Here is a 57,671-nt window from a genome sequence, read left to right as displayed (position 1 = left end):
TCGCGCAGGCCAACAGTGAGCACTGCCGCCACAAGATTTTCAACGCCGAGTTCACCATCGACGGCGTGGCCCAGCCCAAGAGCCTGTTCGGCATGATCCGCAACACGCACCAGCTCAGCCCGCAGCACACCGTAGTGGCGTATTCGGACAACGCCTCGGTGATGGAAGGACACACTGTGGAGCGTTTTGTTGCCAGACCTTCAGGGCAGGGCGCGGCTTACCAAAGCGAACAGGCCTTGCACCATGTGCTCATGAAGGTCGAGACCCACAACCACCCGACCGCAATTTCGCCTTTCCCAGGCGCTTCAACCGGCGCGGGCGGCGAGATCCGCGACGAGGGCGCGACCGGCCGTGGCTCCAAGCCCAAGGCGGGTTTGAGCGGTTTCACCGTGTCCAAACTTTGGGGCGGTCTGTCAGACCAACCGGGCGGTAAGCCTGAGCACATCGCCAGCCCTTTGCAAATCATGACCGAAGGACCCCTGGGCGGTGCGGCTTTCAACAACGAGTTTGGCCGCCCCAACTTGCTGGGCTATTTCCGTGAATACGAACAAACCGTGGACGGCGTGGTGCGTGCTTACCACAAGCCCATCATGATCGCAGGCGGTTTGGGGCAGATCGACGCCAGCCAGACGACCAAGATTGAATTTCCTGCGGGCAGCTTGCTGATTCAGTTGGGTGGACCGGGTATGCGCATTGGTATGGGCGGCAGCGCGGCCAGTTCCATGGCCACCGGCACCAACGCTGCCAACCTCGACTTTGACTCGGTGCAGCGCGGCAACCCCGAGATTGAGCGCCGGGCGCAAGAGGTCATCAACCATTGCTGGGCGCAAGGCGCGGCCAACCCGATCCTGGCCATTCACGATGTAGGTGCGGGCGGTTTGTCCAACGCCTTCCCCGAGTTGAGCCACGACGCAGGTCGGGGTGCGCGATTCGATTTGCGCGCCGTCCCGCTCGAAGAATCCGGTTTGTCGCCCAAAGAAATCTGGTCCAACGAGAGCCAGGAGCGCTATGTTTTGGCGATTGCGCCAGAGTCTTTGGCGCAGTTCACTGCTTTTTGCGAACGCGAGCGTTGTCCGTTTGCGGTGATCGGTGTGGCGACCGACGAGCGCCAATTGGTATTGGAAGACAAGGGGCAAGCGTCGCCCGTTGATATGCCCATGGACGTGCTGCTGGGCAAGCCGCCGAAGATGCACCGTGATGTGAAGTCCGTGTTGCGTCAGTCACCCACCATGGACCTGACCGGTGTATCGGTCCAAAAAGCCGTGATCGACGTGCTGAGCCACCCCACGGTGGCGTCCAAGCGTTTTCTCATCACCATTGGTGACCGCGCCGTGGGCGGTCTGACGCACCGCGACCAGATGGTCGGACCCTGGCAAGTGCCTGTGGCCGATGTGGCCGTGACTTTGGCCGACTACCAAGGCTTTGCCGGTGAAGCCATGAGCATGGGCGAGCGCACACCGCTGGCCTCGCTCAACGCTGCAGCCTCCGGCCGCATGGCCGTGGCCGAAGCCATCACCAATTTGCTGGCTGCACCCATCGAGTTGCCCCGCGTCAAGCTGTCGGCCAACTGGATGGCCGCTTGTGGTGAGCCGGGCGAAGACGCCGCGCTGTACGAAACCGTCAAAGCCGTGGGCATGGAACTGTGCCCGGCGTTGGGCATCTCGATCCCCGTAGGCAAGGACAGTTTGTCGATGCGGACGCAGTGGCAATCTGATGGCCAAACCCACAAGGTCACCTCACCCGTTAGTTTGATCGTCACTGCCTTTGCCAGCTTGAGTGACGTGCGTGGCACCTTGACGCCGCAGCTGGATGCTCAAGAGGCTGACACCAGCTTGTTGTTGATCGACCTGGGCCAAGGCCAAAACCGCATGGGCGGCAGCGTGCTGGGCCAAGTGCTGGCGCAGTTTGGCGACAGCGTGCCTGATCTCGAAGAACCTCAGGCGCTGGTCAATTTGGTCAAAGCCATCAATGCCTTGCGCGCCAAGGGGCAGATCCTGGCCTACCACGACCGCAGCGATGGCGGCTTGTTGGCCACTGTGGCCGAAATGGCCTTTGCGGGCCATGTGGGCGTTGCGCTCAATGTGGACATGCTGGTCACCGAAGGCGATGGCATCACCGACAGCCGCGCCGACCACGGAGACGCCAAGAACTGGGCGGGTCAGGTCAGCGCTCGCCGCGAAGAACTCACCCTTAAAGCGCTGTTCAACGAAGAGCTGGGCGTGGTGCTGCAGGTGCGCACGTCCCAGCGCAACGCGGTGTTGCAAACCCTGCGCGATTTTGGCTTGTCCAAGCACACGCACGTCATTGGCAAGACCCGTCCCGTGCAATCAACCATCCAAAAAGGCGTGGGCGAACTGAGTGTGTGGCGCGACACCCAAGAGGTGTTTGCCGCCAAGCTGGAAGACCTGCATCAGGTCTGGGACAGCGTGAGCTGGAATATTTGCCAGCAACGCGACAACCCCGTTTGCGCCGATGCCGAGCACGCCGCTGCTGGCCGTGTTGACGATCCCGGCATGCATGTGGCCCTGAGCTTTGACCCGACTGACAATGTGGCCGCGCCGTTCCTGAATTTGTCCCGCCCCAAAGTGGCCATCTTGCGCGAGCAGGGCGTTAACTCGCATGTGGAAATGGCCTACGCCTTCCACAAAGCCGGTTTTGAGTCGCACGACGTGCACATGACCGACCTGCAATCGGGCCGCGCCAAGCTGGCCGATTTCAAAGGCTTGGTCGCTTGCGGCGGTTTCAGCTACGGCGACACGCTGGGCGCGGGCATCGGTTGGGCACGCAGCATCACTTTCAACCCGGCTTTGGCTGAGCAGTTCAAGGGCTTTTTTGGCCGCACCGACACCTTCGGGCTGGGCGTGTGCAATGGCTGCCAGATGTTTGCCGAACTGGCCGACATCATCCCGGGTGCCGAAGCTTGGCCCCGTTTCACCACCAACCAGAGCGAGCGCTTTGAAGCGCGTCTGTCGATGGTTGAGGTGTTGGAATCGCCCAGCCTGTTTTTGCAGGGTATGGCCGGCAGCCGCTTGCCCATTGCCGTGGCGCACGGCGAAGGCTTTGCCAACTTCAAGCATCGGGGCCATGCGACGCAGGTGATTGGTGCGATGCGCTTTGTGGACTACCACGGTCAGGCCACTGAGGAGTACCCCTTCAACCCCAACGGCAGTGCAGGGGGCCTCACGGCCGTGACCACGGCCGACGGACGTTTCACGGCCATGATGCCGCACCCCGAGCGGGTTTTCCGCAATGTGCAGATGAGCTGGACCAGCGGTGACATTTCGGCCACCAGCCCGTGGTTGCGCGTTTGGCAAAACGCCCGCAGGTGGGTGGGGTGACCCCTTGATGACATGAAGTCTGATACGCCCCGGCAGTGGTTCCCGCCCTCGCAACTGGCTTTTTATTTTGACCAGGGGGCGTGGTCTCGCGGCACCACTTTGTACCTCCAAGACAAGGTCTTGTCTTCGCAGTTGACGCCAGACGGCGACAGCTGGCGTTTGCAAGGTCAGGTGCAAGGCAACGATGTGCAGCCCTATGCGGTCAATGCCGAGCTGCGTGTGAGTGCGGGCGGCAACTTAAGCGAATGGCGCAGTGGCTGCACCTGCCCAGTGGGGCGCTATTGCAAACATGGCGCGGCGCTGGGCATTTTGGCCTCGATGCAAGGCTTGGCCCTGCTCAATGAATGGGGGCCTGATGGTCCTTCGCCAGAGATGCTGGAGCGCCGTTCTCAGATGGAAAAAGAACGTGCCTTGAGCCATGCCGAATACCAGGTCCGCGACTGGCTGAACCGCTTGGAAAACGCCAATGGCCCGGTCGCTTATACCTTGCCCGGCAGTACGCATGACCAATTTGTGTACAGCTTGACTGTGGTGCAAACCGCTTACAAACCCGTGTTTCACTTGGCCGTGAAACGGGCTTCCCAAAAGCGAAATGGCGAGTGGGGCAAAGCCAAAAGACTGAGCACCGACCCCCCGCCGCACGACCCCATCTGGCAAACCAGCAGCCCATTGGATCGGGATATTTTTGACTTGTTGAAGGCCTGTCCGGCTGCCAGCAGTTTCAGCGCCTACGGTTTTCAAAGCGAGGTCAAACTGCACGGCATGCCCGGACAGCTCCTGTTGAAGCTGTGCAGCCAAACCGGTCGTTTGGTGTCGGAAGATGGCATCGCTTTGCGCTGGCAAGACACCCCAGAAACTTTGGTGGGGTCATGGCACGAGGTCAAAAGCCAAGACCACTTACCCGATGGCTGGCAGTTGCGCATGCAACCGCTGAGCCCAGGTGTGGTGTACGGCTTGAACCAGCCCCCTTTTTTCATGGACAAGGTGCAAGGTCTTTGTGGACCTTTGGACGCGCAGGGTCTGAGCGCCAACGAGCTGCAAGTTTTGTCCAACTCGCCTGTGTTGCCCGAAACTGTGGCGTTCAAGTTTCAAAACCAGTTGCTCGAACTTTTGGGCCCGGTACCTTTGCCGCCCGTTATCCAAAAGATGCCTGAAATTCGAGGGGTCAAGCCCCGAGCCGTGCTCGATATTACGCCGACGCACCCCGCTGATCGGGGTTTGCAGGGCCTGTTTTTGGCCGAATTGAGCTTTGACTACGACGGCCACCTCGGCTTTTGGCCGGGCAACCAAAACCGCGTCATGGTGGGGCAGGGCTCAAAAGCGCGCATGTTGCTGCGTGACCTGCCCAGTGAGCGGCAAGCCTGGGACGCCTTAGCGGGATTGGGCTTGGTCACTTTCGACGCCAACATGCTGATGTTGCCCCCCGAGCATTCGCAGCTGCGCTGGCTGGAGTGGGTCGAGAACGACTTTACATCACTTCGCCAAGCGGGTCTGGACGTGAACCTCATCTCGGGCACCTCCACATGGCTGCGCCAAGCGGACGATGTGCACATCGACTTGTCGGGTGACGGCAAAGCGCCAGAAACCTCTCCCTGGTTTGACTTGTCGCTGGGCATGGACATCGACGGCAAACGGGTGAACATCCTGCCTTGGGTGCCCACAATTTTGACAACGCTCGCGCAAATCAGCAGCGCGACCGCCGAGGGCGAAATGGCTGACTTGCCGCCATTTTTGTATCTGCCTGATTTGCAAGGCGATGGCTTTGTGAAGCTGCCTACAGCGAAAATTGAACCTTGGCTGACCACGCTCATGGAGCTGTTCTCCGAGCGCGGTCGTGATTGGGGTGGCGAGGAACTGCGCCTGTCTCGCTTGGAGGCCTTGAGAACAGCTGCTTCGTTGGGTGAAGGTGTTTCTTGGGCGGGGGCCCAAAGCCTGTTGAAGCTGGTGCAGCAAATGCGTGGCCTCGACAGCCTGCCTGATGCGCCAGTGCCCGCCAGCTTGCAAGCCACATTGCGGCCTTACCAGCAGCATGGACTGAATTGGTTGCAGTTTTTGCGTACGCACCAGCTGGCGGGCATTCTGGCCGACGACATGGGCTTGGGCAAAACCCTGCAGACTCTGGCGCACATCTTGACGGAAAAGGAAGCCGGTCGCCTCACTCAGCCTGCCCTCATTGTGGCTCCGCTGAGCTTGCTGGGCAATTGGCAACGCGAAGCGGCCCGCTTTTGCCCCAGTTTGATCACCCACATCCATCACGGGCTGACGCGTCATGGCGCCGCTCAAGACCTCCATGGTTTTGACATCGTGTTCACGCCTTACTCCTTGCTGCACCGCGACCGTGAGTTGTGGCTGGCCACCGACTGGCACCTGCTGGTGCTGGACGAGGCGCAAAACATCAAGAACGCCAACACCCGTGCCGCGCAAACCGTGGGCGATATTCCCGCTGCGCATCGCCTGTGCCTGTCGGGCACGCCCATGGAAAACCATTTGGGCGAACTGTGGAGCCTGTTTCATTTCTTGATGCCGGGCTTTTTGGGGAGCCATAAGCGCTTTGGTGAGCTGTTTCGCAACCCGATTGAGCGCCAAGGCAACAGCGAAAAAATGGACCAGCTGCGCAAGCGCATCACGCCCTTCATGCTGCGCCGGACCAAAGACGTGGTGGCCAGCGAGCTGCCGCCCAAGGTCGAAACCCTGATGCCCGTACCCCTGCAAGGCCAACAGGCTGACCTGTACGAAACCATCCGCCTGGGCATGGAAAAAACCGTTCGCGATGCCCTGAGCGCACAAGGTTTGGCCAAGTCGCAAATCACCATCTTGGATGCGCTGCTCAAGCTGCGCCAGGTGTGCTGCGACCCGCGTTTGCTCAAAATGGGCGCGGCCAGCCAGGGCAAGCCATCGGCCAAGCTGGAGCAACTGCTCGACATGCTGCCCGAGATGGTCGCCGAGGGCCGCAAGATTTTGCTTTTTTCGCAGTTCACCCAAATGCTTAGCCTGATCGAGCTAGAACTGCCGCGTCTGGGCATCCCCTGGGTCAAGCTCACGGGTCAGAGCAAAAACCGCGACACCATCATCGACCAGTTCACCAGTGGGCAGGTGCCACTCTTCCTCATCAGCCTCAAAGCGGGGGGCGTGGGCCTGAACCTGCCGCAGGCCGACACGGTGATCCATTTCGACCCGTGGTGGAACCCCGCTGTAGAAAACCAAGCCACCGACCGGGCCCACCGCATCGGCCAGACCCAAAGCGTCTGGGTACTCAAATTGGTGGCCCAAGGCACGATTGAAGAGCGCATGCTGGCCCTGCAAGAGCGCAAAGCCCAGCTGGCCCAAGACATGTACGCGGGTGCCGTGCAGCGCAAAGAGCCGCTGTTTGGCGAGTCGGACCTGAACGAACTCTTCAAGCCCTTGGGCTGATCAATGGGCTGGACTGTGCTGTCGAAAGCCTTATTGATCGTGACAGCGGTATCGATGAGTGCCTGCAGTCCCGAGAGGCCCACAGCCTCAACCATCACAAAACCCATGGCGGCCGATACAGCCCGCCCCGCTGTCGCAGGCGCTTGGGTTCCCACCGACGCTTTCAGCCCCGATGTTCAAGAAGCAGCCCGTTTTGCGGTGCAGACCTTTGCGGTCCAAAACAAGGCGAGGGTGCTTTACAAAGACGTGATTCAGGCCCGCCAGCAAGTGGTGGCTGGCCTGCAGTTGGAACTTGATTTGCAAGTGACGCTGGAGGGAAAGAAGCGGCACGCCAAAGCCATCGTTTGGCGTCAGCCTGATGGGGTTTACGAGTTGCAGTCTTGGGCGTGGCAGGACTGAACCCCTCAGAATCAGTGCAGCCCGACCACAGGCCTCGATTTATAAAACTGCACTGGGCTTTCGGGCACGGCGTTGATCACTGACTTTTTGATCTTGCCGACCACATGCATTTCACAGGGTTTGCAGTCAAAGCGCAGGGTGAGTTTTTCCTTGCCATTGATCAGTTGCATGGGCTCAGCCTTCACCGTGCCTTGCACGCCGGTCACGCCTTTGGCCTGTTTGGGGCACAGGCTGAGGCTAAATCGCACACAGTGTTTGGTGATCATCAGGCTCACTTCGCCCAGCTCTTCTTGGCTTTCGTAAGCTGCAGCGATGACTTTGACACCATGCTTGGCATAAAAGTCACGCGCTTTTTGGTTGAACACATTGGCCAAATAGCTGAGGGTGTCTTCGGGGTAAGAGACAGGCGGCTCGAGCGGTACGGCACGTGGCAAGCGATGAAGGCCCTGGATGCGGGCGTCATCAAGTGCCTGGATGGCCTCGCGGCGCAGGGCATTGAGTTGTGAGGGCGGTACAAACCAAGGGCGGGGCAGGGCAACTTGCACCTCCAGCGGCTCAAAAAGGGTATCGCCCAATTTGCCCAAGGCGTTTTTGAGTTTGTCCTCGGCTTGGGCCGCGTCTTTGGGCGCTTGCCAGGCCATGTCCATTTGCGCCGTGCCGGTGTGACCGGCTTCGTCGGTCAGGGTCAGTTGCAGACCGCTGCTGGTTTCAGCCAGCTGCATCCAAACGCCCATGCGGCGTTCGGCCGATTTTTTATCCAGCGTTCGCACCCAGCTCATGTCGCGGTTGCGGTTGATCTGCACGCCTTTGCGCAAGTCCTTGAAGCCGCCCATCGGATCTTTGGGGAACAGTCGCCACACGCTCTTGGTTGTTTGTGCTTCGGCGCGGTTGATCTGCAAACCCACCAGTTCCTTTTGCAGGTCGTAGTAGCACAGGCCATCGCCGTTGTGCAGCTCGGTAGCCGGGTCGTCGGTGGTGATTTCGACGTGCTCAGCCGTGACCTTGCTGACCCAGCCAATCGGCTGGCCGGGGTTTTTGGGGGTATCAAAGGCACCAATGTCCTCTTTTCGGCCCTGCACAAAGTAGTCGGTGAACTCGCGGTTGAAGTTCTGGTTTGGATCGGGCTCAAAACTGAAGGTGGTGCGGCCATGTGACGAGGCCGCCAGCTCGGGACGCTCGTTCAGCACTTCATCGAACAGCTTGCGGTAATGGGCCGTGATGTTTTTCACATAGGCCATGTCTTTGTAGCGGCCTTCGATCTTGAAACTGCGGATGCCCGCGTCCACCAGATCGCGCAGGTTCTCGCTTTGGTTGTTGTCCTTCATGCTCAGCACATGCTTGTCGTGCGCCACGATGCGGCCTTGTGAGTCTTTGACTTCGTAAGGCAGTCGGCAGGCTTGCGAGCAGTCGCCCCGGTTGGCGCTGCGGCCGGTGTGGGCGTGGCTGATGAAGCACTGGCCGCTGTAAGCCACGCACAATGCGCCGTGCACAAAAAATTCGATCACCGTGCGTTCGGTATCGATCACATCCCGGATGGCAGTGATTTGCGGCAGCGTCAACTCGCGGGCCAGCACGATTTGCGAAAGTCCTGCGTCTTGCAAGAACTTGGCTTTCTCAGGGGTGCGGATGTCGGTTTGGGTGCTGGCATGAAGCTGGATCGGCGGCATGTCGATCTCCAGCAACCCCATGTCTTGAATGATCAGCGCGTCCACCCCTGCGTCATAAAGCTGCCAAGCCAGTTTGCGGGCCCCTTCCAGCTCATCGTCACGCAAGATGGTGTTGAGTGTGACAAAGATACGGCTGTGAAAGCGGTGGGCGTATTCCACCAGCTTGGCAATGTCTTGCACCGAGTTGTCGGCCGTGGAGCGCGCCCCGAACGAGGGGCCGCCAATGTAGACCGCGTCCGCCCCATGGTTGATGGCTTCGATGCCGATGTCGAAGGTGCGGGCGGGGGCGAGGAGTTCGAGGAGGTGGGGCTGCATGGGCTGGGATTATCCCAGCTTGCTGGTATCGCGTTGGGGAGCCCTGAAGCGGCGGGTACTGGCCGGGGCTCAGAGGCGCTTCGCTTTGCCACATCGCCCCAGCCTGCGCCCATGCCTTTTGACCAAAGAAGCCCAGAAAACAAAAACGCGACCGAAGTCGCGTTTTTTATCGCCGCAAAGACCAGATCACTGGATCTTGGCTTTGGAGCGAAGACCCTCTTGGAAGTTGCCGAGTTTTTGCTGTTGCAGTTGCTGAGCGATCTGGGGTTTGACGTCGTTCAGTTTGGGCAACTCGGCCTCACGCACATCGTCTACGCGGATGATGTGAAAACCAAACTGGCTCTTCACCGGCGTATCGGTCATCTGGCCCTTGGCCAGTTTCACCATGGCGTCCGAAAACTCGGCCACATAACTGCCGGCAGCTGCCCAATCCAGATCACCACCGTTGGCGCCAGACCCCGGATCCTTGGAAACTTTTTTGGCCAAATCTTCAAATTTGGCGCCTTTTTTGATGTCGGCAATCAAGGCTTTGGCTTCGTCCTCTTTTTCGACCAAGATGTGGCGAGCGCGGTATTCCTTACCGCCATTGGCCGCCACAAATTTGTCGTATTCGGCTTTGATTTCAGCATCCGTGACGGGGTTCTTCTTTTGGAAGTCGGCAAAAAGCTGACGGATCAGGATCGTCTGGCGGGCCAGCTCCAACTGGACTTTGTAGTCCTCAGAGGCGTCCAAACCGCGCTTGCGGGCTTCTTGCATGAAGACTTCGCGGGCGATGAGCTCTTCCTTGATTTGGGCCATGATTTCGGGCGTGATGGGCCGGCCAGAGGCTTCGACTTGCTGTTGCAAGGCTTTGATGCGAGAAGATGGAACAGGCTTGCCATTGACCACGGCCAGATTTTGCGCCAGTGCAGGGACCGCGAGCAGGGCCACCAAAGCGGCGCTGAACAATTGCTTTTTCATGGGTTTTTCCTCAAATACAGAAAGTCGAAATCGGGGTAAAAATACAAAAGAATTCAAAAAAAGGGGCCGCCACATCGAGTGACCGCCCAAATTCAGATCAGTTCAATGGCCAAAGCGTGCAGCCCTTGGTCGATGAAATCTTGCAGCGCATCATACACAAGCCGGTGGCGTTGAACTCGGCTGAGTGTTGCAAACAGAGGCGAGGCAATGCACACCCGAATGTGTGTGCCTTGACCGCTGTCATTCGCACCCACATGGCCTGCGTGGTCGGCACTCTCGTCAATGACCCGCAACTCGGTGGCTTGCAGTCGCTCCATCAAGCGCGCATGGATTTGTTGACTCAGGGGAGGGGTGATGGCGTTCATTCTTTGTCGGTGTTTTGGGGGGTGTCGCTGTCTTTGGGCAGGTATCTGGAGATGTAAATACCTTGACCCAAAATGAACACCAAGGGGAAAACATAGCCCCAGAGTTTGAAATTGACCCAGTCTTCGGTGCTGAAGTAGTGGGCCACATAGGCATTGATGGTGGCCATGAACAGGCAATACAGCATCCAGGAAAGATTCAAGCGGTTCCAGACCGCATGGGGCAGTTGCAATTGCGTGCCCAGCAGCATGTGCAGGAAGTTTTTCTTCAAAAACCAGTGCGCCACAGCCAGGGCCATCGCCAGGCCCGAGTAAAGCAGGGTGGGTTTCCACTTGATGAAGCGCTCGTCGTGCAGGCTCAAGGTCAGCGCGCCAAAGCCCAGCACCAGCACCAGCGTGATCTTGTGCATGGTCTGCAGCTTGCCGTCCAGTTTGTACAGGATGGCCGTTTGCAACACAGTTGCCCCCATCAGCACCGCTGTAGCGGTGTAGATATCGGCCATTTTGTAAGCCCCAAAAAACAGCAAAATGGGGAAAAAATCGAGGATGAATTTCATGAGTGAAGTGCTAAAGCCGAGCGTCTTGCACAGTCGGTTGGGGTCAAGAGGCTTCGAAGTCTAACGAAGCAGAGTTCATGCAATAACGCAAGCCTGTCGGTGCAGGACCGTCCTCGAACACATGCCCCAAATGTGCGCCACATTGGGCGCAAAGGGTTTCTACCCGGCGCATGCCGTGGCTGTTGTCCACACGGTCTTCTATGGCGCCCTCAACGGAAGATTGGTAAAAGCTGGGCCAGCCGCAACCTGCGTCAAATTTGGTGTCGGACTTGAACAATTCAGCATCGCAGCAGACGCAGCGGTAAATGCCGTTAGCCCAATGGCCTTCGTACTTGCCCGTGAAGGGGCGCTCGGTTGCGGCTTGGCGCGTCACCGCAAAGGCCACCGGCTCAGCACCTTTGGCAGCCAGCAGCTCACGCCATTCTTGGTCGGTTTTGTTGATTTTTCTCATGAGGAACAGCTGATTTCAAGTTGGCCCGCCCAGTCGGGCGGCAGGTCGGCATAGGCATCAAAGCCTGGATGCTCATCGAATGGCGACTTTAACAAGTTGTGAAGGACTTCGATTTCTGAGAAATCGCCCATTTTGGCTTGGCGAATGGCGATCTCGGCCAAGTGGTTGCGCAGCACAAATTTGGGGTTGGTGCGCAGCATCTGCTGGCCCATGGCCGCAAAGTGGCTTTGACCTGCCCGCTCGGTGTAGCGCGCCAGCCAAGCCAGCAGGCGAGGGCGGTCCAGCACCAGATCGGTCACGGCGCTCCAGCCCGCATCGGTCAAGGTGGTGGCTTTCGATTGCTGCACCACGGCTTGGCTCAATTGACGCCAGAACAACGTGAAGTCCACTTTTTCGGCCGCCATGAGCTGCATCACGTCCTCGACCAATGTCCAATCGGCTTCGCGCTCAGACTCGGGGGCCAAGTCGCCGATCAGGCCCAGTTTGGCCCGCATCGCGTCGCCCAAGTCGCGGGGAAACCGTGTTTTGTAAACCTCCAGCACCTGCAGCGTGAGCGCTTGGTCGTCAATCAGCGGGGTCAAGGCCTGGGCCAGGCAATACAAATTCCAATAGGCCACATTGGGTTGGCGGCCATAGGCGTAGCGGCCTTGGTGGTCCGAGTGGTTGCAAATGTGGCCGGGGTCAAAGCCGTCCATGAACTGGAACGGGCCGTAGTCGATGGTCAGGCCCAGCAGGCTCATGTTGTCGGTGTTCATCACCCCGTGGCAAAACCCGACCGCTTGCCATTGGGCCAGCATCAGGGCCGTGCGCTCTTGCACCACATCCAGCAGGGCGGCGTAAACATTGCCTTGCCAAAGTGATGCACGTTCTTGGCATTCGGGCAAATGGTGGCGGATGGCGTGGTCCGCCAAGCTGCGCAGGCTGTCGATGTCACCTTGGGCCGAAAAGTGTTCAAAGTGTCCAAATCGCAAAAAACTGGGTGCGACCCGCGCCACCACGGCGGCGCTTTCGATGGTTTCGCGGCGCACCGGCTCAGGGGACGCCACCAGACACAGCGCACGGGTGGTGGCAATGCCCAGACCGTGCATGGCTTCACTGCACAAGTACTCGCGGATGCTGGAGCGCAGCACCGCACGGCCGTCCCCGCCACGCGAATAGGGCGTGCGCCCCGCGCCTTTGAGCTGGATCTCTTGCGGTCCAAGGGTGGATTGGGCCTCGCCCAGCCAAATGGCACGGCCGTCGCCCAGCTGACCCGCCCATTGGCCAAATTGGTGCCCGCTGTAAACGGTGGCCAAAGCTTTAGACCCTGGCATGAGGGCATTGCCCGCGAAGGCTTGCAGATGCGCCTCGTCAAACAATTCGGCAGGCCAGCCCAATTGAAGGCGCAAATCTTCGTTGCAGGCGGCCCAAGCAGGCGCCGCCAATGGGCTAGGTTGCAAAGGGGTGAAAAACCGCGAGCCCAGTTGGCTCAAACGGTGGGTCCAGTTCAGCACAGGCAAGTCTTGGGCTGGGGTGGTGGGCGAATCCGGCGGTGCAATTGACATGTTTGGATTGTCACGCCCTTGACAAGCACCCGCTGATTGGCGGGTTTTAGGGGCAGTGCGCCGAAGGTCGAAGTGCACAATCCAAGGTTTGAGAACCACCCAACTGACAGGAGACGCCCCATGCTGGGACTGATGCAACAGCAATCACTGCTGATTTCTTCTTTGATTGACTTTGCCGAAAAACACCACGGCGACAGCGAGGTCGTCTCGCGCCGGGTGGAAGGTGACATCCACCGCAGTGATTGGGCGCGAGTGGCTGGGCGTTCGCGCCAAGTGGCCAATGCGTTGGACGCGCAAAGCGTGCCCCAAGGGGCGCGCATCGCCACACTCGCCTGGAATGGTTATCGCCATCTGGAGCTGTACTTTGGTGTGAGCGGGTCGGGACGGGTGCTGCACACCATCAATCCACGCTTGCACCCTGAGCAGATGGCCTGGATTGCCAACCACGCCGAAGACCAAGTCTTGTGTTTCGACATGACATTTTTGCCATTGGTTCAGGCTCTGCATGCCCATTGCAAGACCGTGACCCATTACGTGGCCTTGTGCGATGCCGACAAACTGCCCGCCGACACGGGCATTCCCAATTTGCTCAGCTATGAGGCTTGGATCAAGCCGCAACCCAACACCTACAGCTGGCCGCAGCTGGATGAAAACACCGCTTGCAGCCTTTGCTACACCAGTGGCACCACGGGCAACCCCAAGGGCGCTTTGTACAGCCACCGCTCCACCGTTTTGCATGCGTACGCCGCCGCTTTGCCCGACTCGATGTGCATTTCTGCTCGAGACGCCATCTTGCCTGTCGTGCCAATGTTCCACGTCAATGCTTGGGGTATTCCTTACAGCGCCGCCATGGCAGGTGCCAAGCTGGTGTTTCCGGGCCCCGCCTTGGACGGCAAATCGGTGTACGAGCTGATCGAATCTGAAGGCGTGAGTTTTGCAGCCGGTGTTCCCACGGTGTGGCAAATGTTGCTGGGCCACATGAAGCCAGCTGGCTTGAAGTTCAACACTCTTCAGCGCACGGTGATTGGCGGCTCGGCCTGTCCGCCCGCCATGATCGATGCATTCCGAGAGGACTACGGGGTGGATGTCTTGCACGCTTGGGGCATGACCGAAATGAGCCCCTTGGGCACCGTATGTACTTTGAAAAACAAGCACTTGGGCTTGCCTGCTGGCGCTCAAATGAAGTTGCGCATGAAACAAGGGCGTTGCATCTACGGCATCGACATGAAGATCGTGGATACCCATGGTCAGGCGCTGCCGCACGATGGCAAGGCAGCAGGCGATCTCTTGGTCAAGGGCCCTTGGGTGATTGCCACTTATTTCAAGCAAGAAGGCGGTGACCCTTTGGCGGATGGCTGGTTCCCCACAGGCGATGTGGCTACGATCGATGCCGACGGCTTCATGCAAATCACGGACCGCAGCAAAGACGTGATCAAGTCTGGGGGCGAGTGGATCAGCTCCATTGATGTGGAAAATATCGCCATGGCCCATCCGGCAGTGGCCATGGCCGCTTGCATCGGTATGCGCCACCCCAAGTGGGACGAGCGTCCGATTGTGTGTGTGGTCAAAAAACCGGGTGCCGAAGTCAGCCGTGAGGAACTGATCGCTTTTTACGATGGCAAAACCGCCAAATGGCAAATCCCGGACGACGTGGTCTTTGTTGATGCCATTCCTTTGGGTGGCACCGGCAAGATGCTCAAGACGCGACTGCGTGAGCAATTGGCCAACTACGTATTGCCTGGGCTTTGAGCGCGATCATGAATTGAAGATTAAAAGTCGCGGGTGTGATACGCCTTAGGGGCAAACCCCGAGCGATTTTCTTTGGCCAGAGGTTACGCTTCGATGGTCATACTTTCACAACGCAGGAGACCTTGTCATGAAATCCACCATCCGTTTGATCGCTGCCACCGCTTTGGCCGTCAGCAGTCTCGGTGCTTACGCACAAAAGGGCGAAACCGTCAAAATCGCCTGGATTGATCCTTTGTCGGGTTTGATGGCACCTGTGGGCAGCAACCAGCTCAAAAGCTTTCAGTTCTTTGCAGAAAAGTTCAGCAAAACCAACCCAGCAGGCGTGAAGTTTGAAGTGATCGGCATTGACAACAAGTTGAGCCCCGCCGAAAGCCTGAACGCGCTCAAAGCCGCCATGGACCAAGGCGTGCGTTACATCACTCAAGGCAATAGCTCTGGCATTGCTGGTGCTCTTATTGACGCTGTGAACAAGCACAATGAACGCAACCCCGGTAAAGAAGTTATTTTCTTGAACCACTCGGCGGTCGATCCAGACTTCACCAACAGCAAGTGCAGCTACTGGCATTTCCGCTTTGATGCTGACACGTCCATGAAGATCGAGGCCATGACCACGTTCATGAAAGACCAGAAAGACATCAAGAACATCTATCTGCTCAATCAGAATTATTCTCATGGCCATCAAGTTGTTCGTTATGCCAAGGAAAACATCGCGCGCAAGATGCCCGATGTGAAAATCGTGGGCGAGGACCTGCATCCTCTGGCGCAAGTGCGTGATTTCGCACCTTACATCGCCAAAATCAAGGCTTCGGGTGCCGACACTGTGATCACTGGCAACTGGGGCTCTGACTTGGCCTTGCTGATCAAGGCGGCCAACGAAGGCGGTTACAACGGCAAGTTCTATACCTATTACACCGGTGTGACGGGCACACCGACTGCCCTCGGTCAAAATGGTGCGGGTCGTGTTTATCAAATTTCCTACAACCACTACAACATGGGTGGTGACATGGGCAAATGGATGGCCGAGTTCAAGACCAAGTTCAACGATGATTTCTACACTGGCTCAATTATTTCGATTTACAACGCACTGGGCACAGCAATGGCGAAAGCCAAATCGACCGATCCAGTCAAAGTGGCAGCGGCCCTCTCTGGTTTGACCTTCAACAGTTACCATGGTGAGGTCCAAATGCGCAAAACCGACCACCAGCTGCAGCAACCTTTGTGGATGACTGTCTGGCAAAAAGCCGACAAGAAGTTCCCTTACAGCCCAGAGAACACGGGAATGACCTTGGCTCCTGTCAAGCAATTCCCATCGTTCATCTCCAGCACACCCACCAGCTGCCAGATGAAGCGTCCAAGCTAAACACGGGACGTCAACACCGTTCAATTTTGCAAGGGGTTGACGTTCAGTCATCGCCTTGCAGTGTGGGCCCAGACCCGATCAACACGCGTTCATCGGGTCTTTTGTTTTTTGCATCCCTTCATTGGGTCGGTTGATCTGACCCACTTTCGGTAACGCAGTTAGACCCTTGAAGGTCTGGAAAGTTTTTATGGAGTTTTTCATCATCTCCATGCTCAACGGTCTCAGTTACGGACTGTTGCTCTTCATGCTCAGCTCAGGCCTGACGCTGATTTTCAGCATGATGGGCGTGCTCAACTTTGCACACGCCAGTTTTTACATGGTTGGCGCCTATTTTGGTCACACACTGTCCGGCTGGATAGGTTTCTGGCCTGCACTTTTCATTGCTCCTTTATTGGTCGGCGCATGCGGAGCGTTATTCGAGAGAGTTTCTCTTCGCAAAGTACATCCATTTGGACATGTTCCTGAGCTGTTGGTTACTTTCGGTCTTTCCTATGTCATTGTTGAATTAATTCAGCTTGTATGGGGGCGATCTGCTGTTGAGTTTCCGCCACCTGAACTTTTGCGCAGTTCGGCCTTCACCCTGATCAACCATTCTGTCGATGGCCTCAGTTTTGTTTGGGGTGCGGCTCCCGCAGAGGCTTGTGCGTCGGCTGATGCTGCAGTGCGTTTGGTGTGTTCACCCTTCCCAGCAACACGGGGCTTCATGATGTTGGTGGCTATCTTGATGCTCTTGTCTTTGTGGTTGCTGCTCACACGCACCCGCATTGGTCTGGTGATTCAAGCGGCTTTGACTCACCCCGAGATGGTCGAAGCCTTGGGCCACAACGTACCCCGGGTTTTCATGTTGGTTTTTGCCGCCGGTACAGGCTTGGCCGGCTTGGCGGGTGTCATTGGTGGCAGCACTTTCGTCACCGAGCCCGCCATGGCCGCCACCGTCGGGTCGGTGATTTTTGTGGTGGTGGTGGTGGGCGGTATGGGCTCTTTGTCGGGTGCTTTCTTGGCCTCGATTTTGATTGGCGTGATCCAGACCTTTGCTGTGGCAATTGATTACTCCTTCCTCACATTGGCCAAGGACATGGGCTGGGCCTTGTCAGCCGCGACACAAGAAAACTCTTTTGCCAAGCTCACGCTGTCTCAAGTGGCACCTATATTGCCGTTCTTGTTTTTGGTGCTGATCCTGATTTTCCGGCCCAAAGGCCTCTTGGGCACACGTGAAGGTTAAGCCATGGCTGCTGTTTACAAATTCAAACCCTACAACGTTGCGCGTTGGATCATCTGGAGCACTTTTGCATTGGTCTTGGTGTTTGCGCCCATGGTGTTCACCAGCAATTTGTCGATCACCATGTTGGCGCAAATGGGCATTGCCATCATTGCCTGCCTGTCTTACAACATGCTCTTGGGGCAGGGCGGCATGCTCAGCTTTGGCCACGCGGTCTACACCGGGTTGGGCTCTTACATGGCCATCCACGCCTTGAATGCCGTCACCGGCGGCAAGTTGCACATCCCCGTGAGTTTGCTGCCCATCGTGGGGGGGCTGGCCGGCATGGGCTTTGCCATTTTGCTGGGCTGGGTGACCACGCGCAAATCCGGCACGCCCTTTGCCATGATCACCCTGGGTGTGGCCGAACTGGTTTTTGCCATGTCGCTCATGTTTTCAGAGTTTTTTGGCGGAGAGGCGGGTGTCTCGGGCAACCGCGTGACAGGACAACCGTTCTTCGGCATCACCTTTGCCCAACAAATTCAGGTTTACTACCTGATTGCCATCTACACCTTTGTGTGTGTGGCGCTCATGTATGCCTTTACCCAAACCCCCTTGGGCCGCATCCTCAATGCGGTGCGCGACAACCCTGAGCGCGTTGAGTTCATCGGTTACAACACGCAGCGTGTGCGTTACACGGCTTTCATCATTTCCGGCTTTTTTGCCGGCATTGCAGGCGGCTTGGGCGCTCTCAACTTCGAAATCGTGACCGCAGAAGTCGTAGGGGCAGCACGCTCGGGTGCCTATTTGCTGTTCACGTTTTTGGGGGGGGCGACTTTCTTCTTCGGCCCCATCATCGGCGGTATTTTGATGATCATCGCCTTTGTATTGCTGTCTGAGTTGACCAAGGCTTGGTTGTTGTATCTGGGATTGATCTTCTTGTTCATGGTGATGTATGCACCTGGCGGTATTGCCAGTTTGATCATGATGAATCTGCGCGTGGCCAAGTTTGGAAAGCTGCGCCAACTCTGGACCACCTATGTGGCTTTGGGCGTGACGGCCATCGTCATGCTCGCTGGTGCGGGTGCCATGATTGAAATGGTGTACCACTTGCAGCTCAACTCAGCTCTGGGTGACACGGTGAAATTCATGGGGGCCAGCTTGAATGCAAGAGGCTTTGACAGCTGGTTTGGCTCAGCCTTTGTCATGCTGACTGGTTTGGGTTTGTTTGAGTTGACGCGTCGCCAGTTTGCCCGTGATTGGGGTGAAATTCAGACGGAAATCGAAAAAGAAATCAAGCGAAGGGAGACTGCTGTATGAGTTACGCCCTAGAACTTAAAGACGTTCGCAAGAACTTTGGCAAAACCGAAATCATTCGGGGCGTCGATCTGGCCGTAGAGGCCGGTGAGCGCGTCGCTGTGATCGGCCCCAATGGTGCAGGCAAATCAACCCTGTTCAATTTGATCAGCGGTCGATTTGGTCCGACCAGCGGAGACATCTTGCTCAACGGCCAGCGCATCCAAAACAAAACACCCTATGAGATCAACCGCATGGGTTTGTCGCGCAGCTTTCAGATCACCAATATCTTCCCCAAGCTGAGTGTGTTTGAAAATTTGCGCTGTGCTGTGCTCTGGAGCTTGGGCTACAAGTACACCTTCATCAAGTTTTTGTCAGGATTGAAAGATGCCAATGAGCGCACGGACCAGCTGCTCGACATGATCCACTTGGACAAAAAACGAGATGTCTTGGCGATGAACCTGACCTATGCCGAACAACGTGCGTTGGAGATCGGCGTGACGATCGCAGGTGGTGCCGATGTCATTTTGTTGGACGAACCCACCGCTGGCATGAGCAAAAGTGAAACCACGCGTTTCATCCAGCTGATCAAAGAGGTGACTGTGGGCAAAACCCTGCTGACCGTTGAGCACGACATGGGGGTGGTGTTTGGCTTGGCCGACAAGATCGCAGTGGTGGTGTATGGCGAGGTGATCGCCTTTGACACGCCGGAGTTGGTCCGTGCCAACCCGAAAGTCCAAGAGGCCTATTTGGGCTCACCGGTTGCAGACAACGAAGCAGGAGGCCACTGATGCTGAAAATCGAAAACCTGCATGCTTATTACGGCAAAAGCCATGTTTTGCATGGTGTCAACTTCGATGTGGCGCCCGGTGAAATCGTGGCGCTTTTGGGGCGCAACGGTTCTGGTCGCTCAACCACCGCCAAAGCCATCATGGGCTTGGTCGAGTGCCAAGGTCGCATTGACTGGAAGGGCCAAGCGATTCAAGGCAAAAAAGCTTTTGAAATCGCCCACCAAGGTTTGGGCTATGTGCCAGAAAACCGTGAGATCTTCCCCAAACTCACGGTTCACCAAAACTTGCAGCTGGGCCAAAAGCGCAGTGGCAAAAATGGCCGCTGGTCATTTGAAGACATGTTCAACATGTTCCCCCGCCTGAAGGAGCGAGAGCACACCGAAGCCGGCGTGCTGTCTGGAGGTGAGCAGCAGATGCTGACTTTGTGCCGAACACTCATGGGCGATCCAGATCTCATCATCATTGACGAGCCTACCGAAGGATTGGCGCCCAAAATTGTGGCGCTTGTGGGGCAATTTCTGCAAAGTCTCAAAACCCGTGGTGTGTCGGTGCTGCTCATTGAACAAAAACTGACCATCGCCATGAACATCTCTGACAGAGCATTGGTCATGGGTCACGGCAGCATTGTGTTTGAGGGCACGCCCGATGAGTTAAGGGCCAACAGCTACATCCGCAAGGAATGGCTGGAGGTGTGATCACCTCAGGTGTAGGCGGGTCTCAAGGGCGACAAAACTCTTTCAGTTGCCCTTTTTTTTGCCTACAATGCGAATAAACGAACGGTCGTTCTTTTTTCATTTTTATCTAAGGAACTCCAGCATGACAGCTGAATACAAAGTCCACGGTGATGTTGCGGTCATCACATTGATGAACCCGCCTGTCAACGGTTTGGGGCTGTCCACTCGTGTGGGCATCACCGACAACCTGGAAAAAGCCAACAACGACCCTGCCGTCAAGGCCATCGTGATCACAGGTGCCGGTAAAGCTTTTTCGGGCGGCGCTGATATCCGCGAATTTGGCTCTCCCAAAGCCTTGCAAGAGCCCAATTTGCTCAGCGTGATCCGGGCTTGCGAAAATTCGGCCAAACCCGTGGTTGCCGCCATGCATTCGGTGGTCATGGGCGGGGGTCTTGAGTTGGCGCTGGGCTGCCACTACCGCATTGCAGCACCCGGTACATCCATCGCCCTGCCTGAAGTCAAATTGGGCTTGATCCCTGGCGCAGGCGGCACCCAGCGTTTGCCACGCGTGATCGGTGTCGAGCCAGCCCTCAACATGATCGTCAGCGGCGAAGCCATCAAGAGCGAGATGCTGGCCATGTTGCCCGGACAAAAGCTGTTCGATGCCATGGCCCAATCTGCTGAATCGCTGGCCGAAGAGGCTTTGGCAATGGCCAAGAAAGTGGCGGCCGTCCATGCCGATGGTTCGCCTTTGCCCTTGGTGCGCAATTTGCCTTGCAAGCACCCGCAAGGCGACGCTTACTTTCAGTTTGCCCGCAACATGGTCAAAGGCATGGCCAAAAACCTGCCCGCGCCTGCCAAATGCGTGGATGCGGTGGAGGCGGCCACCAAGAAGAAGTTCGAGGAAGGTTTGGTCTTCGAGCGTGAAATCTTCATCAACCTGATGTGGACCCCAGAGTGCCGTGCACTGCGACACATTTTCATGGCCGACCGTGCGGCCAGCAAAATTCCGGACGTACCCGAAGATACCCCCAAGCGCGACATCAAGAGCATCGCCGTGATCGGTGCAGGCACCATGGGCGGTGGCATCTCGATGAACTTCCTCAATGCGGGCATCCCCGTCAAGATGTTGGAGATGAAGCAAGAGGCCTTGGACCGTGGTGTGGCCACCATCCGCAAAAACTATGAAGCGCAAGTCAAAAAAGGCAAGCTCAAACAGGAAAAGTACGACGAGCGCATGGCGCTTTTGTCCACCACGCTGAGCTATGACGACATTGGCCAGGCCGATTTGGTGATCGAAGCCGTGTTTGAAGAAATGGGCGTTAAAGAGGCTGTTTTCAAAGATCTGGACCGTGTGATGAAGCCCGGAGCAATTTTGGCGTCCAACACCTCCACTTTGGATGTGAACAAGATCGCCAGCTTCACCCAGCGTCCGCAAGACGTGGTAGGCATGCACTTCTTCAGCCCTGCCAACGTCATGAAGCTTTTGGAAGTGGTGCGTGGCGAAAAGACCGCCAAAGACGTCTTGGCCACGGTCATGGCCATCGGCAAAAAGATCAAGAAGACCTCGGTGGTCTCCGGCGTGTGCGATGGTTTCATCGGCAACCGCATGATCGAGCAGTACAGCCGTCAAGCCGGTTTCCTGATCGAAGAAGGATGCACCCCTGCTCAAGTCGACAAAGCGGTCGAGAAATTCGGTTTTGCCATGGGTCCTTTCCGCATGGGCGATCTGGCCGGCAACGACATCGGCTGGGCCATTCGCAAGCGCCGTTACACCGAAAAACCCAATCTCAAGTACAGCAAAACCGCTGACTTGCTGTGCGAAATGGGCCGTTATGGTCAAAAGACTGGCGCTGGCTGGTACGACTACCAAACTGGCAAACGCGATGCGATCCCCAGCGCCGTGGTGGTCGAGATGATCGAAAAGCACCGCGCTGACCTGGGCATCACGCCCCGCAAAATTTCAGATGAAGAAATTGTGCAACGCTTGGTTTATTCGCTGGTCAATGAAGCGGCGCACATTTTGGAAGAAGGCATTGCCAGCAAGGCCAGCGACATCGACATGGTGTACATGACCGGTTACGGTTTCCCAATTTGGCGCGGTGGCCCCATGAATTACGCAGACACCATTGGCTTGTTCAATGTGGCCGAAGCCATGAAACGTTTTGCCAAGAATCCGCACGACGACGCCCAGTTTTGGCAACCCGCGCCCCTGTTGGCACGCTTGGTGGCCGAAGGCAAGACATTCAACTGATTTTTTAATTTTCGGGAAGGCGGTTTTTTCGACTGCTTACCCACATGAAAGGTTTTCATCATGACGAATGCTGTCATCGTATCCACCGCACGCACCCCTTTGGCCAAGAGCTGGAAGGGTGCCTTCAACATGACCCATGGCGCCACTTTAGGCGGGCATGCCGTACAACACGCTGTGGCCCGCGCAGGCATTGATGGCGCTGAGGTGGAGGACGTCATCATGGGTTGCGCCAGCCCCGAGGGCGCCACGGGTGCGAACATCGCACGCCAAATCGCCCTCAAGGCTGGTTTGCCGATTTCCGTGTCGGGCATGACCGTGAATCGCTTTTGTTCCTCGGGCCTGCAAACCATTGCACTGGCTGCGCAACGCATCATCGCGGGCGAAGGTCAGGTGTATGTCGCCGGTGGCGTCGAAAGCATCTCTTGCGTGCAGCAAGAAATGAATCTGCACATGATGCAAGACTTGGCTTTGGCCAAGATGAAGCCGGAGATTTACTGGAACATGTTGCAAACGGCTGAGCAAGTGGCCAAGCGCTACAAGATTGGCCGTGACGTGATGGACGCTTATGGCGCAGCCAGTCAGCAAAAGGCCTGTGCTGCTCAAGCGGCGGGTTTCTTCAGCGACGAAATCGCACCGATTACCGTGACAGCGGGTGTGGTGGACAAGGTCATGGGTTTGACCACCAAGCAAGTCACCGTGAGTGTCGACGAAGGTCTGCGTGAGGGAACGACCGTTGAAGCCATCAGTGGCCTGCGCTCGGCCTTGCCCGGAGGTCTGGTCAGCGCGGGCAACGCCAGCCAGTTTTCGGACGGTGCAGGCGCTTGTGTGCTGATGGACGAAAAGCTGGCAGAACAGCGTGGCCTCAAACCCATGGGACGTTTCTTGGGTTTTGCGGTGGCCGGTTGCGAGCCTGACGAGATGGGCATTGGCCCAGTTTATGCCGTGCCCAAAGCCTTGGCGCGTTTGGGCCTCACCGTCCAAGACATCGATTTGTGGGAACTGAACGAAGCCTTTGCGGTGCAGGTGCTGTATTGCCGCGACAAACTGGGCATTCCGGCTGATCGTTTGAACGTCAACGGCGGCGCCATCGCGGTGGGTCACCCCTACGGCGTATCGGGCCAGCGCCTGACGGGCCACGCCTTGATCGAAGGCAAACGCCGTGGCGCTAAGCGCGTGGCAGTGACCATGTGCATCGGCGGCGGTATGGGCGCTTGCGGCATTTTTGAAGTGCTGTGAGTGTGAACGGCATCGGCTGTCGCCTGGATGGCTGATCCAAGCATGGGCAGGGGGCATGATGTCTCTTGCCCTTTTTCATTTGGAAGAGACGAACTGACATGAGCTTGCGTCCCACCGTTGATTTCTTGTTGCACGACTGGCTGAAAGTTGAAAGCCTGCAAAGCCGTGAGCGCTTTGCCGACCACTCGCGAGAAACATTTGATGCGGTGCTCGACACTTGCGAGCGCATCGCACGCGAAAAATACGCCCCGTTCAACCGCCTTGTGGATACCCAGGAGCCGCATTTTGACGGCGAAAAAGTCATACTTCCTCAAGCCACGCACGACGCTTACAAGGCCTATGCCGAGTCGGGCATGCTGAGTGCAGCGCAAGACTACGCGATCGGTGGCATGCAGCTGCCCTACACAGTCGAGGCGGCTGCCAACGCGTTTTTTGCCATGGCCTCGGTCAGCATTGGATCGGGCATGTTGACCAGTGGCAATGCCAATTTGCTGATGGTTCACGGCACCGACTTGCAAAAGAAGGTGTTTGCTGCCAATGAGTTTTCTGGTCGCTTTTCGGGCACCATGTGCTTGTCTGAGCCGCAAGCAGGCTCCTCGCTCAGTGATGTGACAACCCGCGCCACGCCCGATGGCGAAGGCTTTGAAGCCGACGCTTTGGGGCCACGTTACCGCCTCAAGGGCAACAAGATGTGGATCTCGTCGGGGGAGCACGAACTTTCTGAGAACATCATCCATTTGGTTCTGGCCAAGATCCCGGATGCCCATGGCCAGCTGGTGCCCGGCGTCAAGGGCATCTCGCTGTTTATCGTGCCCAAAAAGATGTTGGATACGAACGGCCAATTGACAGGCGAGCGCAACGACGTGGCGCTGGCCGGTCTGAACCACAAGTGTGGTTGGCGCGGCACGACCAACACCTTGCTCAACTTTGGAGAGGGCAAATACCCTGTGCGCGGCGATGCTGGTGGAGGCTTAGACGGTGCCGGAAGCGGTGCGGTGGGCTACCTCGTCGGCAAGCCCGGGGAAGGCCTGCGCTGCATGTTCCACATGATGAACGAGGCCCGCATCGGCGTGGGCATGGCCGCCACCATGTTGGGCATGGCCGGGTATTACGCCAGCTTGGACTACGCCAAAAACCGCCCGCAAGGCCGCCCCACTGGGACCGGGGGGAAAGACGCTAGCCAGACTCAGGTGCGCATCATCGAACACGCTGACATCAAGCGCATGCTGCTTGCGCAAAAGGCTTACAGCGAAGGCGCTCTGGCTTTGGCCCTGTACTGCGCCCGTCTGGTGGACGAGCAACACACGGGCGCTTCTGACGACGCCGATGTGGCGCGTTTGCTGCTCGAAGTGCTCACGCCCATCGTTAAAAGTTTCCCCAGCGAATGGTGTTTGGAAGCCAACAGCCTGGCCATCCAGATCCACGGCGGTTATGGCTATACCCGGGATTTTCCGGTCGAACAATACTGGCGCGACAATCGCTTGAACATGATCCATGAAGGCACGCACGGCATCCAAGCCATGGACTTGCTGGGCCGCAAGGTCTTGATGGAGAACGGACGGGGCCTGCAGTTGCTGGCTGAGCGCATGTTGGCCACAGCAGTCAAAGCCGAACCAAGCTGGGGCCCAGAGGCCACTGCATTGCGCGATGCCCTCCAACAAGTCGTGCAAGCGACTCAAATGGCGTGGCAGGGCGCAGAGCCTGCCCAGGCCCTGGCCAATGCCGTGCCGTACCTGCAAGCCTTTGGTCACACGGTGATTGCCTGGATTTGGCTCGACGTAGCCAGCAGCTTGGGCCATGACAACAGCCCGCCAGCGCAGGGCCGTCGTGCCGCTTGCCGCTACTTCTTCCGTTATGAGTTGCCCAAGATCGGGGCATGGCTGAATGTGGTGTGCAGCCGCGATGCGACTTGCGCCGACTTGCCTGAAGAGGCCTTCTGATGCTCCGACACATCGTCATGTGGAATTTGAAAGACCACGCCGAAGGCGCCGACAAGGCTCACAACCTTGAAAAAGCGAAATCGCTCTTGCTCTCATGCGCCAAGGTGGTCCCGGGCATCCGCGCTTTCGAAGTCGCCAGCGCCACCTCCGGCATGGACTGCACCAACGATTTGGTGCTCCACATGCTGCTCGATGACGCACAGGTGCTAGCGGCTTACCAGAATCACCCCGATCATCTGGCCATCAAACCCTTCATGAAAGCGGTCGTGCAAGAGCGCCGCTGCATGGATTACATCGTCGAATAAGACTTGCAAAACAGGAGCACACCATGGCACGCACCATCCAACAATTGTTCGACTTGACCGGTCAAGTCGCCTTGGTCACAGGAGGCTCGCGTGGCCTGGGCCTGCAAATGGCCCATGCCCTGGGCGAGGCCGGCGCCAAGATCATGCTCAGCTCTCGCAAAGCCATCGACCTGGAGCAAGCTGCAGCCGAACTGCAAGCCTCTGGCATCGACGCCCGCTGGATTGCCGCCGACTGCGGCAAGGAGGAAGACATCCGCCGCCTGGCGGCAGAAACCATGGAGCGCATGGGGCCGATCGACATCTTGGTCAACAACGCAGGCGCCACCTGGGGCGCCCCTGCCGAAGAACACCCGGTGGAAGCTTGGGACAAGGTCATGAACTTGAACGTGCGCGGCTACTTCATCTTGTCGCAAGAGGTGGCCAAGCGCTGCATGATTCCTCGTGGCAAGGGCCGGATCCTGAATGTGGCCTCCATTGCAGGCCTCGCGGGTAACCCGTCCGAGATGAAGACCGTTGCCTACAACACCTCCAAAGGCGCAGTGGTGAACTTCACTCGCGCTTTGGCGGGGGAGTGGGGTGAACATGGCATCACGGTCAACGCCATTTGCCCCGGTTTTTTCCCCAGCAAGATGACCTATGGTCTTTTGGAAAAGCTGGGCGCAGACAAGATGGCGCAAGGCGCACCTTTGCGCCGTTTGGGTGACGATGAAGACCTCAAAGGTTTGGCCGTTTTGTTTGCATCCGACGCGGGCAAGCACATCACAGGTCAATGGCTGGCGGTGGATGGTGGTGTCAGCGCCATCATTGGTGGTTGATTCTGGCCATCAACAGCATGAGCATTCCTTTCGGCGCGACCATTCCATTTGTGGAGCATCTGGGCTTCACCCTCGAAAAATTTGAAGGCGGTCAATCCGAACTTCACTATGCACCCAAGCCAGAACATCTCAATTCTTTTGATGTCACCCACGGAGGCGCTGTGATGGCGCTGCTGGATGTGGTCATGGCCACTGCCGCCCGCAGTGTCGAGGTGGGCATGGGCGTGGTCACCATCGAGATGAAAACCAGTTTCATGCAGCCTGCCAAAGTGGCACCAGGTCAAAAATTGACGGGTCTGGGTCAGTTGATGCACCGCACCCGCAGCATGGCTTTCACAGAAGGCCGTATTTTTGATGCTGAGGGTCGTTTGTGTGCCCATGCCACCGGCACCTTCAAATACAAGGCACGTCACAACAGTGAACCATCGGGCAGTTTGCCCACCGATTGACTTTTTCTTCTTTTACACCGGAGTTTTTTCATGCCATTGAACCACCGCATCGTCCTTGATAATCGCCCTCAAGGCGAAGCCTCTGTCCAAAACTTCAAAATGATCGAGGTGCCTATGCCAGAGATCAAAGACGGTGAAGTGTTGGTATGCCACCATTACCTGAGCTTGGACCCGTACATGCGTGGTCGCATGAATGAGACCAAAAGCTACGCCCAACCCCAAGCTTTGGGCGAGGTCATGATTGGCGGCACTGTTGGCGAGGTGGTGGACAGCCGCCACCCCAAATTCAAGGCGGGTGACACCGTGGTGGGCATGGGTGGCTGGCAAGAGTTCAGCGTGGTGGATGCCACGGTGCTGGGCGCACTGCGCAAAGTGGACACAACCCATGTGCCCTTGTCGCATTACCTGGGTGCTGTGGGCATGCCCGGTGTGACCGCTTGGTACGGTTTGGTCAAGATCATTGCGCCCAAAGCAGGCGAAACCGTCACGGTGAGCGCTGCCAGCGGCGCTGTCGGCAGCGCCTATGGCGCATTGGCCAAAGCGCGTGGTTGCCGTGTGGTGGGCATCGCTGGCGGCAAAGACAAGTGCGACTACGTGGTCAAGGAGTTGGGGTTTGATGCCTGCATCGATTACAAAGAGTACAAAGACTACATCAGCCTGTCCAAGGCACTGCGCGATGCCTGCCCAAACGGCATTGACGGCCACTTTGAAAACGTAGGTGGCATGGTGCTGGACGCGGTGATGTTGCGCACCAACGCGTTCGCACGCATCGCCGTGTGCGGCATGATCGCCGGCTACGATGGTGCGCCACTGCCCATGGCCAACCCGGCCCTGATTTTGGTCAACCGCATGAAGATCGAAGGCTTCATCGTCAGCGAGCACATGGAAGTTTGGCCCGAGGCACTGCAAGAACTGGGCACACTGGTGGGCACCGGCAAGCTGCGCCCCCGTGAATCCGTGGCGCAAGGCTTGGCCGCTGCGCCTGAGGCTTTCTTGGGACTGCTTAAAGGCAAGAACTTCGGCAAGCAACTGGTCAAGCTGGTCTGAGTCTGGCCATATGTCCGATTTGATCCTGCACCACTACCCGACCTCGCCTTTTGCAGAAAAGGTCCGCTTGATTCTGGGCCACAAGCAACTGGACTGGAAGAGCGTGTTCATTCCAATGGTCATGCCCAAGCCTGAGCTGACGGCGCTGACGGGCGGTTACCGCAAAACGCCAGTGTTGCAGATCGGTGCAGACATTTACTGTGACACCTCGCTGATTGGGGATGTTCTGGAGCAACTTAAACCTGCACCTACGCTCTACCCCGAAGCGCTTGAGGGTGCCGCTCGCATTGTGGCGCAGTGGGCCGACAGCGCCTTGTTCACGGCCTCAATGGCCTACAACTTCCAGCCTGTGGGCGTGGCGCAAGTCTTTGCGGGCGCACCCGCTGAAGCCGTGCAGGCCTTTGTGGCCGACCGCACCGCCATGCGCAGTGGTGCCGCCCGCATGGCGTCCACCGACGCTGCGGCCACCTACAAAAGTTACTTGCGCCGCATCGCCAACATGTTGCAAGGGCAAGACTTTTTGTTGGGCCATCAGCCCTGCCTGGCCGACTTTGCGACTTATCACCCCTTGTGGTTCACTCTTGATCGAACGCCTGCTTTGGCTGGCATTCTGGACGCCACACCCGAAGTCAAAACCTGGATGACCCGCATCAAGGCTATCGGCCATGGCAAGTCCTCCAAATGCAGCGCCGATGAAGCCTTGCAGTTGGCCCGCAATTCAAGGCCTGCCTCACTGCAAGGCGAGGTCTTCCAGGACGAGCACGGCATCGCGCTGGGCAGCCAGGTCCTGATTGCTGCGGACAATTTTGGCCTCGAGCCGACCCCAGGCGAGTTGGTGTCGGCCACACGCACCCGTTACACCTTGCGCCGCACGGGTGACCGTTCGGGCACCGTCCATGTCCATTTCCCGCGTGTCGGGTTCACATTGAAAAAGGTTTCCCCATGATCAACCATTTCCAAGGCAAAACCGCTGTGCTGACCGGTGCAGGTTCAGGCTTCGGCCTAGAGTGCGCACGCATCGGCGCAAAATTGGGCATGAACCTGGTGCTGGTCGACGTACAAGCAGATGCACTCGACAAAGCCGCAGCTGAAATGACCGCGCAAGGCGTGCAGGTGTTGGCCCGCAAAGTCGATGTGTCGAATGCCCAGGCCATGGCGCAATTGGCTGCCGATGTCCAAGCGCGTTTTGGCGCACCGCATCTCGTCTTCAACAACGCGGGCGTTGGGGCGGGGGGCTTGGTTTGGGAAAACTCGGTGGCCGATTGGGAATGGGTGTTGGGCGTCAACCTGTGGGGGGTGGTGCATGGCGTGCGACTGTTCACCCCCATGATGCTCGAGGCCGCCAAGTCCGACCCCCATTACCAGGGGCACATTGTCAACACGGCCAGCATGGCCGGTTTGCTCACACCGCCCAATATGGGTATTTACAACGTCAGCAAACACGCTGTGGTGTCACTGACCGAGACCCTTTACCAGGATTTGCATCTGGTGTCAGACCAAATCGGAGCGAGCGTGCTGTGCCCTTACTTTGTTCCCACGGGCATCAGTCAAAGCCACCGCAACCGCCCCGCAGAGCTGGCTGCAGACAAGCCGACCGCCAGCCAGTTGATTGGCCAAGCGCAAAGCGACAAAGCGGTGGGCAGTGGCAAGGTGTCTGCCGCGGATGTGGCGCAAAAGGTGTTTGATGCGGTTGCCAGCGACCAGTTCTACATTTACAGCCACCCACAGGCACTGGGCAATGTACAAAGCCGCATGGAAGCGATTGTGCAGGGCATCAACCCGCCAGACCCTTTTGCGGCACGTCCTGAAGTGGGTGAAGGTCTTCGCAAGGCCTTGCGCGAGGCCAAGGCTTGACATGCAGAGCTTAGAGGTGTCAACGGTGGAACTGCCCCTCGTAGCAGTGTCTGACTTCAGCACTTGGCAGAGGACCTGCGCACCGATTAATACATACGAGTGAATTAATGAGGGGGCTTTTCTGGCCAAATAAACCCTGGCCTTGTGGCAAACTTCCCAGCTTGCGTGAAAGAAGTTCCTCCCGATGTCCAAAATCTTGGTCCAGCTGGCCACTGAAATCCATATCCGCCTCGATCAGGTCAAGACCGCCGTTGAATTGCTCGATGGCGGGGCGACCGTCCCCTTCATTGCCCGATACCGCAAAGAAGTGACGGGTGGGCTGGACGACATTCAGCTGAGAGAGTTGGAGGCCCGACTGGGCTATTTGCGCGAACTCGAAGACCGCCGATCAGCGGTCCTCAAGAGCGTCACCGAACAAGGCATGATGACGCCCGAGTTGTTGGCCGCCATCGAGGCTGCACCCTCCAAACAAGCGCTGGAAGACTTGTATCTGCCCTACAAGCCCAAACGCCGCACCAAAGGCATGATCGCCCGCGAAGCCGGGCTGGAGCCATTGGCAGACAGTTTGTGGGCGAACCCCCAACTCGACCCACATGCCCAAGCGCAAGCTTTTGTGCTCGCTGCAGGTGCCATTGAAGGTGCTGATTTCACCACCACAGCCGCCGTGCTTGACGGTGTGCGTGATTTGCTCAGCGAGCGCTGGGCAGAAGATGCCTCGCTGGTGCAAGCCCTGCGCGAATGGCTGTGGAACGAAGGCCTCTTCAAAAGCAAACTGGCCGAGGGCAAGGATGAGAACAACGCCGATGTGGCCAAATTTCGCGATTACTTTGACTATGACGAACCGATGGGCCGAGTGCCCAGCCACCGTGCGCTGGCCGTCTTTCGAGGTCGAGCGCTGGAAATGCTGGACGTCAAACTGGTGCTGCCTGTCGAACCCGAGCCGGGCAAGCCCAGCCTGGCAGAAGGCAAGATCGCCATGCACCTGGGCTGGAGCCATGCGGCCCGCCCATCGGACGACCTGATCCGCAAATGCGTGGCCTGGACGTGGCGCGTGAAACTGAGCCTGTCGACTGAGCGAGACCTGTTCACTCGCTTGCGTGAGGAAGCCGAAAAAGTCGCCATCAAAGTGTTCAGTGACAACCTGCGCGATCTGCTGCTGGCAGCGCCCGCTGGCCCCCGCGTGGTCATGGGCCTGGACCCGGGCATTCGCACGGGCGTGAAAGTGGCCGTGGTGGACGCCACAGGCAAACTGGTGGACACCGCCACGGTGTACCCACACGAGCCTCGCAAGGATTGGGAGGGCTCTCTGCTCACCTTGGCCAAGCTGTGCGAGAAACACAAGGTCAACCTGATCGCGATTGGGAACGGCACCGCCAGTCGGGAAACCGACAAACTGGTCGGTGATCTGATCAAGCAACTGGCCCGCCTGCAAGAGGGCATTCGGGAAAGTGTGGAGATCCAGAAAATGGTGGTCAGCGAAGCGGGCGCATCGGTTTACAGCGCCAGCGAATTCGCTTCCCAAGAAATGCCGGATGTGGACGTGAGTCTGCGCGGAGCAGCCTCGATTGCACGCCGTCTGCAAGACCCCTTGTCGGAGTTGGTCAAGATCGACCCCAAAGCCATCGGCGTGGGCCAGTACCAGCACGACGTGAACCAAAGCGAGTTGGCCAAAACCTTGGACGCGGTGGTGGAAGACTGCGTGAACTCGGTGGGCGTGGATCTGAACACCGCCAGTGTCCCCTTGCTCACCCGCGTGTCGGGTTTGTCGGCCAGCGTGGCCAAGTCGGTCGTGCGCTGGCGCGATGCCCATGGCGTGTTCAAGAACCGTCAGGACTTGCTCAAAGTGACAGGCCTGGGCGCCAAGACCTTCGAGCAAAGTGCGGGTTTTTTGCGCATTCGCGGTGGCGACAACCCGCTGGACATGACCGGCGTTCATCCCGAAACCTACGCGGTGGTCGAGCAGATCATTGTCAAAACCGCCAAGCCCATTCAAGAGATCATGGGCCGTTCTGAAGTTTTGAAAACTCTCAAGCCAGAGCTGTTTGCCAACGACAAGTTCGGCGCCATCACCATCAAGGACATCCTGGGCGAGCTGGAAAAACCCGGCCGCGACCCGCGCCCCGACTTCAAGGTCGCACGTTTGACCGACGGTGTGGAAGACATCAAAGACCTGAAAGAAGGCATGACCCTGGAGGGCACCGTGAGCAACGTGGCCCAGTTTGGTGCTTTTGTCGATTTGGGCGTACACCAAGACGGCTTGGTGCATGTGAGCCAGTTGGCCAACAAGTTTGTGACCGACGCCCGCGAAGTGGTCAAGACCGGTGACATCGTCAAAGTAAAGGTACTCGAAGTTGATGTGGCCCGAAAGCGCATCAGCCTGACCATGAAGCTCGACGCAGCCCCCACCCGCCGCGATGGCCCCAGAGACAACAAGTTTGAAGGGGCAGGTCGGGACAACAGACAACGTGGCGGTGGTGGCGGTTACACATCTCCCCCCGCATCAGGTTCGGGCTCCGCCATGGCCAGCGCTTTTGCCAAGCTGCAGGGCCTCAAGAAGTAAAACCCATGCAAGCCCTCCATATCCACGCTGGCCCCAAGGCCCTGGCCCATATCCGTGAACACGGTCTGCGGCCAGAACACATCGGTGTCATCCCGGGTGCTGCAGGCGGACCCAAGGGGCTGATCCTTGGGCCCTTGGACCGGTTCATCTTTGGTGAGTGGCTGTCCCAAAGCAGTCAGTCGGTCGATTTGGTGGGGGCCTCCATTGGGGCTTGGCGCATGGCCACCGCCTGTTTGAACGACCCGGTGCCAGCCTTTGAACGCTTGGAGCACGATTACATTCACCAACATTACGAAGTGCTGCCGGGTCAAAAACGGGTCACCGCAGCGCAGGTGAGCGAGGCCTTTGGCCACAGTCTGCAAGCCTTTTATGGCGGCCGCATCTCAGAGTTGTTGTCGCACCCCCGTTACCGCCTGCACATCGTCACTTCGCGCGGGCGGCACATCCTGCACCGCGAACACCCGCTGGGCACGCCACTGGGTTATGCGGGGGCATTTTTGAGCAACGCTGTGCACCGCCAGGCGCTCGGCCGCTGGTTGGAGCGGGTGGTGTTTTCAGGGCAGGGCGCTCCGCTGCCTTTTGATGTGCATGACTTTCGCACCCGCGCCGTGGGCCTGACAGAAGGCAACTTCATGCCCGCCCTGCAAGCCAGTTGCTCCATTCCATTTGCCTTGAAAGCCGTGCACGACATTCCCGGTGCACCCGCAGGCGCCTATTGGGACGGCGGCATCACCGATTACCACTTGCACCTGAACTGGAATGGACCAGTGAAAGGTCCAGAGCGTGCCATCGTGCTGTACCCGCATTTTCAGAAAAGTGTGGTGCCGGGTTGGCTCGACAAAGCGCTCAAGTGGCGGCACGGCGCAACGCCTTTTCTGGACCACACCATCGTTTTGGCCCCCAACACCGAGTGGGTCAAAACCCTGCCGAATGGCAAATTGCCCGACCGCAACGACTTTATGACCTACGACCGCGATTTGGCGGGGCGGGTCAAGGTGTGGAACACGGCAGCCCGTGCCAGCCAGCAGTTGGCGGATGAGTTCAGCCACTGGTTGCAAAACCCCAACTTTTCCATGGTTCAGCCTTTGTAAGGATTGCGCATGTCTCAAGCCTATGTCGTCGGTCAAATGACCGTGAAGAATCCCGAAAAATGGGCCCAATATCGATCGCAGGTCTTGGGGACATTGCTCCCTTTTGGCGGGGAGCTCGTGTTTCGGGGTGAACAGGTTCAATCGTTTTCGGGCGTGAACCCGCACCCTGACATCGTGGTGATCCGTTTCCCTTCTTTGTGCGATGCGCAGGGCTGGCATGCATCCCCAGCCTACCAAGCCCTGATCCCTTTGCGCCAAGAAGCTGCCGATGTGGTTTTGACCACTTATGAGGCATAAGCCTGATGGCAAACCAGATAATCACGGCATGTTGACCGATACCCCATTCCTCACCGCGGCACTTTACAAATTCGTTGATCTGCCCGACTTTGCTGACCTGCAAGCGCCTTTGCAGGCTTGTTGTGAATCCAATGATGTGAAGGGCACCTTGCTCTTGGCGCACGAAGGCATCAATGGCACGATTGCCGGGCCTGAAGCAGGTATCCGCGCCGTGTTGGCTTTTTTGCGTGCCGATCCACGCCTGGCCAGCTTGCCGCACAAAGAGTCCTGGAGCCCCAAGCCGCCGTTCACCCGCATGAAGGTCAAGCTCAAAAAAGAAATCGTCACCCTGCGTGTACCCAAGTTGGACCCGAACAAAACCGTGGGCCAATACGTCAAACCCGCCGATTGGAATGCCTTGTTGGCCGAGCCGGAGGTGGTGGTGATCGACACACGCAACGACTACGAGGTGGCCATTGGCAGCTTCAAGGGCGCGATCAATCCGAACATCAAGAATTTTGTGCAGCTGCCCGCCTGGCTGGACGCGCAAGAAAACCTGCAAGGTGAAGCCGCTAAAAAACCCAAGGTGGCCATGTTTTGCACGGGTGGCATTCGCTGCGAAAAATCTACCGCGCTCCTGAAAATGCGTGGTTTTGACGAGGTGTACCACCTCGAAGGCGGCATCCTCAAATACCTGGAAGAGATCCCGCCCGAGCAGAGCGCCTGGGAGGGCGAGTGCTTTGTGTTTGATGAGCGCGTGAGCGTGGTCCATGGCCTGGCGCTCGGCAGCCACGAACTGTGTCGCTCTTGCCGCTGGCCCCTGAGCGAGCAGGACAAGCAATCACCTAACTATGTGAAAGGCGTGAGCTGCGACCACTGCCACGACCAGCGCACGCCCGAGCAAAAAGAAAAAATGGCCGAACGCCAGCGTCAGGTGGAATTGGCCGAGGCCCGTGGTGATGTCCATGTGGGCGCCAAGATGCCCAAGCACGAGGCTTTATGACGCTGGGATCGTGCCGACCCGAACCATCAGGGTGTGAGCTCACCAAGCTCACAAACTCGTCAGCAGCATGTCCCGGTATTCGTCTGCCGACGCAATGCGCGGGTTGGTCTTGTGACAGTGATCGGCCAAGGCCCCGGAGATGACGGCGTCAAACAGGCTTTCGGTCACGCCCATCGCGCCCAAGCCTGTTGGGAGCCCTAAGCGGGCACACATGTCCCGGATGGCGTCGGGGATGTCCGAGCCGCTTTGCAGGCCCATGGCTTGGGCCATGCGGTTCAGACGATTGTCTTTTTGAACGGTTTCGGCCGCGGCATTGAACGTCACCACAGCGGGTAAAAACATGGCGTTCAAGGTGCCGTGGTGCAGGCGAGGGTTGACGCCGCCCAGGCTGTGGCTGAGCGAGTGCACGCAGCCCAAGCCCTTTTGGAAGGCCATGGCGCCTTGCATGCTGGCGCTCATCATGTTCAGGCGCGCTTCGCGGTCCTGTCCATTGACCGTGGCGCGTTCGATGTGCGCCCAGCCTCGGGCCAGCCCGTCGAGCGCGATGCCGTCTGCAGGCGGGTTGAAGGGCGCGGCCATGAAGGTTTCCATGCAATGCGCCACCGCGTCCATGCCGGTGGCAGCCGTCAAGATGGGCGGCAGGCCGAAGGTCAGTTCGGGGTCGCAAATGGCCGCTTTGGGCACGATGAACCAGCTGTGAAAGCCCACTTTGCGGCCGTCATCCAGGATCAAAATCGCACCGCGCGCCACTTCGCTGCCAGTGCCGCTGGTGGTAGGCACGGCGATGATGGGGGCCACCCGGTCGGTAATCTTGAGCGAGCCGCCTTCGATGGTGGCATAGGTTTTAAGTGGGCCATCGTGGCTCACGGCAATCGCCACGCCTTTGGCGCAGTCGATGGCCGAGCCACCGCCCACCGCGATCAGGCCGTCGCAGCCGCTGGCCTTGTACATGGCCGCTGCGGCGCGAACAGCCGACTCGGTCGGGTTGGAGGGGGTTTGGTCAAACACGGTCACGGGCAAGCCCGGCAGGGCGTCGAGCGCTTTTTGCAACACGCCTGCGGCCTTGACGCCCGCGTCGGTCACGATCAGCGGTTTGCGGATGCCTACGCGCTCGCACTCGGCCAGCAGCAGCTTGACAGCGCCAAAGTCGATCTGGATTTGGGTGACGTAGTTGATGAAAGACATGCGAAAACTCCAATCTGGGGCCCCGGTTCGCAAGTGACAGAACAGCGGGGCAGGGCGTTGTACGATCAAAGCCCATTTTGATGCAGGAAGGCGCTGGTGCCACATCGGGGCTGTCACCCTTGTTCGCGATGGTCCGTTTTTCCCAAACCTGCTGGCCTCGACAATCCCCCATTCACCCACACCCATGAGCAGCCACCACACCAATCCTAGCGCCTTGCTGAACGCCGCCACGCGCAGCCTGATTGAGCGGGTAATGCGCGCAGGCCGCCCCCCCATGGCTTCCATGACGCCTGGGCAGGCGCGCGAGTTTTACGACATTGGCGGGCCGATGCTGGACCTGCAGCCCGCCCCGAAGGTGTACCGGGTGGAAGACATCACCCTGCCAGCCCGAGATGGCCATGCCATGCCCGCCCGCTTGTATGCGCCCCAAAGCGATGCCGCTTTGCCTGTGCTGCTCTATATCCACGGCGGCGGTTTCACCGTGGGCAGCCTCACAACCCACGATGTGCTGTGCCGTCAACTCTCGCGCCACGGGCATTGCGCTGTGGTGTCGCTGGACTACCGACTGGCACCAGAGCACCGTTTTCCAAGAGCGGTGCACGACAGCTGGGATGCCCTGAAGGGGCTGCAGCTACACGGCAAGGCTCTGGGGCTGGACACCCAGCGATTGGCCGTGGGCGGGGACAGTGCAGGCGGCACCTTGGCCGCCGTTTGCGCGCTGATGGCCCGTGATGCGGGCCTGCCCCTGCGCCTGCAGCTGCTGTTTTACCCCGGTTGCATCGCCCGGCAAGACACCGCTTCGCACCACAGGTTTGCAGCTGGCTTCATGCTCGACAAGCAGACGGTGGATTGGTTTTTTGCCAATTACATCGACGAAGCCGACCGCGACGACTGGCGCTTTGCCCCAATGAACGCGCACGATCACGCGGGTCTGGCCAGCGCTTGGATCGGTTTGGCCGAATGCGACCCCTTGGTGGACGAGGGCGTGCATTACGCCGACAAGCTGCGCATGGCGGGTGTGGCGGTCGATTTGGAAATTTACAAAGGCGTGGTCCATGGTTTCATCACCATGGGCCGTGCCATCCCCGATGCCTTGCAAGCGCATGCCGATGCGGGCCGGGCCTTGAAACACGCTTTTGAAAGTTGAACCCATGAAACGCCAGGACTTCCGTTTTTCTCACCGCATGCGCGTGCGCTGGGTCGAAGTGGACATGCAAAAGATCGTGTTCAACGGTCACTACCTGATGTACTTCGATACCGCCGTGACCGACTATTGGCGCAATCTTGCCATGCCCTATGCCGAGACCATGCACCAGTTGGGCGGCGACCTCTTCGTCAAAAAGGCCAGTGTCGAGTACCACGCCAGCGCCGAGATGGACGACTTTCTCGATGTGTGCATGCGCTGTGACCGCATCGGCAACTCGTCCATGAGCTTTGCAGGGGCGATTTTCCGGGGCGATGAACTGCTGATCACCAGCGAGCTGGTTTATGTGTACGCCGATCCGGTGGCGAAAAAGAGCCAGCCCATCCCGCCCCCCTTGCGCGACCTGCTCGAAGGCTTTGAGCGCGGCGAAGACATGGTGCAGGTGCATGTGGGTTCGTGGCACGACTTCCAAAAACACGCCAGCCCGCTGCGACATGAGGTGTTTGTGGACGAACAAAAAGTGCCGGTCGAATTGGAGTTGGACCACGAAGACGACACCGCCTTGCACGCCGTGGCGCTGAACCGCATGGGCCTGTGCTTGGCCACAGGCCGATTGATTCAACACGCGCCGGGTGTGTCCCGCATTGGCCGCATGGCGGTCAAAAAGCAGATGCGCGGCAGCGACTTGGGCCGTCGTGTGCTGCATGCTTTGATGGACGCTGCGCAGCACCGGGGCGACAAAGAGGTGATCCTGCACGCCCAATGCAACGCCGAAGGTTTTTACAATCGCTCAGGCTTTGAGCCGCAAGGGGGTGTTTTTGACGATGCGGGGATTGCGCACATTGAGATGGTGCGCAAACTTTGAAATTCAAACATCGGCCAGCAGTTCGTAGGGCAGCGGCAGCAGTTCCAGCGCTTCGCCTTGCACGCTGCCCGCCAGCCAGCCTGTTTGCATACTCTCGGTCGTGCCGCTGACCAGCGCGTCAAAGCCTTGAGCATCAGGCCTGGCCGCACAAAACACCACGGTGGCGCAGGCCTGTTCGGGGTCTGTGGGCGTGAAAATGTCTTGCCCGGCGGTCAAGGCCACAGGGCTGTGCACCAAGGCCGTGCGGCGCTTGAGCGTGCCGCGAAACTGGCTGCGGGCCACGACTTCTTGCCCGGGGTAGCAGCCTTTTTTGAAGTTCACGCCGCCGACCGATTCGTAGTTGAGCATTTGCGGCACAAAAGCTTCAAACAGTGGCTGGGTCACCAGCGTCACGCCGCTCATGACCTCGGCCCAGGCCCAAACGTCGGTGGACAACTCAGCCCCGGCAGGGAGTGCTTGATCTGGCGGGCCGAGCCACAGGGCGCGGGGCACTTGGGTGTCGCCCAGCACGGCAGGGTAAAGCGACACAGCGTGCGATTGATCCCGGGTCGTGGTCTGCCAGGGAGACGCATCGCCCATCACAGTCCGGGCGCTGTCGCCCAACAAGCCGCGCAGCTGCCATTGGCCCGTGGCATCGGTCATTTTGACCTTGGCGCGCAGTACAAACATGGACAAGCGCTTGAGGGTCTGGGCCAGCAAATCAAGGCTCATGACCAACAAAACGGTGTCGGGCGCGGTTTTGATGACGACAAAGCTGGCCTGCATGCGGCCCTTGGCCGAGCAAAAAGCCGCCAGTCGGGACTGGCCCACGGGCAAGAGCAACACGTCGTTGCTCAGTTGGTTGTGCAAAAAGTTTGCCGCGTCTTCGCCTTGGGCCTGGATCACGCCCAGGTGGGGCAGGGCGGCAATGCCCTGGAGCTGGGCAGCGAAGTGGTCAATGCAGGGGGTGGATGAGGTGGACATGGCGAAAGGTGTGAGGTGAGACCCGCTGGCAGGGTCGACAGAATTCAATGGGGACCAAATAGGGCCACTGATCAAAGGCTGGAAAGCCTCAATTATGATCAGCCGCCAGAGTCAATCGGCTCTGTGCGGACATTTTTCAAGGGTTGCGGGTGATCAAAGGTTTGTTCAAGGGCTTGGTGATTTTGGTCGTGCTGGCCTTGGCGTTGGCCGCTGTAGCCTATTTTTGGGTGCAAAGCCCCATGCCGCACCGAGCACCAGCGGCCACCCCGGTCGATTTGTCGATTGAGCCTGGCACCTCGGCCAAAGCCATCGCGCAGGCTGTTGCCGATGCCGGTGTGGATACTTCGCCCACCTTGCTTTATGCGTGGTTTCGCCTGTCGGGCCAATCGCGGCAGATGCGCGCAGGCAGCTATGAAATTGCCCCCGGCACGTCGCCCAAGCGTTTGCTGAGCATGCTGGTGCGGGGCGAAGAAAGCCTGCGCACCGTGACGATTGTGGAGGGCTGGAACTGGCGTCAAGTGCGGCAGGCCTTGGCCAAGGCCGACCACCTCCAACCCGACAGTCGGACGCTGGACGATGCGGCCTTGATGTCGCAGCTTGGCCGCCCCGGCGTGGCCCCGGAAGGGCGCTTTTACCCAGATACCTATTCGTACGCCAAGGGCGCCAGTGACTTGGCGGTGTTGCAGCGGGCCATGAAGGCCATGGACAAACAACTGCAGCACGCCTGGGATGCGCGGCAACCCGGCGCAGCATTGCAGTCGCCCGAACAGGCGCTGATTTTGGCGAGCATTGTCGAAAAGGAGACCGGCAAGGCCCATGATCGCGCTCAGATTTCAGGTGTATTCAACAACCGGCTGCGCATCGGCATGCGCCTGCAAACCGACCCGACGGTGATTTATGGCTTGGGTGAAGCTTTTGACGGCGACTTGCGCCGGGTGCACTTGACGACCGACACCCCCTGGAACACCTACACCCGTGGCGGCTTGCCGCCCACACCGATTGCCATGCCCGGCAAAGCGGCTTTGTTGGCGTCGGTGCAACCTGCCAAAACCTCTGCGATTTACTTTGTCGCTAAAGGCGATGGCAGCAGCCATTTCAGCGCTACGCTCGACGAGCACAACCGTGCGGTCAACCGTTATCAGCGTGGGCAGAAGTAGGCCCAGCTGTGCAAGCGCTCATCGCGGTCGGAGTCCGCTCCTACAGGTGGCTACACCTGCGACAATCGGGTTTTGTCTTTCACGCACACCATGACACGCGGTTTGTTCATCAGTTTTGAAGGCATCGACGGCGCGGGCAAGTCCACGCACATCGCCAGCGTGGCCGAACTGTTTCGCCATGCGGGCAGGACGGTGGTGCTGACCCGCGAACCAGGCGGCACGCCGCTGTCCGAAAAGCTGCGCGAACTGGTACTTCACGAACCCATGGACGCGCTGACTGAAGCGCTGTTGATGTTCGCGGCGCGCCGTGAGCACCTGGTGCAGGTGATCGAACCCGCTCTAGCCCGTGATGATGTGGTGTTGTGCGACCGCTTCACCGACGCCACTTTTGCTTATCAAGGGGGTGGTCGCGGTTTTGACTGGCAGGTGCTGGCCCAGTTGGAGCGGATGGTGCAGGCCTTGCCCAATGGGGCTTTTCGCCAGCCAGAGCTGACCGTGTGGTTCGATCTGGACCCGCTCATCGCAGCGCAGCGCCTCGTCTCGGCCCGTATGCCCGACAAATTTGAATCTCTGCCAGCCGACTTTTTTGCCGCCGTTCGCGCCGGCTATGCCAAACGCCAGACCGAAATGCCCGAGCGATTTGCACGCATCGACGCGGCCCAAAACCTGGATGCCGTGGGCGCTGAGGTGGGTCGTGTGGTTTCCGACTGGCTGAAACAGCTTTCCCCATGAGCGCCGTTTTGAATGCACCCTGGATTGCACGCCAAGCCACCGAGTTGCTGGCCCAACGCGGTCATGCTTGGTTGCTGCAAGGTCCGTCGGGCTTGGGGCAGTACGAATTGTCCCTGGCCGTGGCTTCGGCTTGGTTGTGTGAGAAGCCCACTGCGCAAGGCGCTTGCGGCGACTGCCCAAGCTGTCATGCGGTGGCGGTGCACACGCACGCAGATTTGGCTGTGTTGATGCCCGAGACCGTGATGATCGAGCTGGGTTGGCCTTTGTCTGAAAAAGCCCAGGACGAGATCGACAAGAAAACCCGCAAGCCCAGCAAAGAGATTCGGGTGGAAGCCATGCGCGAAGCGGTGCAGTTTTCACAGCGCACCGATGCCCGTGGACGGGGCAAGGCGGTGCTGGTGTTTCCGGCCGAACGCATGAACACCATCACGGCCAACGCGCTGCTCAAAACCTTAGAAGAGCCGCCTGGCGATGTGCGCTTTGTGCTCGCGACAGAAGCCAGCCACATGCTGCTGCCCACCATCCGCAGCCGCTGCTTGGCCCACACCATGAAGTGGCCTGAGGCTGATGAGGCCTTGACTTGGCTGAGCGGTCAGGGCATTCCCGCCCCGGTTGCTCAGCCCTTGTTGCGCAGTGCGGGTGGCCGACCCGCCGATGTCCTGCGCCAGGCCGAAGCCGGTTTGTCGCCCGATTGGTGGGCCGATTTGCCCAAAGCCATGAGACAGGGCGATCCCCGCCACTTGTCCGATTTGAGCCCTGCGCAAGCCATCGACGCCTTGCAAAAGCTTTGCCACGATTTGGTGTTGCGAGAGTCGGGTGTTGTGCCGCGCTTTTTTGATGTGACCCAATTGCCCGCGACCCAAGCTTCGGTGGCGGTGCTGACCGATTGGTTCAAGCGGTTGATGCAATCGGCGCGCACGGCCGAGCACCCTTTCAATGCCGGTTTGATGCTGGAAGCCCTGACCGCTGATGCCCAACAAACGCTGCTGTCCAAGGGCTGAGCCATGTACACCGATTCCCACTGCCACTTGAATTTTCCCGAGCTGATGAGCCAGCTGGACAGCATCCAGCAGGCCATGGTGGCCGCCCAAGTGACACGCGCCATGGTCATTTGCACGACCCTGGAAAAGTTTGACGAGGTGCACAACTTGGCCATGGCCAACGAGAACATGTGGGCTACCGTGGGTGTGCACCCGGACAACGAAGGCGTGCGCGAACCAAGCTTGCAGGATCTGCTGGACGGCGCAGCCCGAGCCAAAGTGGTGGCCATTGGCGAGACGGGATTGGACTACTACCAAATGGACGAGCGCAAAGGCGGGCGAACCGTGGCCGACATGGAATGGCAACGCGAGCGTTTTCGCACCCACATCCGCGCTGGCAGGCAAACCCAACTTCCGCTGGTGATCCACACCCGTCAGGCTTCAGATGACACCATTGCCATTTTGAAAGAAGAGGGGGAAACTGGCGGCGCAGGGTGCGCGGGCGGTGTTTTTCACTGCTTCACCGAAAGCCAACAGGTCGCGCGTGCGGCATTGGATTTGGGTTTTTACATCTCGTTCTCGGGCATCTTGACCTTCAAAACGGCGTCTGATTTGCGCGAAGTGGCTAAATTTGTACCCGACGATCGCCTGTTGATCGAAACCGACAGCCCCTATTTGGCCCCTGTGCCGTTCCGAGGTAAAACCAACAATCCATCGTATGTGCCGCATGTGGCCACGATGCTGGCCAGTTTGAGAGGGGGGACGGCGGAAGACATTGGCCGTTTGACCACCCGTAATTTCTTATCTTTATTTGATAAAACCCATTAATTCTTCATCATGTATTACTTTAATAAAGTTTCAAAGCTCCTTGTTTTTGTTGGATTATTTCTTATCCATTTCAAAGTTCTCTCTGGCTCCTATGAAGAATTTTTCAAAGCCGTTCAGTTCGACAATGTGCGCACGGTTCAAACACTTTTACAAAGAGGTTTTGATCCCAACACGGTCAACCCTGAGGGCGTTCCAGCATTGATGCTGGCTGTTCGAGAGCCCTCACTGAAAGTCGCGGAGCTTTTGGCCAGTTGGCCCCAAACGCGTACCGAGGTACGCAATGCCAACGATGAAAGTCCCCTCATGCTTGCTGCACTGAGGGGATATTTACCTTTGGTCAAGAAATTGGTGGCCAATGACGCCGATGTCAACAAACCCGGCTGGACCCCTTTGCATTACGCGGCGACGGGAGGACACGTTGCGATCATTGAGTTTTTACTCGATGAAAGCGCCTACATTGATGCCGAATCTCCCAATGGCACCACGCCTTTGATGATGGCTGCAATGTATGGCAGTCCTGAAGCGGTCAAAGTCTTGATTCAGGCTGGCGCTGATTTGAATCTCAAGAACCAATTGGGCATGACAGCTCTTGACTTTGCTGTACGTGGACAACGAAACAATGCCCGAGAGTTGATCGAAACTGGCTTGTCTCGATTGGCTGAGCGTCAAAAACGCAATCTCCATTTGCAACAAAGTCCAACAGAGCAGCCTTCGTCTCGTTGACAAGGCCCTCGACTGGACTGAGCTTGCCTGCCTTGTCAATTTTAATGATGCTTACGATGCATATTATGTAAAGTTATAAATGTAACAAAACCAACAGACTGACTTGATCTGAAACGTCCAATCTAGAGTGAGGATGATCCAGCAGCACCAGCCCACTTCGATCAACGGTTGTTGTTCAGGGCGTCAAGAGCAAGCGGTGAACAGCTGTACTTTTATGTTGAAGGGGCCGGTATTGCCCCGATGCCCACGCCTTGGCCATCGATCGGCTACGGGTATCAAAAACATGACCTGATTGACCGGTTTGGTAAATGAAGACCGATTGATCAGGATCGGCCAAGTCATAAACCGCACGCATCGAAGCCGCGTGGCGGTTGGCAAAAGGCTCCTTCAGGTCATTGGCCCAGTATTGCCCCACGTTCACCGTGAACAAATCCCCTGCGCTTTCGGTGCGCACATCAAAAATGGTGTTCAGCAAAGGCACTTTGCCAAAGGGCTTGTGGCTGCTGATGGCCGGATGCCAAGCACCCCAGCGCCAGGCACGCATGTCCTGGCCTTGTTGAGCTGCAATGCGGGCCAAAGCGCGGTCGAGTGCAGCAGACACTTGTGCTGGGCAGCCGGCAGCGCCACACCAAAATGCGTCCGAGCGGTTCAAGATGCCCTCTACCGCCGCGCGAAAATGGCGTTTGCCGTAAAGCGCCTGAAAACGCTCGGCCCCCAAATGCGGCACCAGCAAGCCCCGTGTCAATTCATCGGCCCAGACGTTGAACACCAGCGCAGCGGCACTGTCGGCCTTCATCTGACCATCAAAAGTGCTGAGCATTTTCAGGGCCTGAGCGCCCAGCGGGTGTTGAGGTTTGGCAGTCAGAGCAGCCGGAAGCAGCGCCTTAGCGCCCAGAGACATGACGTCGTTTTGGATGGCTTGCAGGCTTTCTCGGCTGTGTTTCGGGCTGGCCGCCAGCAATTGTTCAATGCGCTCAAAGCGCTCGGGCGTGGTCCAGTCGCCTCCCACAAAATGCGCATAACCGGGCGGCAGGATGTTCTGGTTGGCGGTGGCGTGCCAGCCCTTGGCTTCGATGGCTTGGCGATTCACCGAAGGGTTTTGCTCAGCGGGCAACCAACCGGTCCAGTCGTATTGGGCCAGCCAACCTGGGGCGGGTGCGACTCCCCGAATGTCGTTTTGCGGCGAGCGTATGGGCAGTTTGCCCACGGCCTGAAACGCCACGTCGCCCTGCGTGTCGGCCATGACCACGCTTTGCATGGGCGCATGGTTGTCGGTGAAAGCCTTTTGCAGTTCCGGCACGGTTTGCGCCCAGTTGGTCAACATGCCCGATTCAACCGTCTTATTGTCTTCAGTCAAGGCTGACCAGCGCAAGCTGACGGCGTAGCGCTGGCCGTCAATCAGCTGGCGGTATTGCGCTTGAACATCGCTGATGACAGGCCCGTGCCGCGTGTTGCGAATTGTGAGGGTCACATCGCCCTGCCCTTTGACGCGGATGGTTTCGGCGCGCTCTTCGAATGAGGCCCAGCCGGTGGGTGTGCGGTATTGGCCGGGTTTGGTGGCGTCCAGTTGTTCCAGGTACAAGTCCTGAACGTCTGGCCCGGTGTTGGTGAAGCCCCAGGCCACGCCTTGCGTGCGGCCCAGCACCACAAAAGGCAATCCGGGCAAGGTAGCCCCAATCACATCCAGCGCGGGGTGTTTGTGCCCACCGGGCAATTGCCCTGCAGGCGCTTGGAGGCGGGCGAAATACCAAATGGCTGGCGAACTCAAAGCCAAATGCGGATCGTTGGCCAGCAGGGGCTTGCCGCTGACGCTGCGGCTGCCAGGCACCACCCAGTTGTTGCTGCCCTTGCCTTCCAGAATGCCAACATCGCGCACCCAGTCGGCCGACCATTGGGCCAAAGCGTTCGAGGCAGGCTGGATGGCCGACGCGGTTTTGCCTTTGGCCGCGTACACGCCCAGCTCAGCATACAAGGCCGGCAGGTCGACTGCAGAAACGGGTTTATCACCCCGGTAAGGCGGCATGAGTTGCCACAGTTGCTCATGGTTGAGCACCTGCGACGCGGACAAACGGGCAAATTCCTGACCCCAGTTGCCCCCCAAATCGAGGGCCATCATCAGCGCCCAGCCCACACTGTCTTCGGGTGACCAGGCTTGGCCTTTGTGGCCACCGGCCACGGTGCCGAGGATCTTGAATTCGGGCGATGGCCGCACCGCACCGCTTTGCCAGGCGTTCTGAATGCCCTCGCTGTAGGCCTGCAAGGCCGCTTGAGTTGCGGGCGATAAACCCTTCAACTGTTTTTGCGCCATGCCGATGATGCCCAACGTGCGCATGAGTTTGTCGGTGTCCAGCGTGGCAGTGCCCAAAATCTCAGACAACTCACCGCGCATCAGGCGGCGGTTGAATTCAAGCTGCCAGCCGCGCTCTTGGGCGTGCACAAATCCCAGTGCGCGCCAAGTGTCCAGGGCGGAGGCACCTTCAATGTGCGTCACATCCGCGGCATCGCGGGTGATGTTGACCGGGGCACCCAAACCCGCCAGTTTGAGTTGACCGTTGAGTTGCGGCATGCTGCGCAGCAAGTGCACGGCCAATACGCCGCCCGCCGCCAGCACAGCGGCCAGCAGCAGCAAAACAAGTCGTCCGATCCATTTCATGGGTGTCTCCGTGCGGGCGATGGGTGCGCCTCTTGGGTGGTTCGCTCAGACCTTCATTCGAGGCCATTCTCCAAGCTTTAAATGTGGCCCCAAACCATCAGCGCGTCACGCCCTTCGGTGACAAGGTCGACTTTGGCACCCACGGGCAGCAGCACCTTGGTCGCCACATGGCCAAAAGGCAAACCGGTGAGTACCGGGGCCTTGATCTGGCTACGCAACCCATCGAGGACGGTGTTCAGTTTGAAGCCTTTATCGTGTGTGGGCACCAATTTGTAATGGGTGAATTGACCCATCAACACCGCTTTTTGCTGGTTCAAAACGCCCGAATGCAGCAACTGGGTCAGCATCCGCTCCACCCGGTATGGGTGCTCGCCAACGTCTTCGATGAACAGCACACCGCCCTTGATTTGAGGGAAATATGGCGTACCCAGCAGCGAGTTCAACACCGTGAGGTTGCCACCCCAAAGTGGCGCGTCTTTCACCAGCACGCGGCTCTCAGCCTCCAGCTTGGGCAGATGCCAACCAGTGCCCTCACCCTGCTCCAACAGCAGGTCATCAAAGCAGGCTTGCATGATGTCATCGGGTTCTTCTTCGGGACCGAAGTCTTCACCTAAAGCTGGACCTTGCCAGCTGATGCGCCCGGTCTTGGCGTAAACGGCTTGGTTGAAGGCTGTGAAATCGCTCAAACCCACAAACTGCGTGCCGCCATCGATGGCCTTGGCAATGGCTTTGTAGGGCAAGCTGGGCAGGATGCGCGTGAGGCCGTAGCCACCGCGGGAAATCAGGGCCACATCGGCGCCACTGGCTGCAGCGCGGGTGATGGCTGCGATGCGCGTGGCATCGTCCCCGGCAAAGCGCATGTGGCTGGCCAATGCGGCTTCATCCACCTCAACTTCATGGCCTTGGGCTTTCAAGCGCTTGAGGCCGCGACGGAATGCAGATTTGTCGCGCACCGCGCTGGAGGGAGAAAAAATATAAATGTGGGCCATGAATTCTTGGTCAAAGGCAAAAACCGTTTTGCCTTGGGACGGCAAAAGCTGCAACTTGAACGGTGCAAGCGGAACGCATCAAGGCCTGAAGTGTCGCACAGCCGCCTGTGCAATCGCCCTGCCCTGCTCCTGCACAAAATGGCCCGCATCCGGCAGTAGCATGGGCTCTGGGCAGCCTTTGATTTGACTTTGTAATTGGCGCATCACCGGCTCGCCCAACACGGGGTCTTGCTGGCCAATGGCCATGAATGTCTGACCTTGCCAAGCGTCGCGCCAAAAGTCACGCGCTTGCCGCGAGATGGCCGCACCGGGCGAATCAGCAAACTCAGGCACCATGGGTGGAAAGGCGCGCAGCGCGGCTCGGTAGCCTTTGTCCGGAAACGGCGCGTTGTAGGCCGCCGTCTCTGGGGCCGTCATGCTGCGGTTGCCACGGGCAAACAGTTTGCCCACATCGAACAGCGGTTGACTTTGGCACCATGACCGCCAGGCCAGAAAACCCTCGCTCAAAGGAGCGTCACCCGTGGCCAAGGTGGTGTTCATGACCAGCAGGCCTTTGTAACGCTCTGGTGAGGCCATGGGCAAAGTCATCCCCAAAATGCCCCCCCAGTCTTGTACCACCAGCACCACGCGCTGTAAGTCAAGCCGATCGATCCAGTCGAGCAATGACTGCCGATGCGTTTCAAAGCTGTGAAAACTGTCCTTCTTGGGCTTATCGCTCTTGCCAAAGCCGATCAGGTCGGGGGCCACCACACGGTGCCCCGCCGCCTGCCAAACCGGGATCATCTTGCGGTAGAGATAACTCCAGGCCGGGTTGCCGTGAAGGCAAAGCCAGGTCAGTGGCGCATTCACGTCGCCTTCATCCAGGTAGTGCATGCGCAGACCTGCGACGCTGGGCAGATCGCTCACATAGCGCGGCTCCCACTGGTAATCTGGCAAATCGACAAAGGCCTCGTCGGGGGTGCGCAAAGCGTCTTCTCTGAGCGGGTGTGGGTTCATTCGCTTGGGCCTGAAAAAGTCTTTGAGCAACTGGCCGCAATCCTCAGCCAGCACGCCGCCTGTGACCTGGGTTTGGTGGTTCAGTTGATTGTGCTCAAACAGGTTGAGCACCGAGCCCGCCACTCCGGTGCGCGGGTCGGCTGCCCCAAACACCACACGGTCCACCCGCGCATGCAACATGGCGCCGCTGCACATGGCGCATGGCTCCAGCGTCACATAAAGCGTGCAGCCGTCGAGCCGATAATTCCCGAGCACCCGGGCCGCTTCGCGCAGCGCCACCACCTCGGCATGCGCCGTCGGGTCATGGCTGGCAATCGGGGCATTGCGGCCCTTGGCGATCACCTGGCCGTCTTTGACGACCACGGCCCCCACCGGGACCTCACCGGCGGCTGAGGCCTCGCGAGCTTGCTCCAAGGCCAGGCGCATGCCTTGCTCGTCGGTCCAACCGTTCATGCGTCGGCATCCTCTTCAATGTGAAAGCGGTGTAAAAACCGGTGAAGCACGGGTGCGCCCAGCACGCCAACACAAATCAATGCGACAAAACCGCTGTAGAGCGCATAGCTGCCAGCAAACAATTTGCCTGCTTGGGTAAGCGGCTCGCCCACCGGTCCCATGCCCGACAAAATCATGGCAGCGCTCAGATAAGCATCGATCCAAGGCTGGCCTTCAATGGCGTGGTACCCAAGCATGCCCACCGCCAAAGAAACCACAACCAACAGCAAGGCTGTGCCTGCAGCACCGACCAATCGGCGGTGGTAGTCCGCCTGGGGGATCAAAGGCTTGCTGTAATGTTCAAACACGTTTTTTCATCCCTGAAAGGGCAAAGGATGCTCTCGCAAGACAGGTTGAACAACCCGCATTGGGGTGCTGTGAAGTGGTTGAGGGTGGTGCATGTCTGACGGAATGTATCAAAACAAAGGCACCCGAAGGTGCCTTGTCTCTCACTCCCACTCGATCGTCGCCGGTGGCTTGCTCGACACGTCGTAGGTCACTCTGTTGATGCCGCGCACTTCGTTGATGATGCGCCCCGACACTTTCTTGAGCAGCGCGTAAGGCAGCTCGGCCCAGTCGGCGGTCATGAAATCGCTGGTTTGCACCGCACGCAAAGCCACCACATAGTCATAAGTGCGGCCATCGCCCATCACGCCCACGCTTTTCACGGGCAAGAACACGGTGAAGGCCTGGCTGGTCAGGTCGTACCAGGTCTTGCCGGATTCATCGGTGAAATTACGCAGTTCTTCGATGAAGATTGCGTCTGCACGGCGCAGCAGGTCGGCGTATTCTTTTTTCACTTCGCCCAGAATGCGCACGCCCAATCCCGGGCCGGGAAAGGGGTGGCGGTAAACCATCTCGCGGGGCAAGCCCAGTGCCACGCCCAGTTCGCGCACCTCGTCTTTGAACAGCTCACGCAGAGGCTCCAGCAGTTTGAGGCCCAGTTGCTCGGGCAAACCGCCCACGTTGTGGTGGCTTTTGATGGTCACGGCCTTTTTGCTCTTGGCGCCGCCGGACTCGATCACGTCAGGGTAAATCGTGCCTTGCGCCAAAAAGGTCGCACCTTTGTGACCGCCGTCGCCAGCTTTCAATTTCGCAGCCTGCTCTTTGAATACGTCCACAAACAAGCCGCCAATGATCTTGCGTTTGGCTTCGGGGTCGCTCACCCCTGCCAGTTTGCCGAGGAACAAATCGCTGGCATCGACGCGGATGACATGTGCTTGCAACTTGCCAACGAACATCTCCATGACCATGTCGCCTTCATTCAAGCGCAACAGGCCGTGGTCCACAAACACGCAGGTCAGCTGGTCGCCGATGGCGCGGTGAATGAGCGCCGCCGCCACCGACGAATCGACGCCTCCCGACAAGCCCAGGATGACCTCTTCGTCACCCACTTGCTCGCGGATCTTGGCCACAGCTTCTTGAATGTAGTCACCCATGATCCAGTCAGGGCGGGCTTGGCAGATGTCAAGCACAAAACGGTTGAGCAGGGCCTGGCCCTGAACGGTGTGCGTGACTTCGGGGTGGAACTGCACGGCATAGAAGTGACGCGACTCGTCGGCCATACCCGCAATCGGGCAAGCCGGGGTAGAGGCCATGACCTTGAAGCCAGCAGGCATGGCCGTGACCTTGTCGCCGTGGCTCATCCAGACCTTGAGCATGCCGTGGCCTTCGGGGGTGGCGAAGTCTTCGATGCCTCTGAGCAGTTCGGTGTGGCCATGGGCCCGGACTTCGGCGTAGCCAAATTCGCGGGTGGTGCCCGCCTCCACCTTGCCACCCAGCTGCTGGGCCATGGTTTGCATGCCGTAGCAAATGCCCAAAACCGGCACGCCCAACTCGAACACCGCATCGGGGGCTTTGTCGTCCACCTCGTACACGCTGGCGTGGCTGCCCGACAGGATCACCCCCTTGAGCTTGCCGTCTTTGGCGAACTCGCGCACCCAGTCGCTGCTCACATCACAAGGATGCACTTCGCAAAACACATGGGCTTCGCGCACGCGACGTGCGATGAGCTGGGTAACTTGCGAGCCGAAGTCGAGGATCAGGATCTTGGAATGCTGCATGGCAGGCGTCGTTCTTTGAGAAATGAAAAGGCGTCTGGGGTGCAGACGCCTTGGTGATCAGGTTTAGATTTTAGTCGGCCCGGTAATTCGGGGCTTCCTTGGTGATCTGCACATCGTGCACATGGCTTTCGCGGATGCCGGCAGCCGTGATTTCCACAAACTGAGAATCGTTGTGCATGGCCTCTATCGTCGCGCAGCCGCAGTAACCCATGCTGGCACGCAAGCCGCCCGACATTTGGTAAATGATGGCCACGACCGAGCCTTTGTAGGGCACGCGGCCTTCGATGCCTTCGGGCACCAGTTTGTCGGCATTCGGGTTGCCGGTGCTGGATTCCTGAAAGTAGCGGTCAGCGCTGCCCTGCTGCATGGCACCAATCGAGCCCATGCCGCGGTAGCTCTTGTAGCTGCGGCCCTGAAACAGCACGATTTCGCCGGGTGCCTCTTCGGTGCCCGCGAACATGCCACCCATCATCACCGTGCCTGCGCCTGCGGCAATGGCTTTGGCGATGTCGCCGCTGTAGCGGATACCGCCGTCAGCAATCAGCGGCACGCCAGTGCCTTTGAGCGCTGTGGCCACAGAATCCACCGCCATGATTTGCGGCACGCCCACGCCCGCCACGATACGCGTGGTGCAGATCGAGCCGGGGCCAATGCCCACTTTCACCGCGTCGGCACCGGCTTCGACCAGGGCCAAAGCGGCTGCGCCAGTCGCGATGTTGCCGCCAATGACATCGATATGCGGATAGTTTTGTTTGACCCAGCGCACCCGGTCGAGCACGCCTTTGCTGTGACCGTGCGCGGTGTCCACCACGATGGCGTCGACACCGGCACGGGCCAGTGCTGCCACGCGCTCTTCGGTACCCTCGCCCACACCCACAGCCGCGCCCACGCGCAGCTTGCCTGCGCTGTCCCGGGCCGCATTGGGAAAGTTGAGTTGTTTGGTGATGTCTTTGACCGTGATCAGGCCCTTGAGCTCGAAGGCATCGTTCACCACCAGGAGGCGTTCGAGTTTGTGTTTGTTGAGCAGGTGTTTGGCTTGCTCAGGCGTGGTGCCTTCGGGCACGGTGACCAGGCGCTCGCGCGGGGTCATGATCTCGCTGACTTTTTGGTCGTAGCGGGTCTCAAAGCGCAAATCACGGCCAGTCACGATACCGACCACTTTACCGCCGTCACAGACGGGAAAGCCCGACACACCGAGTTCATCCGACAAGGCCATGACCTGGCGCACGGTGGTGTCGGGGGTGATCACGACTGGGTCGCGCAGCACGCCGGACTCGTAACGCTTGACCTTGGCCACCTGTGCGGCTTGCTCTTGCGCTGTGAGGTTTTTGTGCACGATGCCGATGCCGCCTTCTTGAGCGATGGCGATGGCCAGGCGTGCTTCGGTCACGGTATCCATGGCAGCGGACACCAAGGGCAGGTTCAGGCGGATGTTGCGGGTGAATTGCGTCGCGAGCGATGTGTCCTTGGGCAGGACTTGGGAGTACGCGGGGACGAGGAGAACGTCGTCAAAAGTCAGGGCTTTACCGAGTAGGCGCATAAGCTAGAGCTCCAAAAGATCGATTGTACCCGTGTAGACCAAGGGATTTCCCTGATCTGACCTCAAAAACGATGGCTGAAAAGACTCATGCGTTTTGGTAATGCAGCACTTTGAGCGACTTTTCAGGATCGATATCCACAAATGCCGCCGGATTGGCCAAGCGCTCGACAAAATGCAAACAAGGAGCGGCCTCGGCCACCTGTTCATGCAAAAACTGCGTGTCCAACTCGGGCGCGTTCAGACACAGCAGCACATGGCCTTGAGGCTCCAGCAAATCTGGCAAACGGCGGATCAGCTTGATGTAGTCTTTGGTGGCGATGAAGCTGCCCTTTTGATAACTGGGCGGGTCAATGACGATCACGCCATATGGCCCCATTTTGTTGATCTTGCCCCAAGTCTTGAAGATGTCGTGGCCCAAAAAACGGGCTTTGGCGGGCAGGTCGTTCAGGCGGTGGTTTTGCTGGCCCACGGCCAGCGCGCCATGACTCATGTCGAGGTTGAGCACCTGCGCCGCCCCACCCTGCAGCGCTACCACCGAAAACGCACAGGTGTAGGCGAACAGGTTGAGGATGTTTTCGTGCTTTGCATGGCGTTTGAGCCACTCGCGCCCTTTGGCCATGTCCAAGAAAAGGCCATGGTTTTGCCCGCGCATCACGTGCACCAGGTACTTGGCGCCTTGCTCAGTTACCACATGCGGTTCGGGCACGCTGCCCGCCATGAGGCGGGTTTGCGCTTCGCCCTGCGCTCTGCATTGGAACACCCAGTTGAGCGGCTCGCTGGGCGCCAAGGTGTCCCAGCGTTGCGCCAGGGCCTGGTGGCACAGGGCCAGCTCGTACTCGCTCACGATTTTGAAGCTGGTCAAAACCCAGACGGGCGAAAACCAATCCAGGGTCCAGTGCTCGCAACCGGGGTACAAGCCGCCACGACCGTGGAACACCCGATGCGCATCGCCGGTGTTGGCCATCTGGGCGATGGCGTTCAAAAGGGCTTGCATGCTGATTTCAATACCCGGCAGCAGACCCACTTTTGCGCTTGGCAAAGAGACCCGTGCGGCCTTTGCCTTGGCGCTTGAAGCGCTGGCGCCGTGCGACTTTGGGGTCGACCTTGAGGGGGCGGTACAACTCGATGCGGTCTTCGGCTTGCACCACCTGGGTCCAGGGCACTTTTTTGCCCCAAATGCCAGGTTGTTGAAACTGCAGAGATGACAAGGCTATGTCATCGGTACACCCCGGGCTTTGCAAAAGTTGCGTCACGCCGCGCTCCAGCACGACCTGGACGGTGCTCCCTGCGGGAACCTGCAGGTGAATTTCTTGCACATGCCGAGGGGCCAAACTCCAGCAAAGGGTGACTTGAACAAACTGTTCAGCCATACACCGATTCGGCACGTTTGACAAAAGCATCCACCAAGCTGGCCGCGATCTTGTCGAACACCGGCCCCACCAGCGCTGCCAGGGTTTTGCTAGAAAAACCGTACTGCAAATCCAGCTCCACTTTGCAGGCGCGTTGCGTGCCATCGCCCACAGGCGTGAAGCGCCACATGCCACTCAGGTTGGAAAAGGGGCCATTCACCAGGCTCATGCCGACCGAACGACCTTCTTCGTGGGTGTTGCGGGTAGTGAAGGTTTGCTGAATGCCGCCCAGGCTGATGCCGACCTCGGCCACCATGCCTTGGGCGTCGGTTTCGAGCACGCTGGCACGGTCACACCAAGGCAAAAATTCGGGGTAGCGCGCCACGTCGGTCACGAGGCGAAACATTTCTTCTGGCGTGTACCAAATCAGAACGGACTTGTGGATATTCTTCATACAATGCAGCGATTGTAGTTTTTCGACGCGCCTGCAGTCACTTGATCCTGCTGCACATCCTTGCGAACGGCCGTGCCGTCCTTATCTGCTCCTCATGGCCACCACCAAAAAGCCCCCTGCTGCGCCCACCTTTGCCAAGATTGCCGAGAACAAAAAAGCGTCGTTCGACTATTTTTTTGAAGAGCGTTACGAGGCCGGCATGGTGCTGGAAGGCTGGGAAGTCAAGGCGATCCGTGAAGGCAAGGTGCAGCTCACCGACGGTTATGTGGTCATCCGCAATGGTGAGCTGTTCATCATCGGCTGCCTGATCAACCCGCTCAAAACCGCATCGACCCACATCAACCCCGAGGCCGCACGCACACGCAAACTGCTGCTGAACAAGGAAGAGATCAAGCGGCTGATTGGCAAGATCGAGCAAAAGGGCTACACGCTGGTGCCGATCAATTTGCATTGGAAAGCTGGCAAGGTTAAATGTGACATTGCGCTGGCCAAGGGCAAGGCCGAGCACGACAAGCGCGACACCATCAAGGACCGTGAAGGCAAGCGAGAAGTCGAACGCGCCATGAAAAGCCGCCACCGCGACCGCTGATCACCAAAGCCCAAGCGTTCAGCTCAAATCTCGCAGAGGATGGTGGTCTGAGGGCCAAGGGCTCACAAAGAAACCTGCCGCTTCTGACAGATCCACATCTTCCACACGGGCCGGTTTCCAGTTCGGACTGTGGTCTTTGTCCACAGCCAAGGCGCGGATGCCTTCCACCGTATCGCTGTCGGCCACCGAACGCAGGTGGAAACAGTGATAGACCATGTCGCGTTCCATGCGCAGATCATCGGCCAGGCTCATTTGTCTTGCGCGGCGGATTTGTTCCAGCACCACGTGCAGCATCAAGGGTGAGCGGTGGCGCAAGACATGTGCAGTTTTCTGACTCCATTCGTCAGTGGCCGACTCCAATTTGTGCAACATGTCGGCCATGCTGGGCAGACCAAACACTTCATCAATTTGCGGCTGAGGCGTCAGCTTCTCAGGTGCCATTGCACCGGCTTGGGCCAGCACCCAGCGCTCAACCGATTCGGCGTTTTCAAAAGGGCTGCTGATCAAGGTTTGCCAGATGGACTCGAGCATGCCGCTGGTCAGTGCGATGTCGGCCAACTTGGCGGCCACGGCTTGGGGACCGCTCAGCATCTGACCCGTCAGGCCCAGGTATTCGCCCAGACGCCCCGGGCAACGGCTCAGGAAAAAACCCCCACCCACATCCGGGAACAAACCAATGTGGGTTTCGGGCATGGCCATCTTGGTGCGCTCGGTCACCACACGCACGCTAGCGCCCTGGCTGATGCCCATGCCGCCACCCATGACGATGCCATCCATGAAGGCGATATAGGGCTTGCTGTAAGTATGGATCAGGTGGTTCAGGCGGTACTCTTCGGTGAAGAAATCACCCAATGAGGCATCGCCCGCGTGTGCAGCTTGATGGAAAAAGCGAATGTCTCCGCCTGCAGAAAAAGCCCCAAATGGGCCTTCTTTGCCAGTACCGCGCACCGCCACGGCCAGCACTTGAGGGTTGGATTGCCAATCGAGCAAAGCCTGCGTCAAGGCCCGCACCATGTCCAGCGTCAAGGCGTTCAGCGCCTTGGGGCGGTTGAGGGTGATACAGCCAATGCGGCCTTCAATTTGAGCGATGACTTCAGTCATTGTTTTGTTTCCAGCCTAACCATTGGTTCATGAGCAAAGCCCCCAGGACCAGGGACCCGCCCAACAATACGCTCATTTGCGGGGCTTCATTGGCTCCCCACCAAGCCAAGGCGATGCCAAACACGATTTCAAGTAGACACAGCAAGGATGCCTCAGGGGCTTTGAGCACCCGCACGCAAATCACTGACAACACACAGGGAATGGCCAACTGGAACAAGCCCAAAATTGCAAGTAAGCCCACATCGTGGGCCGATGCTTGGAAAGGCATGGCCAAAGGCAAAGTGAATAAAGTAGAGAACACGGCGCCCAACAACACCGAGGGCACCAAATCCAGACTGTGGCCATCGCTTTGGCTTTTTTGCGCCAAGGTCCACTGCACGGCACCCGCGATGGGCACACACAAGGCCACCAAGGAACCCAGTAAAAAGTTGGGGTCTCCCAAACTCAGCTGGGTGCCATACATCCAGCCAATCCCGATACCCGCCAGCACAATGGCCACCCAAGTGCGCAATGGCAGTTGGTGGCGCAAAAATACGCGCGTGAACAAGGCCGTGAGCAAGGGCCCAACGGCCATGGTGATCAACACATTGGCGACCGCTGTGAGCGTCAACGCCACCATGAAAGCGGTGAACATCACGCTCCAGCACACGCCAGAAAGCCAAAAGTAGCGGTTGCGCCAAGGTAAGCGCGACCACACCCCCCTGCCCTGCCACAAAGGCAGAATGACCAGCAGGGACACAACGGTGAAAAAGCTGCGCCAGAAGGTGACTTCGAAGCTACGTGCTTCCTCCAAGTGCCGCGTGACAACCCCAGCCATGGACCACAGGGCGGTGCAGCCCACCATGGTCCAGACGGCCAGGCCGTGGGTCATGCGCATGATCAATCAGCCCATCACTTGTTGCGCTTGCGGTCGCTTTCCTTAAGGAAGCGCTTGCGCAGACGCACGCTCTTGGGCGTGATTTCAACCAGTTCGTCGTCCTCGATGAACTCAACGCCGTACTCCAGCGTCAAGTCAATCGGAGGCGTGATCTTGATCGCATCTTCTTTGCCGGACACGCGGAAGTTGGTCAACTGCTTGGTGCGGGTGGCATTGACCACCAGATCGTTGTCACGGCTGTGAATACCCACAATCATGCCCTCATACACCGGATCGTTCGCCTTGACGAACATGCGGCCACGGTCATCAAGTTTGCCCAAGGCGTAGGTGAAAATTTCACCGTCGTCCATGGAGATCAACACACCGTTTTTGCGGCCACCGATTTCACCCTTGTGAGGCTCGTAGCCGTCAAAGATGTTGGAAATCAGACCGGAGCCACGGGTCAAATTCAGGAATTCGTTCGTGAAACCGATCAGACCACGTGCCGGGATGCGGTATTCCAGACGGACACGACCGCGACCATCGGGTTCCATGTTGACCAGTTCACCCTTGCGCTCACCCAGGGCTTGCATCACGCCACCCTGGTGGGTCTCTTCGATGTCGGCGGTGACCAACTCGATGGGTTCATGGCGCTCGCCATTGACATCACGGTACAGCACGCGGGGCTTAGAAACAGCCAACTCGTAGCCTTCGCGGCGCATGTTTTCAAGCAAGATGGTCAGGTGCAATTCACCACGACCGGCGACTTCAAAGATGCCGTCTTCGTCGGTTTCTTTGACGCGCAAGGCGACGTTGTGTTGCAACTCTTTTTGCAGTCGGTCCCAAATTTGGCGGCTGGTCACGAACTTGCCTTCACGGCCAGCCAATGGGCTGGTGTTCACGCAGAAGTTCATGGTCAGCGTGGGCTCATCGACCTTGAGCATGGGCAGGGGCATCGGGTTGGCCACGTCGGTGACCGTCACGCCGATGCCGATGTCCGCAATGCCGTTGATCAGCACAATGTTGCCCGGTCCGGCTTCGGTCACCTGCACGCGGTCCAGGCCCTGAAAGGTCAGGACCTGGTTGATGCGGCCTTTGACGGTTCGCCCA

Annotated in this window: 50 protein-coding genes (1 of these 50 running past the window's edge); 30 read left to right on the top strand and 20 right to left on the bottom strand. The window is 58.5% G+C overall.

Annotated elements, in window-relative coordinates; translation table 11 throughout:
- The 3 genes from purL to ABWQ00_RS11280 all read left to right on the top strand — a co-directional run.
- Positions 1–3,338, top strand: partial view of a phosphoribosylformylglycinamidine synthase gene (gene purL / locus ABWQ00_RS11290; RefSeq protein ID WP_353238777.1) — the 3' portion only. The gene continues 649 nt to the left of window position 1, outside the view; 3,338 of the gene's 3,987 nt are visible here — the last part of the coding sequence; its start codon lies beyond the left edge, outside the window; its stop codon occupies positions 3,336–3,338.
- A 12-nt stretch (positions 3,339–3,350) separates the two neighbouring features.
- Positions 3,351–6,749 carry a DEAD/DEAH box helicase gene (locus ABWQ00_RS11285; protein WP_353238776.1) on the top strand — a complete coding sequence of 1,133 codons (3,399 nt, stop codon included), beginning with the start codon at positions 3,351–3,353 and terminating at the stop codon, positions 6,747–6,749.
- 105 nt (positions 6,750–6,854) lie between these two features.
- Positions 6,855–7,148, top strand: a complete 294-nt coding sequence (locus ABWQ00_RS11280; protein ID WP_353238775.1) for a cystatin family protein — start codon at positions 6,855–6,857, stop codon at positions 7,146–7,148.
- Between the two features lie 11 nt (positions 7,149–7,159).
- On the opposite strand, the gene ABWQ00_RS11275 is transcribed toward ABWQ00_RS11280, so the two are convergent.
- The 6 genes from ABWQ00_RS11275 to ABWQ00_RS11250 form a co-directional block, all read right to left on the bottom strand.
- Positions 7,160–9,130 carry a peptidase U32 family protein gene (locus ABWQ00_RS11275; RefSeq protein WP_353238774.1) on the bottom strand — a complete coding sequence of 657 codons (1,971 nt, stop codon included), beginning with the start codon at positions 9,128–9,130 and terminating at the stop codon, positions 7,160–7,162.
- Positions 9,131–9,316: 186 nt separating this feature from the next.
- The gene (locus ABWQ00_RS11270; RefSeq protein ID WP_353238773.1) at positions 9,317–10,090 is read right to left on the bottom strand and encodes a peptidylprolyl isomerase; all 774 of its coding nucleotides are present in this window, start codon (positions 10,088–10,090) and stop codon (positions 9,317–9,319) included.
- A gap of 92 nt (positions 10,091–10,182) precedes the next feature.
- Positions 10,183–10,455, bottom strand: a complete 273-nt coding sequence (locus ABWQ00_RS11265; protein WP_353238772.1) for a BolA family protein — start codon at positions 10,453–10,455, stop codon at positions 10,183–10,185.
- Complete coding sequence (locus ABWQ00_RS11260) at positions 10,452–11,009, bottom strand: septation protein A (protein WP_353238771.1); 558 nt, start codon at positions 11,007–11,009, stop codon at positions 10,452–10,454. The genes ABWQ00_RS11265 and ABWQ00_RS11260 overlap by 4 nt, the downstream gene beginning before the upstream one ends.
- Before the next feature lie 43 nt (positions 11,010–11,052).
- On the bottom strand, positions 11,053–11,460 hold the full coding sequence (msrB, locus tag ABWQ00_RS11255) for a peptide-methionine (R)-S-oxide reductase MsrB (RefSeq protein ID WP_353238770.1): 408 nt from the start codon (positions 11,458–11,460) through the stop codon (positions 11,053–11,055).
- A complete protein-coding gene (locus ABWQ00_RS11250; protein ID WP_353238769.1) occupies positions 11,457–13,004 on the bottom strand; it encodes a protein adenylyltransferase SelO in 1,548 nt (515 codons plus the stop codon). Before ABWQ00_RS11250 ends, msrB begins: the two co-directional genes overlap by 4 nt.
- A 120-nt stretch (positions 13,005–13,124) precedes the next feature.
- On the opposite strand from ABWQ00_RS11250, the gene ABWQ00_RS11245 reads away from it, so the two are divergent.
- The 19 genes from ABWQ00_RS11245 (at position 13,125) to trhO (ending at position 34,902) form a co-directional block, all read left to right on the top strand.
- Positions 13,125–14,753 (top strand): 3-(methylthio)propionyl-CoA ligase, encoded by a 1,629-nt coding sequence (locus tag ABWQ00_RS11245; RefSeq protein ID WP_353238768.1) that lies wholly within the window; start codon positions 13,125–13,127, stop codon positions 14,751–14,753.
- 127 nt (positions 14,754–14,880) lie between these two features.
- Entirely contained in the window at positions 14,881–16,113 is a 1,233-nt protein-coding gene (locus tag ABWQ00_RS11240; protein ID WP_353238767.1) for a branched-chain amino acid ABC transporter substrate-binding protein, read from the top strand.
- Positions 16,114–16,300: 187 nt separating this feature from the next.
- On the top strand, positions 16,301–17,335 hold the full coding sequence (locus tag ABWQ00_RS11235; RefSeq protein ID WP_353238766.1) for a branched-chain amino acid ABC transporter permease: 1,035 nt from the start codon (positions 16,301–16,303) through the stop codon (positions 17,333–17,335).
- A 3-nt stretch (positions 17,336–17,338) separates the two neighbouring features.
- The gene (locus ABWQ00_RS11230) at positions 17,339–18,631 is read left to right on the top strand and encodes a branched-chain amino acid ABC transporter permease (protein ID WP_353238765.1); all 1,293 of its coding nucleotides are present in this window, start codon (positions 17,339–17,341) and stop codon (positions 18,629–18,631) included.
- The gene (locus ABWQ00_RS11225; protein WP_353238764.1) at positions 18,628–19,398 is read left to right on the top strand and encodes an ABC transporter ATP-binding protein; all 771 of its coding nucleotides are present in this window, start codon (positions 18,628–18,630) and stop codon (positions 19,396–19,398) included. The genes ABWQ00_RS11230 and ABWQ00_RS11225 overlap by 4 nt, the downstream gene beginning before the upstream one ends.
- Positions 19,398–20,093 carry an ABC transporter ATP-binding protein gene (locus ABWQ00_RS11220; protein WP_353238763.1) on the top strand — a complete coding sequence of 232 codons (696 nt, stop codon included), beginning with the start codon at positions 19,398–19,400 and terminating at the stop codon, positions 20,091–20,093. The genes ABWQ00_RS11225 and ABWQ00_RS11220 overlap by 1 nt, the downstream gene beginning before the upstream one ends.
- A 121-nt stretch (positions 20,094–20,214) precedes the next feature.
- Entirely contained in the window at positions 20,215–22,326 is a 2,112-nt protein-coding gene (locus tag ABWQ00_RS11215; protein WP_353238762.1) for a 3-hydroxyacyl-CoA dehydrogenase NAD-binding domain-containing protein, read from the top strand.
- Positions 22,327–22,386: 60 nt separating this feature from the next.
- Positions 22,387–23,562 (top strand): acetyl-CoA C-acyltransferase, encoded by a 1,176-nt coding sequence (locus tag ABWQ00_RS11210; RefSeq protein WP_353238761.1) that lies wholly within the window; start codon positions 22,387–22,389, stop codon positions 23,560–23,562.
- Positions 23,563–23,660: 98 nt separating this feature from the next.
- Positions 23,661–25,502, top strand: a complete 1,842-nt coding sequence (locus ABWQ00_RS11205; RefSeq protein ID WP_353238760.1) for an acyl-CoA dehydrogenase — start codon at positions 23,661–23,663, stop codon at positions 25,500–25,502.
- Positions 25,502–25,807, top strand: coding sequence for a Dabb family protein (locus ABWQ00_RS11200; protein WP_353238759.1), 306 nt, complete (start codon positions 25,502–25,504; stop codon positions 25,805–25,807). The genes ABWQ00_RS11205 and ABWQ00_RS11200 overlap by 1 nt, the downstream gene beginning before the upstream one ends.
- Before the next feature lie 23 nt (positions 25,808–25,830).
- Entirely contained in the window at positions 25,831–26,622 is a 792-nt protein-coding gene (locus ABWQ00_RS11195) for an SDR family oxidoreductase (RefSeq protein ID WP_353238758.1), read from the top strand.
- 17 nt (positions 26,623–26,639) lie between these two features.
- Positions 26,640–27,071 (top strand): PaaI family thioesterase, encoded by a 432-nt coding sequence (locus tag ABWQ00_RS11190; RefSeq protein ID WP_353238757.1) that lies wholly within the window; start codon positions 26,640–26,642, stop codon positions 27,069–27,071.
- A 30-nt stretch (positions 27,072–27,101) separates the two neighbouring features.
- Positions 27,102–28,118, top strand: a complete 1,017-nt coding sequence (locus ABWQ00_RS11185) for an NADP-dependent oxidoreductase (protein ID WP_353238756.1) — start codon at positions 27,102–27,104, stop codon at positions 28,116–28,118.
- A 10-nt stretch (positions 28,119–28,128) separates the two neighbouring features.
- Positions 28,129–29,064, top strand: coding sequence for a glutathione S-transferase family protein (locus ABWQ00_RS11180; protein WP_353238755.1), 936 nt, complete (start codon positions 28,129–28,131; stop codon positions 29,062–29,064).
- Complete coding sequence (locus ABWQ00_RS11175; RefSeq protein WP_353238754.1) at positions 29,061–29,972, top strand: SDR family oxidoreductase; 912 nt, start codon at positions 29,061–29,063, stop codon at positions 29,970–29,972. Before ABWQ00_RS11180 ends, ABWQ00_RS11175 begins: the two co-directional genes overlap by 4 nt.
- A gap of 184 nt (positions 29,973–30,156) precedes the next feature.
- Positions 30,157–32,532, top strand: coding sequence for a Tex family protein (locus ABWQ00_RS11170; protein WP_353238753.1), 2,376 nt, complete (start codon positions 30,157–30,159; stop codon positions 32,530–32,532).
- A 5-nt stretch (positions 32,533–32,537) separates the two neighbouring features.
- The gene (locus ABWQ00_RS11165; protein WP_353238752.1) at positions 32,538–33,623 is read left to right on the top strand and encodes a patatin-like phospholipase family protein; all 1,086 of its coding nucleotides are present in this window, start codon (positions 32,538–32,540) and stop codon (positions 33,621–33,623) included.
- Between the two features lie 9 nt (positions 33,624–33,632).
- Complete coding sequence (locus ABWQ00_RS11160; protein WP_353238751.1) at positions 33,633–33,920, top strand: DUF1330 domain-containing protein; 288 nt, start codon at positions 33,633–33,635, stop codon at positions 33,918–33,920.
- Positions 33,921–33,948: 28 nt separating this feature from the next.
- The gene (gene trhO / locus ABWQ00_RS11155) at positions 33,949–34,902 is read left to right on the top strand and encodes an oxygen-dependent tRNA uridine(34) hydroxylase TrhO (RefSeq protein ID WP_353238750.1); all 954 of its coding nucleotides are present in this window, start codon (positions 33,949–33,951) and stop codon (positions 34,900–34,902) included.
- A 48-nt stretch (positions 34,903–34,950) separates the two neighbouring features.
- Here the strand turns inward: trhO and gbd are convergent, their stop codons facing one another.
- Complete coding sequence (gbd, locus tag ABWQ00_RS11150) at positions 34,951–36,087, bottom strand: 4-hydroxybutyrate dehydrogenase (RefSeq protein WP_353238749.1); 1,137 nt, start codon at positions 36,085–36,087, stop codon at positions 34,951–34,953.
- 184 nt (positions 36,088–36,271) lie between these two features.
- Here gbd and ABWQ00_RS11145 point away from each other — a divergent pair, with 184 nt between their 5' ends.
- Complete coding sequence (locus ABWQ00_RS11145) at positions 36,272–37,234, top strand: alpha/beta hydrolase (protein ID WP_353238748.1); 963 nt, start codon at positions 36,272–36,274, stop codon at positions 37,232–37,234.
- Between the two features lie 4 nt (positions 37,235–37,238).
- On the top strand, positions 37,239–38,096 hold the full coding sequence (locus ABWQ00_RS11140) for a YbgC/FadM family acyl-CoA thioesterase (RefSeq protein WP_353238747.1): 858 nt from the start codon (positions 37,239–37,241) through the stop codon (positions 38,094–38,096).
- A 3-nt stretch (positions 38,097–38,099) separates the two neighbouring features.
- On the opposite strand, the gene ygfZ is transcribed toward ABWQ00_RS11140, so the two are convergent.
- Complete coding sequence (gene ygfZ, locus ABWQ00_RS11135) at positions 38,100–39,059, bottom strand: CAF17-like 4Fe-4S cluster assembly/insertion protein YgfZ (RefSeq protein ID WP_353238746.1); 960 nt, start codon at positions 39,057–39,059, stop codon at positions 38,100–38,102.
- A gap of 152 nt (positions 39,060–39,211) precedes the next feature.
- On the opposite strand from ygfZ, the gene mltG reads away from it, so the two are divergent.
- The 5 genes from mltG (at position 39,212) to ABWQ00_RS11110 (ending at position 43,479) form a co-directional block, all read left to right on the top strand.
- Complete coding sequence (gene mltG / locus ABWQ00_RS11130; RefSeq protein WP_502908128.1) at positions 39,212–40,216, top strand: endolytic transglycosylase MltG; 1,005 nt, start codon at positions 39,212–39,214, stop codon at positions 40,214–40,216.
- Between the two features lie 90 nt (positions 40,217–40,306).
- Positions 40,307–40,948 (top strand): dTMP kinase, encoded by a 642-nt coding sequence (gene tmk / locus ABWQ00_RS11125; RefSeq protein ID WP_353238744.1) that lies wholly within the window; start codon positions 40,307–40,309, stop codon positions 40,946–40,948.
- Entirely contained in the window at positions 40,945–41,949 is a 1,005-nt protein-coding gene (locus ABWQ00_RS11120; protein ID WP_353238743.1) for a DNA polymerase III delta subunit-related protein, read from the top strand. The genes tmk and ABWQ00_RS11120 overlap by 4 nt, the downstream gene beginning before the upstream one ends.
- A gap of 3 nt (positions 41,950–41,952) precedes the next feature.
- Positions 41,953–42,756 (top strand): TatD family hydrolase, encoded by an 804-nt coding sequence (locus ABWQ00_RS11115; RefSeq protein WP_353238742.1) that lies wholly within the window; start codon positions 41,953–41,955, stop codon positions 42,754–42,756.
- Positions 42,757–42,765: 9 nt separating this feature from the next.
- Positions 42,766–43,479, top strand: a complete 714-nt coding sequence (locus tag ABWQ00_RS11110) for an ankyrin repeat domain-containing protein (RefSeq protein WP_353238741.1) — start codon at positions 42,766–42,768, stop codon at positions 43,477–43,479.
- Between the two features lie 175 nt (positions 43,480–43,654).
- Here the strand turns inward: ABWQ00_RS11110 and ABWQ00_RS11105 are convergent, their stop codons facing one another.
- The 9 genes from ABWQ00_RS11105 to ABWQ00_RS11065 form a co-directional block, all read right to left on the bottom strand.
- Positions 43,655–46,132, bottom strand: coding sequence for a penicillin acylase family protein (locus ABWQ00_RS11105; RefSeq protein ID WP_353238740.1), 2,478 nt, complete (start codon positions 46,130–46,132; stop codon positions 43,655–43,657).
- Between the two features lie 77 nt (positions 46,133–46,209).
- Positions 46,210–47,121 (bottom strand): LD-carboxypeptidase, encoded by a 912-nt coding sequence (locus tag ABWQ00_RS11100; RefSeq protein WP_353238739.1) that lies wholly within the window; start codon positions 47,119–47,121, stop codon positions 46,210–46,212.
- Positions 47,122–47,199: 78 nt separating this feature from the next.
- Positions 47,200–48,570 carry a tRNA adenosine(34) deaminase TadA gene (tadA, locus tag ABWQ00_RS11095; protein ID WP_353238738.1) on the bottom strand — a complete coding sequence of 457 codons (1,371 nt, stop codon included), beginning with the start codon at positions 48,568–48,570 and terminating at the stop codon, positions 47,200–47,202.
- Positions 48,567–48,917: a hypothetical protein gene (locus tag ABWQ00_RS11090; protein ID WP_353238737.1), complete on the bottom strand. Its 351-nt coding sequence runs from the start codon at positions 48,915–48,917 to the stop codon at positions 48,567–48,569. The genes tadA and ABWQ00_RS11090 overlap by 4 nt, the downstream gene beginning before the upstream one ends.
- Positions 48,918–49,058: 141 nt before the next feature.
- Positions 49,059–50,672 (bottom strand): glutamine-hydrolyzing GMP synthase, encoded by a 1,614-nt coding sequence (gene guaA / locus ABWQ00_RS11085; RefSeq protein WP_353238736.1) that lies wholly within the window; start codon positions 50,670–50,672, stop codon positions 49,059–49,061.
- Between the two features lie 70 nt (positions 50,673–50,742).
- Positions 50,743–52,212, bottom strand: a complete 1,470-nt coding sequence (gene guaB / locus ABWQ00_RS11080; RefSeq protein ID WP_353238735.1) for an IMP dehydrogenase — start codon at positions 52,210–52,212, stop codon at positions 50,743–50,745.
- A gap of 85 nt (positions 52,213–52,297) precedes the next feature.
- Positions 52,298–53,206, bottom strand: a complete 909-nt coding sequence (locus ABWQ00_RS11075) for a class I SAM-dependent methyltransferase (protein ID WP_353238734.1) — start codon at positions 53,204–53,206, stop codon at positions 52,298–52,300.
- A 7-nt stretch (positions 53,207–53,213) separates the two neighbouring features.
- The gene (locus tag ABWQ00_RS11070; RefSeq protein WP_353238733.1) at positions 53,214–53,582 is read right to left on the bottom strand and encodes an RnfH family protein; all 369 of its coding nucleotides are present in this window, start codon (positions 53,580–53,582) and stop codon (positions 53,214–53,216) included.
- Positions 53,575–54,015 carry a type II toxin-antitoxin system RatA family toxin gene (locus ABWQ00_RS11065; RefSeq protein ID WP_353238732.1) on the bottom strand — a complete coding sequence of 147 codons (441 nt, stop codon included), beginning with the start codon at positions 54,013–54,015 and terminating at the stop codon, positions 53,575–53,577. Before ABWQ00_RS11065 ends, ABWQ00_RS11070 begins: the two co-directional genes overlap by 8 nt.
- A 94-nt stretch (positions 54,016–54,109) precedes the next feature.
- Here ABWQ00_RS11065 and smpB point away from each other — a divergent pair, with 94 nt between their 5' ends.
- A complete protein-coding gene (gene smpB / locus ABWQ00_RS11060; RefSeq protein ID WP_353238731.1) occupies positions 54,110–54,604 on the top strand; it encodes an SsrA-binding protein SmpB in 495 nt (164 codons plus the stop codon).
- An 18-nt stretch (positions 54,605–54,622) separates the two neighbouring features.
- On the opposite strand, the gene ABWQ00_RS11055 is transcribed toward smpB, so the two are convergent.
- The 3 genes from ABWQ00_RS11055 to ABWQ00_RS11045 form a co-directional block, all read right to left on the bottom strand.
- Positions 54,623–55,705, bottom strand: a complete 1,083-nt coding sequence (locus ABWQ00_RS11055; RefSeq protein WP_353238730.1) for an enoyl-CoA hydratase/isomerase family protein — start codon at positions 55,703–55,705, stop codon at positions 54,623–54,625.
- Positions 55,698–56,582: a DMT family transporter gene (locus ABWQ00_RS11050; RefSeq protein WP_353238729.1), complete on the bottom strand. Its 885-nt coding sequence runs from the start codon at positions 56,580–56,582 to the stop codon at positions 55,698–55,700. The genes ABWQ00_RS11055 and ABWQ00_RS11050 overlap by 8 nt, the downstream gene beginning before the upstream one ends.
- A gap of 14 nt (positions 56,583–56,596) precedes the next feature.
- Positions 56,597–57,671: large ribosomal subunit assembly factor BipA (locus tag ABWQ00_RS11045; protein ID WP_502908126.1), on the bottom strand; the 1,075-nt coding region annotated here is incomplete at its 5' end.

This window comes from Limnohabitans sp. (genome assembly GCF_040400975.1).
GTDB lineage: Bacteria > Pseudomonadota > Gammaproteobacteria > Burkholderiales > Burkholderiaceae_C > Limnohabitans_A.
Note: the sequence above shows the minus strand (reverse complement) of the source record. Positions and strands in the feature narration are given on the sequence as shown.

Coding starts and splice junctions, on each gene's coding strand:
- ABWQ00_RS11285 (WP_353238776.1), top strand. CDS start 3,351: ATGAAGTCTGATACGCCCCGGCAGTGGTTCCCGCCCTCGCAACTGGCT.
- ABWQ00_RS11280 (WP_353238775.1), top strand. CDS start 6,855: ATGGCGGCCGATACAGCCCGCCCCGCTGTCGCAGGCGCTTGGGTTCCC.
- ABWQ00_RS11275 (WP_353238774.1), bottom strand. CDS start 9,130: ATGCAGCCCCACCTCCTCGAACTCCTCGCCCCCGCCCGCACCTTCGAC.
- ABWQ00_RS11270 (WP_353238773.1), bottom strand. CDS start 10,090: ATGAAAAAGCAATTGTTCAGCGCCGCTTTGGTGGCCCTGCTCGCGGTC.
- ABWQ00_RS11265 (WP_353238772.1), bottom strand. CDS start 10,455: ATGAACGCCATCACCCCTCCCCTGAGTCAACAAATCCATGCGCGCTTG.
- ABWQ00_RS11260 (WP_353238771.1), bottom strand. CDS start 11,009: ATGAAATTCATCCTCGATTTTTTCCCCATTTTGCTGTTTTTTGGGGCT.
- msrB (WP_353238770.1), bottom strand. CDS start 11,460: ATGAGAAAAATCAACAAAACCGACCAAGAATGGCGTGAGCTGCTGGCT.
- ABWQ00_RS11250 (WP_353238769.1), bottom strand. CDS start 13,004: ATGTCAATTGCACCGCCGGATTCGCCCACCACCCCAGCCCAAGACTTG.
- ABWQ00_RS11245 (WP_353238768.1), top strand. CDS start 13,125: ATGCTGGGACTGATGCAACAGCAATCACTGCTGATTTCTTCTTTGATT.
- ABWQ00_RS11240 (WP_353238767.1), top strand. CDS start 14,881: ATGAAATCCACCATCCGTTTGATCGCTGCCACCGCTTTGGCCGTCAGC.
- ABWQ00_RS11235 (WP_353238766.1), top strand. CDS start 16,301: ATGGAGTTTTTCATCATCTCCATGCTCAACGGTCTCAGTTACGGACTG.
- ABWQ00_RS11230 (WP_353238765.1), top strand. CDS start 17,339: ATGGCTGCTGTTTACAAATTCAAACCCTACAACGTTGCGCGTTGGATC.
- ABWQ00_RS11225 (WP_353238764.1), top strand. CDS start 18,628: ATGAGTTACGCCCTAGAACTTAAAGACGTTCGCAAGAACTTTGGCAAA.
- ABWQ00_RS11220 (WP_353238763.1), top strand. CDS start 19,398: ATGCTGAAAATCGAAAACCTGCATGCTTATTACGGCAAAAGCCATGTT.
- ABWQ00_RS11215 (WP_353238762.1), top strand. CDS start 20,215: ATGACAGCTGAATACAAAGTCCACGGTGATGTTGCGGTCATCACATTG.
- ABWQ00_RS11210 (WP_353238761.1), top strand. CDS start 22,387: ATGACGAATGCTGTCATCGTATCCACCGCACGCACCCCTTTGGCCAAG.
- ABWQ00_RS11205 (WP_353238760.1), top strand. CDS start 23,661: ATGAGCTTGCGTCCCACCGTTGATTTCTTGTTGCACGACTGGCTGAAA.
- ABWQ00_RS11200 (WP_353238759.1), top strand. CDS start 25,502: ATGCTCCGACACATCGTCATGTGGAATTTGAAAGACCACGCCGAAGGC.
- ABWQ00_RS11195 (WP_353238758.1), top strand. CDS start 25,831: ATGGCACGCACCATCCAACAATTGTTCGACTTGACCGGTCAAGTCGCC.
- ABWQ00_RS11190 (WP_353238757.1), top strand. CDS start 26,640: ATGAGCATTCCTTTCGGCGCGACCATTCCATTTGTGGAGCATCTGGGC.
- ABWQ00_RS11185 (WP_353238756.1), top strand. CDS start 27,102: ATGCCATTGAACCACCGCATCGTCCTTGATAATCGCCCTCAAGGCGAA.
- ABWQ00_RS11180 (WP_353238755.1), top strand. CDS start 28,129: ATGTCCGATTTGATCCTGCACCACTACCCGACCTCGCCTTTTGCAGAA.
- ABWQ00_RS11175 (WP_353238754.1), top strand. CDS start 29,061: ATGATCAACCATTTCCAAGGCAAAACCGCTGTGCTGACCGGTGCAGGT.
- ABWQ00_RS11170 (WP_353238753.1), top strand. CDS start 30,157: ATGTCCAAAATCTTGGTCCAGCTGGCCACTGAAATCCATATCCGCCTC.
- ABWQ00_RS11165 (WP_353238752.1), top strand. CDS start 32,538: ATGCAAGCCCTCCATATCCACGCTGGCCCCAAGGCCCTGGCCCATATC.
- ABWQ00_RS11160 (WP_353238751.1), top strand. CDS start 33,633: ATGTCTCAAGCCTATGTCGTCGGTCAAATGACCGTGAAGAATCCCGAA.
- trhO (WP_353238750.1), top strand. CDS start 33,949: ATGTTGACCGATACCCCATTCCTCACCGCGGCACTTTACAAATTCGTT.
- gbd (WP_353238749.1), bottom strand. CDS start 36,087: ATGTCTTTCATCAACTACGTCACCCAAATCCAGATCGACTTTGGCGCT.
- ABWQ00_RS11145 (WP_353238748.1), top strand. CDS start 36,272: ATGAGCAGCCACCACACCAATCCTAGCGCCTTGCTGAACGCCGCCACG.
- ABWQ00_RS11140 (WP_353238747.1), top strand. CDS start 37,239: ATGAAACGCCAGGACTTCCGTTTTTCTCACCGCATGCGCGTGCGCTGG.
- ygfZ (WP_353238746.1), bottom strand. CDS start 39,059: ATGTCCACCTCATCCACCCCCTGCATTGACCACTTCGCTGCCCAGCTC.
- tmk (WP_353238744.1), top strand. CDS start 40,307: ATGACACGCGGTTTGTTCATCAGTTTTGAAGGCATCGACGGCGCGGGC.
- ABWQ00_RS11120 (WP_353238743.1), top strand. CDS start 40,945: ATGAGCGCCGTTTTGAATGCACCCTGGATTGCACGCCAAGCCACCGAG.
- ABWQ00_RS11115 (WP_353238742.1), top strand. CDS start 41,953: ATGTACACCGATTCCCACTGCCACTTGAATTTTCCCGAGCTGATGAGC.
- ABWQ00_RS11110 (WP_353238741.1), top strand. CDS start 42,766: ATGTATTACTTTAATAAAGTTTCAAAGCTCCTTGTTTTTGTTGGATTA.
- ABWQ00_RS11105 (WP_353238740.1), bottom strand. CDS start 46,132: ATGAAATGGATCGGACGACTTGTTTTGCTGCTGCTGGCCGCTGTGCTG.
- ABWQ00_RS11100 (WP_353238739.1), bottom strand. CDS start 47,121: ATGGCCCACATTTATATTTTTTCTCCCTCCAGCGCGGTGCGCGACAAA.
- tadA (WP_353238738.1), bottom strand. CDS start 48,570: ATGAACGGTTGGACCGACGAGCAAGGCATGCGCCTGGCCTTGGAGCAA.
- guaA (WP_353238736.1), bottom strand. CDS start 50,672: ATGCAGCATTCCAAGATCCTGATCCTCGACTTCGGCTCGCAAGTTACC.
- guaB (WP_353238735.1), bottom strand. CDS start 52,212: ATGCGCCTACTCGGTAAAGCCCTGACTTTTGACGACGTTCTCCTCGTC.
- ABWQ00_RS11075 (WP_353238734.1), bottom strand. CDS start 53,206: ATGCAAGCCCTTTTGAACGCCATCGCCCAGATGGCCAACACCGGCGAT.
- ABWQ00_RS11070 (WP_353238733.1), bottom strand. CDS start 53,582: ATGGCTGAACAGTTTGTTCAAGTCACCCTTTGCTGGAGTTTGGCCCCT.
- ABWQ00_RS11065 (WP_353238732.1), bottom strand. CDS start 54,015: ATGAAGAATATCCACAAGTCCGTTCTGATTTGGTACACGCCAGAAGAA.
- smpB (WP_353238731.1), top strand. CDS start 54,110: ATGGCCACCACCAAAAAGCCCCCTGCTGCGCCCACCTTTGCCAAGATT.
- ABWQ00_RS11055 (WP_353238730.1), bottom strand. CDS start 55,705: ATGACTGAAGTCATCGCTCAAATTGAAGGCCGCATTGGCTGTATCACC.
- ABWQ00_RS11050 (WP_353238729.1), bottom strand. CDS start 56,582: ATGCGCATGACCCACGGCCTGGCCGTCTGGACCATGGTGGGCTGCACC.